Source organism: Flavobacterium aquidurense (assembly GCF_001404985.1).
GTDB lineage: Bacteria > Bacteroidota > Bacteroidia > Flavobacteriales > Flavobacteriaceae > Flavobacterium > Flavobacterium aquidurense_B.
Window position 1 is genome coordinate 115,343 of the sequence record NZ_JRLF01000015.1, and the last position, 57,671, is coordinate 173,013.

The 57,671-nt window shown below is 33.1% G+C and carries 55 protein-coding genes (2 of these 55 running past the window's edge); 19 read left to right on the plus strand and 36 right to left on the minus strand.

All coding sequences use genetic code 11. From position 1 onward, the window contains the following. Positions 1-67, plus strand: the final stretch of a protein-coding gene (locus RC62_RS18990; protein WP_055097890.1) for a pentapeptide repeat-containing protein. 512 nt of this gene lie to the left of the window's left edge; only the last 67 of its 579 coding nucleotides appear in the window; its start codon lies off the left edge, out of view; it ends in the stop codon at positions 65-67. Positions 68-246: 179 nt separating this feature from the next. On the opposite strand, the gene RC62_RS18995 is transcribed toward RC62_RS18990, so the two are convergent. The 4 genes from RC62_RS18995 to glyA form a co-directional block, all read right to left on the minus strand. Then, positions 247-744, minus strand: a complete 498-nt coding sequence (locus tag RC62_RS18995) for a GNAT family N-acetyltransferase (RefSeq protein ID WP_082421331.1) — start codon at positions 742-744, stop codon at positions 247-249. Between the two features lie 23 nt (positions 745-767). After that, on the minus strand, positions 768-1,808 hold the full coding sequence (locus tag RC62_RS19000) for a GMP reductase (RefSeq protein WP_055097891.1): 1,041 nt from the start codon (positions 1,806-1,808) through the stop codon (positions 768-770). 285 nt (positions 1,809-2,093) lie between these two features. Then, positions 2,094-2,687, minus strand: coding sequence for a tRNA-(ms[2]io[6]A)-hydroxylase (locus RC62_RS19005; RefSeq protein WP_055097892.1), 594 nt, complete (start codon positions 2,685-2,687; stop codon positions 2,094-2,096). Between the two features lie 133 nt (positions 2,688-2,820). Further along, positions 2,821-4,095, minus strand: coding sequence for a serine hydroxymethyltransferase (glyA, locus tag RC62_RS19010; RefSeq protein WP_055097893.1), 1,275 nt, complete (start codon positions 4,093-4,095; stop codon positions 2,821-2,823). Between the two features lie 108 nt (positions 4,096-4,203). On the opposite strand from glyA, the gene fahA reads away from it, so the two are divergent. Then, positions 4,204-5,487, plus strand: coding sequence for a fumarylacetoacetase (gene fahA, locus RC62_RS19015; protein WP_055097894.1), 1,284 nt, complete (start codon positions 4,204-4,206; stop codon positions 5,485-5,487). Between the two features lie 174 nt (positions 5,488-5,661). Here the strand turns inward: fahA and RC62_RS19020 are convergent, their stop codons facing one another. Beyond that, positions 5,662-6,846, minus strand: coding sequence for an endonuclease/exonuclease/phosphatase family protein (locus RC62_RS19020; protein WP_055098581.1), 1,185 nt, complete (start codon positions 6,844-6,846; stop codon positions 5,662-5,664). Between the two features lie 304 nt (positions 6,847-7,150). After that, complete coding sequence (locus RC62_RS19025; protein ID WP_055097895.1) at positions 7,151-8,191, minus strand: agmatine/peptidylarginine deiminase; 1,041 nt, start codon at positions 8,189-8,191, stop codon at positions 7,151-7,153. 187 nt (positions 8,192-8,378) lie between these two features. On the opposite strand from RC62_RS19025, the gene RC62_RS19030 reads away from it, so the two are divergent. Then, complete coding sequence (locus RC62_RS19030; RefSeq protein WP_055097896.1) at positions 8,379-9,902, plus strand: choice-of-anchor I family protein; 1,524 nt, start codon at positions 8,379-8,381, stop codon at positions 9,900-9,902. A gap of 221 nt (positions 9,903-10,123) precedes the next feature. Further along, complete coding sequence (locus tag RC62_RS19035; RefSeq protein ID WP_055097897.1) at positions 10,124-11,389, plus strand: OmpA family protein; 1,266 nt, start codon at positions 10,124-10,126, stop codon at positions 11,387-11,389. 128 nt (positions 11,390-11,517) lie between these two features. Here the strand turns inward: RC62_RS19035 and RC62_RS19040 are convergent, their stop codons facing one another. The 7 genes from RC62_RS19040 to clpB form a co-directional block, all read right to left on the minus strand. Next, the gene (locus RC62_RS19040; protein WP_055097898.1) at positions 11,518-12,405 is read right to left on the minus strand and encodes a carbon-nitrogen hydrolase; all 888 of its coding nucleotides are present in this window, start codon (positions 12,403-12,405) and stop codon (positions 11,518-11,520) included. A gap of 163 nt (positions 12,406-12,568) precedes the next feature. Then, positions 12,569-13,042 carry a DUF6169 family protein gene (locus RC62_RS19045; RefSeq protein ID WP_157472585.1) on the minus strand — a complete coding sequence of 158 codons (474 nt, stop codon included), beginning with the start codon at positions 13,040-13,042 and terminating at the stop codon, positions 12,569-12,571. Positions 13,043-13,361: 319 nt separating this feature from the next. Further along, complete coding sequence (locus RC62_RS19050) at positions 13,362-13,772, minus strand: hypothetical protein (protein ID WP_055097900.1); 411 nt, start codon at positions 13,770-13,772, stop codon at positions 13,362-13,364. 327 nt (positions 13,773-14,099) lie between these two features. Beyond that, entirely contained in the window at positions 14,100-14,987 is an 888-nt protein-coding gene (locus RC62_RS19055) for a DUF808 domain-containing protein (RefSeq protein ID WP_055098582.1), read from the minus strand. Between the two features lie 534 nt (positions 14,988-15,521). Beyond that, complete coding sequence (locus RC62_RS19060) at positions 15,522-16,559, minus strand: hypothetical protein (RefSeq protein WP_055097901.1); 1,038 nt, start codon at positions 16,557-16,559, stop codon at positions 15,522-15,524. 20 nt (positions 16,560-16,579) lie between these two features. Next, complete coding sequence (locus tag RC62_RS19065) at positions 16,580-17,071, minus strand: T9SS type A sorting domain-containing protein (protein WP_055097902.1); 492 nt, start codon at positions 17,069-17,071, stop codon at positions 16,580-16,582. A 149-nt stretch (positions 17,072-17,220) separates the two neighbouring features. Then, positions 17,221-19,824: an ATP-dependent chaperone ClpB gene (clpB, locus tag RC62_RS19070; RefSeq protein ID WP_055097903.1), complete on the minus strand. Its 2,604-nt coding sequence runs from the start codon at positions 19,822-19,824 to the stop codon at positions 17,221-17,223. 207 nt (positions 19,825-20,031) lie between these two features. Between clpB and ytxJ the strand changes: the two genes are divergently transcribed. Next, complete coding sequence (gene ytxJ / locus RC62_RS19075; RefSeq protein ID WP_055097904.1) at positions 20,032-20,421, plus strand: bacillithiol system redox-active protein YtxJ; 390 nt, start codon at positions 20,032-20,034, stop codon at positions 20,419-20,421. Positions 20,422-20,518: 97 nt separating this feature from the next. Here ytxJ and RC62_RS19080 read toward each other — a convergent pair whose 3' ends face one another. Both RC62_RS19080 and RC62_RS19085 read right to left on the minus strand, forming a co-directional pair. Continuing rightward, positions 20,519-21,694, minus strand: a complete 1,176-nt coding sequence (locus RC62_RS19080; protein ID WP_055097905.1) for a hypothetical protein — start codon at positions 21,692-21,694, stop codon at positions 20,519-20,521. Further along, on the minus strand, positions 21,691-22,692 hold the full coding sequence (locus RC62_RS19085) for a DUF2157 domain-containing protein (protein WP_055097906.1): 1,002 nt from the start codon (positions 22,690-22,692) through the stop codon (positions 21,691-21,693). The genes RC62_RS19080 and RC62_RS19085 overlap by 4 nt, the downstream gene beginning before the upstream one ends. A 215-nt stretch (positions 22,693-22,907) precedes the next feature. Here RC62_RS19085 and RC62_RS19090 point away from each other — a divergent pair, with 215 nt between their 5' ends. Then, positions 22,908-23,969, plus strand: a complete 1,062-nt coding sequence (locus tag RC62_RS19090; protein WP_082421332.1) for a polysaccharide lyase family 1 protein — start codon at positions 22,908-22,910, stop codon at positions 23,967-23,969. A gap of 95 nt (positions 23,970-24,064) precedes the next feature. Here the strand turns inward: RC62_RS19090 and argH are convergent, their stop codons facing one another. From argH to RC62_RS19155, 13 genes are all read right to left on the minus strand, one after another. Continuing rightward, complete coding sequence (gene argH, locus RC62_RS19095; RefSeq protein ID WP_055097908.1) at positions 24,065-25,345, minus strand: argininosuccinate lyase; 1,281 nt, start codon at positions 25,343-25,345, stop codon at positions 24,065-24,067. 228 nt (positions 25,346-25,573) lie between these two features. Further along, positions 25,574-26,644, minus strand: a complete 1,071-nt coding sequence (locus tag RC62_RS19100) for a M20 family metallo-hydrolase (RefSeq protein WP_055097910.1) — start codon at positions 26,642-26,644, stop codon at positions 25,574-25,576. 276 nt (positions 26,645-26,920) lie between these two features. Beyond that, entirely contained in the window at positions 26,921-27,697 is a 777-nt protein-coding gene (gene argB, locus RC62_RS19105; protein WP_055097911.1) for an acetylglutamate kinase, read from the minus strand. A gap of 89 nt (positions 27,698-27,786) precedes the next feature. Next, positions 27,787-28,737 carry an N-acetylornithine carbamoyltransferase gene (locus RC62_RS19110; protein WP_055097912.1) on the minus strand — a complete coding sequence of 317 codons (951 nt, stop codon included), beginning with the start codon at positions 28,735-28,737 and terminating at the stop codon, positions 27,787-27,789. An 85-nt stretch (positions 28,738-28,822) separates the two neighbouring features. After that, positions 28,823-29,212, minus strand: a complete 390-nt coding sequence (locus RC62_RS19115; RefSeq protein WP_055097913.1) for a GxxExxY protein — start codon at positions 29,210-29,212, stop codon at positions 28,823-28,825. A gap of 103 nt (positions 29,213-29,315) precedes the next feature. Further along, positions 29,316-30,074 carry a glutamate 5-kinase gene (gene proB, locus RC62_RS19120; RefSeq protein ID WP_055098583.1) on the minus strand — a complete coding sequence of 253 codons (759 nt, stop codon included), beginning with the start codon at positions 30,072-30,074 and terminating at the stop codon, positions 29,316-29,318. A 190-nt stretch (positions 30,075-30,264) separates the two neighbouring features. Beyond that, a complete protein-coding gene (locus RC62_RS19125; RefSeq protein ID WP_055097914.1) occupies positions 30,265-31,458 on the minus strand; it encodes a glutamate-5-semialdehyde dehydrogenase in 1,194 nt (397 codons plus the stop codon). Between the two features lie 103 nt (positions 31,459-31,561). Next, positions 31,562-32,701 (minus strand): aspartate aminotransferase family protein, encoded by a 1,140-nt coding sequence (locus RC62_RS19130; protein ID WP_055097915.1) that lies wholly within the window; start codon positions 32,699-32,701, stop codon positions 31,562-31,564. Positions 32,702-32,786: 85 nt separating this feature from the next. After that, entirely contained in the window at positions 32,787-33,764 is a 978-nt protein-coding gene (argC, locus tag RC62_RS19135; RefSeq protein WP_055097916.1) for an N-acetyl-gamma-glutamyl-phosphate reductase, read from the minus strand. 104 nt (positions 33,765-33,868) lie between these two features. Further along, on the minus strand, positions 33,869-34,282 hold the full coding sequence (locus RC62_RS19140) for a hypothetical protein (RefSeq protein WP_055097917.1): 414 nt from the start codon (positions 34,280-34,282) through the stop codon (positions 33,869-33,871). Between the two features lie 39 nt (positions 34,283-34,321). Continuing rightward, the gene (locus RC62_RS19145; RefSeq protein ID WP_035680634.1) at positions 34,322-35,515 is read right to left on the minus strand and encodes an argininosuccinate synthase; all 1,194 of its coding nucleotides are present in this window, start codon (positions 35,513-35,515) and stop codon (positions 34,322-34,324) included. A gap of 63 nt (positions 35,516-35,578) precedes the next feature. Beyond that, the gene (locus tag RC62_RS19150) at positions 35,579-36,220 is read right to left on the minus strand and encodes a GNAT family N-acetyltransferase (protein ID WP_055097918.1); all 642 of its coding nucleotides are present in this window, start codon (positions 36,218-36,220) and stop codon (positions 35,579-35,581) included. Positions 36,221-36,848: 628 nt separating this feature from the next. Further along, positions 36,849-39,119, minus strand: a complete 2,271-nt coding sequence (locus tag RC62_RS19155; RefSeq protein WP_055097919.1) for a M1 family metallopeptidase — start codon at positions 39,117-39,119, stop codon at positions 36,849-36,851. A 186-nt stretch (positions 39,120-39,305) separates the two neighbouring features. On the opposite strand from RC62_RS19155, the gene RC62_RS19160 reads away from it, so the two are divergent. From RC62_RS19160 to RC62_RS19170, 3 genes are all read left to right on the plus strand, one after another. Continuing rightward, positions 39,306-40,157 (plus strand): aldose 1-epimerase family protein, encoded by an 852-nt coding sequence (locus tag RC62_RS19160; RefSeq protein WP_055097920.1) that lies wholly within the window; start codon positions 39,306-39,308, stop codon positions 40,155-40,157. Between the two features lie 9 nt (positions 40,158-40,166). Further along, positions 40,167-40,718, plus strand: a complete 552-nt coding sequence (locus tag RC62_RS19165; protein WP_055097921.1) for a GNAT family N-acetyltransferase — start codon at positions 40,167-40,169, stop codon at positions 40,716-40,718. 135 nt (positions 40,719-40,853) lie between these two features. Further along, entirely contained in the window at positions 40,854-41,408 is a 555-nt protein-coding gene (locus tag RC62_RS19170) for a DUF3575 domain-containing protein (RefSeq protein ID WP_055098584.1), read from the plus strand. Here the strand turns inward: RC62_RS19170 and RC62_RS19175 are convergent, their stop codons facing one another. After that, positions 41,409-41,636 (minus strand): VF530 family DNA-binding protein, encoded by a 228-nt coding sequence (locus tag RC62_RS19175; RefSeq protein ID WP_055097922.1) that lies wholly within the window; start codon positions 41,634-41,636, stop codon positions 41,409-41,411. It abuts the gene before it with no gap. A 220-nt stretch (positions 41,637-41,856) separates the two neighbouring features. Here RC62_RS19175 and smpB point away from each other — a divergent pair, with 220 nt between their 5' ends. From smpB to RC62_RS19190, 3 genes are all read left to right on the plus strand, one after another. After that, positions 41,857-42,312, plus strand: a complete 456-nt coding sequence (gene smpB, locus RC62_RS19180; RefSeq protein WP_055097923.1) for an SsrA-binding protein SmpB — start codon at positions 41,857-41,859, stop codon at positions 42,310-42,312. Between the two features lie 74 nt (positions 42,313-42,386). Beyond that, positions 42,387-43,028, plus strand: coding sequence for a lipoprotein (locus tag RC62_RS19185; RefSeq protein WP_055097924.1), 642 nt, complete (start codon positions 42,387-42,389; stop codon positions 43,026-43,028). Between the two features lie 87 nt (positions 43,029-43,115). Next, positions 43,116-44,123, plus strand: coding sequence for a helix-turn-helix domain-containing protein (locus RC62_RS19190; RefSeq protein ID WP_055097926.1), 1,008 nt, complete (start codon positions 43,116-43,118; stop codon positions 44,121-44,123). 28 nt (positions 44,124-44,151) lie between these two features. Here RC62_RS19190 and RC62_RS19195 read toward each other — a convergent pair whose 3' ends face one another. Continuing rightward, positions 44,152-44,793: a protein-L-isoaspartate(D-aspartate) O-methyltransferase gene (locus RC62_RS19195; RefSeq protein ID WP_041518722.1), complete on the minus strand. Its 642-nt coding sequence runs from the start codon at positions 44,791-44,793 to the stop codon at positions 44,152-44,154. 143 nt (positions 44,794-44,936) lie between these two features. Between RC62_RS19195 and RC62_RS19200 the strand changes: the two genes are divergently transcribed. The 7 genes from RC62_RS19200 to RC62_RS19230 all read left to right on the plus strand — a co-directional run bounded on the left by RC62_RS19200 (position 44,937) and on the right by RC62_RS19230 (position 51,786). Further along, positions 44,937-45,902, plus strand: a complete 966-nt coding sequence (locus RC62_RS19200) for a Gfo/Idh/MocA family protein (RefSeq protein WP_055097928.1) — start codon at positions 44,937-44,939, stop codon at positions 45,900-45,902. A gap of 92 nt (positions 45,903-45,994) precedes the next feature. Continuing rightward, positions 45,995-46,888 carry a 3-hydroxyacyl-CoA dehydrogenase family protein gene (locus RC62_RS19205; RefSeq protein WP_041518720.1) on the plus strand — a complete coding sequence of 298 codons (894 nt, stop codon included), beginning with the start codon at positions 45,995-45,997 and terminating at the stop codon, positions 46,886-46,888. A 12-nt stretch (positions 46,889-46,900) separates the two neighbouring features. Then, on the plus strand, positions 46,901-47,572 hold the full coding sequence (locus tag RC62_RS19210) for a YggS family pyridoxal phosphate-dependent enzyme (RefSeq protein WP_055097929.1): 672 nt from the start codon (positions 46,901-46,903) through the stop codon (positions 47,570-47,572). 88 nt (positions 47,573-47,660) lie between these two features. Further along, positions 47,661-49,022 carry an exonuclease domain-containing protein gene (locus RC62_RS19215; protein ID WP_055097930.1) on the plus strand — a complete coding sequence of 454 codons (1,362 nt, stop codon included), beginning with the start codon at positions 47,661-47,663 and terminating at the stop codon, positions 49,020-49,022. Between the two features lie 30 nt (positions 49,023-49,052). Beyond that, positions 49,053-49,892 (plus strand): ion transporter, encoded by an 840-nt coding sequence (locus RC62_RS19220; RefSeq protein WP_055097931.1) that lies wholly within the window; start codon positions 49,053-49,055, stop codon positions 49,890-49,892. 153 nt (positions 49,893-50,045) lie between these two features. Then, positions 50,046-50,966, plus strand: a complete 921-nt coding sequence (miaA, locus tag RC62_RS19225) for a tRNA (adenosine(37)-N6)-dimethylallyltransferase MiaA (RefSeq protein WP_055097932.1) — start codon at positions 50,046-50,048, stop codon at positions 50,964-50,966. 76 nt (positions 50,967-51,042) lie between these two features. Next, positions 51,043-51,786: an acyl-[acyl-carrier-protein] thioesterase gene (locus RC62_RS19230; protein WP_055097933.1), complete on the plus strand. Its 744-nt coding sequence runs from the start codon at positions 51,043-51,045 to the stop codon at positions 51,784-51,786. Between the two features lie 280 nt (positions 51,787-52,066). Here the strand turns inward: RC62_RS19230 and RC62_RS19235 are convergent, their stop codons facing one another. From RC62_RS19235 to RC62_RS19260, 6 genes are all read right to left on the minus strand, one after another. Further along, the gene (locus RC62_RS19235) at positions 52,067-52,603 is read right to left on the minus strand and encodes a hypothetical protein (RefSeq protein ID WP_055097934.1); all 537 of its coding nucleotides are present in this window, start codon (positions 52,601-52,603) and stop codon (positions 52,067-52,069) included. Beyond that, entirely contained in the window at positions 52,590-53,279 is a 690-nt protein-coding gene (gene prfH / locus RC62_RS19240) for a peptide chain release factor H (RefSeq protein WP_055097935.1), read from the minus strand. Before prfH ends, RC62_RS19235 begins: the two co-directional genes overlap by 14 nt. An 11-nt stretch (positions 53,280-53,290) precedes the next feature. Beyond that, positions 53,291-54,682: an RtcB family protein gene (locus tag RC62_RS19245; RefSeq protein WP_055097936.1), complete on the minus strand. Its 1,392-nt coding sequence runs from the start codon at positions 54,680-54,682 to the stop codon at positions 53,291-53,293. A gap of 2 nt (positions 54,683-54,684) precedes the next feature. Next, positions 54,685-55,431, minus strand: coding sequence for a hypothetical protein (locus tag RC62_RS19250; protein ID WP_055097937.1), 747 nt, complete (start codon positions 55,429-55,431; stop codon positions 54,685-54,687). An 871-nt stretch (positions 55,432-56,302) separates the two neighbouring features. Beyond that, positions 56,303-57,019: a response regulator transcription factor gene (locus RC62_RS19255; RefSeq protein WP_026985497.1), complete on the minus strand. Its 717-nt coding sequence runs from the start codon at positions 57,017-57,019 to the stop codon at positions 56,303-56,305. A 3-nt stretch (positions 57,020-57,022) separates the two neighbouring features. After that, a protein-coding gene (locus RC62_RS19260; RefSeq protein WP_055097938.1) for a sensor histidine kinase crosses the window boundary here: on the minus strand, positions 57,023-57,671 show its final stretch. It continues 938 nt past the right edge of the window; 649 of the gene's 1,587 nt are visible here — the last part of the coding sequence; its start codon lies beyond the right edge, outside the window; the stop codon is at positions 57,023-57,025.

Below are 57,671 nucleotides of genomic sequence, written 5' to 3' on the forward strand. Positions count from 1 at the left end.
GAAAGCTGTTTTTTCTTTGAAGGAAGTAAAAGGATTGCTGTTTAAGCATGATGTGATTGTGAGTTAAAACAAACAATACAAAAGACTGTATTTCAACAAAATTAACTACAAATACGCACAGTTTGTCATTCCGAGGAACGAGGAATCTCCACAAGAAATTCTACAAAAATTGTCAACTATTCTGTGCGGAGTTGCTTGTGGAGATTCCTCGTTCCTCGGAATGACAAGAATCAGAAAAAATTACTTTTATATTTTTTTCTTCATCACATAATCTTCCATCAAATAACCGTTTCCAATTTCGATATCAACTTCTTCTTTAACTTCAAAACCTATTTTCTTATAAAAACCTAAAGCCGGATTAAAGCGGTTTACGTTTAAGGATAAAGCTGTTGAATTATTTTGTAAAGCCAATTTTTCAATTTCGTCAATAACTTTTTTACCGATTCCTTTTCCTTGGGTTTCCGGCAAAAGATAGATTTTATGAATTTTAGTTATTGCTTCTCCATTATATTTATGCTCTATTCCGATAAAACCTATATTAGTTTCATCTTCATCAATCATATAAAATAATTGTATTTCTTCATTGTATTGTTCGATTAAAGCTTCAGTAGAATAAAAAAGCCCCAACATATAATCTAATTGTTCTTTTGATAGAATTTCACCGTAAGTAATTGGCCATGTAATATTTACTATATTCTGAATTTGCTTAATATCGTTTATTGTTGCTGCTGTAATCTTAATCATAATTCTATTTAAAATACTTTTTATTATTTAGTAAAAATTTGATTTTCCTGTTCGCTTACGCGGATGAAAGTCGTTCGTTTTGTCAACTCTTTTAGTCTCGAAGCGCCCACATAAGTACACGTGCTTCGCAATCCTCCTAAAATATCCAAAACTGTATTGATAGCATTTCCTTTATAAGGCACCTGAACTGTTTTACCTTCACTGGCTCTATATTCTGCAACACCTCCAACATATTTATCCATTGCCGTTGTAGAACTCATGCCATAAAATTGTTTGAATTTTTCGCCGTTTATTTCGATTAACTCTCCTCCGCTTTCCGTATGTCCTGCGAGCATTCCGCCCAACATAACAAAATCTGAACCTGCACCAAAAGCTTTCGCAACATCTCCCGGAGTTTTACATCCGCCATCACTTATAATATGTCCGCCTAATCCATGAGCGGCATCTGCGCATTCTATAATAGCCGAAAGTTGCGGATATCCAACGCCTGTTTTTACACGCGTTGTACACACTGAACCAGGACCAATACCGACTTTTACAATATCGGCTCCAGCTAATAATAGTTCTTCGACCATTTCGCCAGTAACCACATTTCCGGCAATAATGACTTTATCGGGATATTGTTTTCGGGTTTGTTTTAAAAACTGAACAAAGTGCTCTGAATAACCATTGGCGACATCAATACAAATAAATTTCAGCAACGGATTTGCAGTTATAATTTGACCAATTTTCGCAAAATCTTCTTTTCCTGTTCCTGTACTAATAGCTATATAATCATAAAAATCCGGCGTAACATTTTTCAAAAAATCATTCCATTCTTCTAATGAATAATGTTTATGAATGGCTGTAAAAAGCTTCTCTTTGGCTAAAACCTGAGCCATTTCAAAAGTACCAACGGTATCCATATTTGCCGCCATAATTGGGATTCCTGTCCAGATTGTAGTAGAATGCAAAAACTTAAAATTCCGTTCCAGCGACACTTCTGATCTGCTTTTAAGCGTTGATCTTTTTGGTCGAATCATTACATCTTTAAATCCTAATTTCAGATCAGTTTCTATTCTCATAGCTTTGAGTTTTTCGTTACTCTCAAATATAGGGATTTTAGATTGTTGATTGCAGATTTTAGATTATTAAAACTTTGTTTTTATTTGAACGCGGATGACACAGATTCGCTATCGCGAAAACGCAGATTTATACGGATTTTTTTATTTGGAAAAATTTATTATTGGGTCGCGTTTCGACTTCGCTCAACGTGACAAACGTGGAAACTGAGACTAAGACTGAGACTGAGACTGTCCTGAACACTAAAAAAACTGAAAACTGAGACTGAAAACCGAGACTAAAAAATTCTACCCGTGTATCGTTTCTCCTTTTCCGTAGTTTGTAATAATTGATTCTTCGTAAGCCAACCATTCTCTCCAACGTTTTTCAACATCGATTCCTACTCCGTATTTACGGGCGTAAGTAATGAAAGTGGTGTAATGCCCAGCTTCACTTTCCATTAATTCTCTGTAGAAAACAGCTAATTCTTCGTCCTGAATATTTTCAGATAAAACTTTGAAACGTTCGCAGCTTCTGGCTTCGATCATAGCAGAGAATAACAATCTTTCTACAAGACCTGAAACTCTGCTGCCGTCTCCGCTTTTCTTCATATATAAATACAATTCATTTACATAATCGTCTTTGCGTTCGCGTCCTAGTTTTAAGCCTCTTTTGATTATGATATTATGAACTTGCTCAAAATGATCGATTTCTTCTTTGGCTAAAGCCAATAAATCTTTTACCAAATCCTGATGTTCAGAATTGTTGGTGATAATTGTTATTGCGTTTGTTGCTGCTTTTTGCTCGCACCAAGCGTGATCTGTCAGGATTTCTTCAATATTTTTTTCTACAATATTTACCCATCTTGGATCTGTTGGTAATTGTAATCTTAGTACGCCCATTTTTTATAAGTCTTAAAGTTGTAAAGTCGAAAGTTGTAAAGTCAAAAAAAGTCGAAGATCAAAACTAAAATAGAATTTTTACATTCCATTTCAAGACTTTCGACCTTCGACTTTAAGACTTTATGACTGATTTTTAATAAACGAAAATTGGTCTTTCGCTCATCATTTCATTTACTTCGTTTGCTACTTCTTCGATAACAGCTTCATTGGTATGATCAGCTAATACTTTATCGATTAAAGCTACGATAGTTTCCATGTCTTCTTCAACTAAACCACGAGTTGTGATTGCAGCTGTTCCTACACGTATTCCTGAAGTTACAAATGGTGATTTATCATCAAATGGAACCATATTTTTATTTACAGTAATTTCTGCTTTTACTAATGCGTTTTCAGCTTCTTTACCAGAAATATTTTTATTTCTTAAGTCAATAAGCATCATGTGGTTATCAGTTCCTCCAGAAATAATTTGGTATCCTCTTTTTACAAAAGCATCTGCCATAGCATTTGCATTTTTTTGCAATTGCATTGCATATGTAAAGAACTCATCTTTTAATGCTTCACCAAAAGCAACAGCTTTAGCAGCGATAATGTGCATTAAAGGTCCTCCTTGATTTCCAGGGAAAACAGCAAGATCTAATAATGAAGACATCATTCTGATTTCTCCTTTTGGAGTTTTCAACCCTTGTGGATTTTCGAAATCTTTCCCCATTAAGATCAAACCTCCACGTGGTCCGCGTAATGTTTTGTGTGTTGTTGTAGAAACAATATGACAATGTGGAATTGGGTCATTCATTAATCCTTTTGCAATAAGTCCTGCAGGGTGAGAAATATCAGCAAACAAGATTGCTCCAACGCTATCAGCGATTTCTCTGAAACGTGCAAAATCCATATCACGAGAATAAGCCGAAGCTCCTGCAATGATTAATTTTGGTTGTTCTTTTGTTGCAATTTCCTGAATTTTATCATAGTCTAAACGACCCGTTTCAGCATCTACACCATAAAAAACCGGTTTGTATAAACGACCTGAAAAGTTTACCGGAGAACCGTGAGTCAAGTGACCACCGTGAGATAAGTCGAAACCTAAAATAGTATCACCAGGATTTAAACATGCATGGTAAACTGCTGTGTTTGCCTGAGATCCTGAGTGTGGCTGAACATTTGCATATTCTGCACCAAATAATTCTTTAGCTCTGTCGATCGCAATTTGCTCAATAACGTCAACTACTTCGCAACCGCCGTAGTATCTTTTGCCAGGATATCCCTCAGCATATTTGTTTGTTAAAACAGACCCAGCTGCTTCCATTACCTCATCACTTACAAAATTCTCTGAAGCGATAAGTTCTAATCCGTGAATTTGTCTGTCTTGTTCCTCTAGTATAAGGTCAAAAATTTGTTCGTCGCGTTGCATTTTTTCGTTTTTCGTTAATTTCCTGCAAAAATACAAAAAAACGTTTGTCAAACTGCTAGATTATGATATATTTGACATACAATTTTTCAACAAATAATTAACATTCACATGCCAATAACCGCTAACGATACCAAAAGAAAATCATGGTTAGAAGTGCCAGAAAATAGCGACTTCCCTATTCAAAATATTCCTTTCGGTGTATTTCTTACCAAAGAAAATGTCGTTACTGTAGGAACACGAATTGGCGACTACGCTATAGATTTAGGGGCTCTACAACAATTAAACTATTTTGCAGGAATAGATTTAACTGATGATATGTTCATGCAAGACACGCTTAATGATTTTATTTCTGATGGAAAAAAAACATGGCGTTTAGTTCGAAATCGCATTGCCGATATTTTCGACGAAACTAACCCACAACTAAGAGATTCAACAAAAGATCGAGATATTGTTATTTTTCAAATTGACGATGTAGAAATGCAATTACCTGTTTTAATTGGTGATTACACTGATTTTTACTCTAGTAAAGAACACGCTACGAACGTGGGAAAAATGTTCCGCGATCCTGAAAATGCTTTATTACCAAACTGGCTGCACATACCTGTAGGATATCACGGAAGAAGCTCTACTATTGTTCCGTCTGGAATTCCGGTTCACAGGCCAATGGGACAAACTTTACCGGCTGGAGAAAAATATCCGGTTTTTGGACCTTCTCGTTTGGTAGATTTTGAATTAGAAACAGCTTTTATTACCACTGACGTAAATATAATGGGAGAAAATATCCCAACTTACGAAGCAGAAGATTATATTTTTGGAATGGTTTTATTGAATGACTGGAGCGCGCGTGATATCCAGAAATGGGAATATGTGCCACTAGGTCCATTCTTAGCAAAAAACTTTGCTACATCAATTTCTCCGTGGATTGTAACTATGGATGCCTTGGAGCCTTTTAGAACTAAAGGTCCTAAACAAGATCCATCACCGTTACCTTATTTACAGACTAAAGGGAAAAAAGCTTTTGATATTCATCTTGAAGTTTCTATTAAACCTGAAGATGCTGAAGAAACTGTGGTTTCCAAATCAAACTTTAAATATTTATACTGGTCCATGAGTCAGCAATTAGCGCACCATACTTCAAACGGTTGTCGCGTAAATTCTGGTGACATGATGGGTTCCGGAACGATTTCAGGCCCTACTCCGGACAGTTTTGGTTCTATGCTGGAATTGACTTGGGGAGGAAAAAATCCTTTGAAATTAAATGACGGAAGCGAACGTAAATTTATCGAGGACAATGATACGGTTATCATTAGAGGTTTTTGCGAAAATGCTGAAGTAAGACTTGGTTTTGGAGAGGTTTGCAGCCAATTATTGCCGCCTTTTATCAGACCATGAAGAGCAGATAAATTATCTGAAGAGATATAAAATAAAAAACCTTGTTATTGCTAACAAGGTTTTTTATTATGGTTTAATCTCGTAAAGTCGTCAAGACACAAAGTTCTTTTCTCATTTTATTTCACATTTCGACGTCAGGAGAAATCTTCACGAGAAACTCTATAAAAGATCTATTTACTCCAAAATTACCTTTACCCAAACCAAACGATGATCCGAACTTGATTCACGTTTTTCAACCAATTCTGACATTGGTTCGCCTTTGGCAGGCCAAAACACACCACTGTTAACAAATTTAAAACCTAGTTTGGAAGGCAACACATAATCAGCACGCATTCTCCAAAAAGCAGTATGGTTAATTCCGAAAGCATTTTCAGGAGTATATTCAGCACCACCTTTACTCGCAGGCGAAAATTCACTATTAACTTTTGGACTGGCAAGTAATGACTGTATACCTTCTTTGATAGCGTTTCCTTCAACGGGCGAAGCATTTTGATCTCCCATTATAACAAATTGAGAATTTGCAGCTAACCCGCCTTTTAAGCCTTTGTCATCATAAATATACGAAGCGGAATTGTCTGAAATGTAGTCCTTCCAGAACCTAATTTCATCATGATTTCTTTTTCCATTACGATCTTCATCACCATCAAAAGACGGAGGAGTCGGATGACTCGCTAAAATATGAACTGTTTTCTTGTCAACCCGAACAGGAACGTCCCAGTGAGATTTTGAAGATAATGGAAATTGTGACCATGCCTCTTTGCTATACCAGTCTGATCCATCCGCCTTTTTAGTAAGCAGTGGTTCTGGCATATCTTTCCATTTAAAATTTTGAAAAGTACGAACTGCTTTAACATCAATAGGATATTTTGACAAAAGTACCATCGCATATTGACCGGGATACATACCAAATCCCCAGGCATCACTCCCGAAATTTTCCAACTTTCCGTCATTGTTTAAATCGTAAGGACTTGGCTGACCGGTATTCACGGTTGAGTAATAGTAATAAGGATAATCAATAGCTTTTGCTCCGCCTTGAGCCACTTTTAAATAATTTTTGACAAACGCCTTTACACCTAGTTTAGGATTTTTAATGTAGTCAAACTCGTTTAGCAGAATAACGTCAGGCCTTACGGTCTGAATAATCTGGGCAATATTTTTGATTTGAGCATTATTTCCTGAATTAAGCTCATGGATCAATATCTGTTCCGAATTTCCCTTTGTACCTCTTGGAGAATAATTTTCAGATTCCATACTTACATTATAGGTCGCAAATGTAAGTTCAGTTTTTTTTTGCGAATGAGACTGTGAGAACACAACTCCTGCAGAAAGCATGGAGAGGGTAAAAAATATTTTATTCATATAAAAATTAAATCTGCATTTCTGCATTATTGAATATACAAATATAAGAATGTTGTTCCGTACACCCGGCAGTCTGCATGTTAAGCATATATCAATAAAAAAGGCTTTAGTCAAAATACAAATTTTGATTAAAGCCTTTAATGAAGACGTATTTTCCTCCATTTAAAACTGGAGACTATTGAATAAATTTAAACTTAAAACTTTTTCAGGACTTCAACTTCAGTCAGTCTGACAAACTTATAAAAAGACTTTGTGACTTTGCGAGATAAAAAACCCGTTTAATCTATGCAATCTGTGGCTAATATTATGCTGGAATCTGCTGACTCAAGCAATGTAGTGTTCCAAATCCCCAGATAAAATCAATACAGCTTATTCCGATTACTTCTCTGTCTGGAAAACATTCTGATAATATATTTAGTGCGACTCTGTCATTGCTATCATTAAATGTAGGTACTAATACACAATTATTCAAAATCAAGAAGTTAGCATAACTTGCCGGTAATCTTAAATCTTCAAAATCAACACGCTTTGGCATTGGTAATGCTACAATAATTGGAGATTTTCCGTCTTCTAATTTTGCATTTTGCAAACGTTTCAAGTTGTCTTGTAACGGCTTGTAATTAGCATCATTTTTATCTGTTTCTACAATCGTTACAATTGTATCTTCATTTACGAATCGGCATAAATCGTCGATGTGTCCGTGTGTATCGTCACCTTCAATTCCATTTCCAAGCCAAATTACATTTGTAACTCCTAGATATTCCTTGAAAACAGCTTCATAATCTTCTTTGGTGAAATTTTTATTTCGAACCTGAATTGTCGGGTGCATTAAACATTCTTCAGAAGTCAATAAAGTTCCTCTTCCGTTTACATCAATTGCTCCGCCTTCTACAATTACCGGTTTTCCTTTATAGATTACCTGCGTTAGAGGAACATCGATAAAATCAGCTATTTTAGAAGGGACAAATTTATCCAATTGATAATTTTTATATTTAGCCCAACCATTAAAATTGAAATTCAATGCTTCTCTTTTTGAACCATTTTTTACAATAATTGGTCCTGAATCGCGCATCCAGCTTCTGTTCGTTTTATGAATAATGAAAGATATATTCTGAATATTTACACGGGCTCTTTCTAACATTTCGGCTACTTTTTCTTTTAGTTTTTCATCGGCTACGACCAAAAAAACAGTTTCAAAAGTGGCTACTTTTTTAATAAATTCTACAAAAGCCCATTGAACAGCTTCGTATTTTCCTGGCCAGTCGTTACCATTATGCGGAAAACACAATACAATTCCTTGTTGTTTCTCCCATTCTGCTGGAAATCTTCTATTATTTGTTGACATAAAGAGGTTCTAAATTTGAAAGTGTACAAAGATAATCATTCAAAAGGATTATAAAATACTACAATCAAAATCATATCATATTTAAATCAAATATCTGATTTGGTTTAAGTTTAAAGATTAAATAATACAGCCTTAATATGGGACCATTTTCTCGTAATTACATTTGGCAAAACTAAAAAACACAAAAATGAAAAAACTAACTATTTCATTATTAGCCGCTTTATCTATTATGGTAAGTTGTAATAATGATGAAAATTCGAACAGCCAGGAACCTGAGGTTGTTGTAAATGAAAATCCGGGAACTTTTAAAGAAATTGGTTCTATAACTATTGGAGGAGAAGGTGCAGCAGAAATAACGGCTTATGACGAAAAAACAAAAAAACTTTTTACAGTAAATAATAGCGGAACGAATCAGATTGATGCTATTGACCTGTCTGATCCTGCAAAACCAGCCAAAATTGGGAAAATCGATTTAACTCCATATGAAGGAGCTTCAAACAGTGTTTCTGTTTTTGATGGAAAACTGGCAGTTGCCCTGGAATCAACTGTAAACAAACAAGGAAACGGAAAAGTAGTTATTTTTAATACTACAGATTATAGTTTGATTAAACAAGTTACTGTTGGTGCATTACCTGATATGGTTACTTTTTCACCTGATGGAAAATATATTATGACGGCTAATGAAGGGGAACCAAATACAGATTACACACAAGATCCAAACGGAACAATTTCTATTATTGAAGTAGCTAATAACTACACTGTTACAACTTTAGATTTTAGTTCTTTTAGCAATCAGGCAGTAGCTTTGCAAAAAGATGGTTTTAGAATTTCAAAGTTTGCCAAAAGCTTTGCTCAGGATATCGAGCCTGAATATGTTACTATTTCAGATGATTCAAAAACGGCCTGGGTTACACTCCAGGAAAATAATGGTGTTGCAAAAGTAGATTTAACTTCTAAAACAATTACAGCTATTTATCCATTGGGTTTTAAAGATTTTAATACTGCTGAGAATGCAATTGATGTTTCAGATAAAGATGATAAAGTGGCTTTTAATCCATGGAAAGTAAAAGGGATGTTTATGCCTGATGGTATCAGCCATTTTTCTGCAAATAATACTCCGTATTTTGTTACCGCAAATGAAGGTGATTCAAGAGAATATACTGCGTACTCAGATATTAAAAGAATGAAAGACATGAAACTTGATGCAACTGTTTTTCCTGATGCTGCAACTTTAAAATTAGAAACCAACTTAGGCAGATTAAATCTTATTGCTGATATGGGTGATACTGACGGTGATGGTGATCTTGATGAAATGGTAGCTTTTGGAGCACGTTCTTTTTCGATCTGGAACGGAAATACTGGAAAAATTGTTTACGACAGTAAAAATGATGCCGATAAAAAAACAAATGAATTAGGAACTTATGATGATAAACGCAGCGATGATAAAGGTTCTGAACCTGAAGCTGTAGTTGCAGTTAAGATGGGAAGTCAGAATATTCTGTTTGTTGGACTTGAAAGATCAGATTCTTTTATGACTTATGATATTACAAATCCTGCCTCGCCTCAATATTTGCAAACAGTAAAAACCGGAGATGCTCCAGAAGGAATATTATTTATTCCAGCGTCTAAAAGTCCAAGCAAGAGAAGTTTGTTAGTAGTTAGTAGTGAGGGAGATGGAACTATAAAAATCTACCAGCCGGATTTAAAATAAACCTAATATTTACAATTTTCAAAAAGAGCTAAAAAATAAATTTAGCTCTTTTTTTTGCTCTAATATTTCGATTCTTTTAACGTATTTACATAAATAAAACCCAAAAGGTGGGAATTATGTAAGAGCGAATAGAACACATTCTAAAACTCGTAGTATAATTTTGTCCAGAGTTTAAAAAGAAAAACTCTTAATAATCACAATTAAATTAAAATTTGGATATCATGAAAAAGAAATTAGCTTCAGTATCGCTCTTACTATTAGCATTTGCTGCAAATGCACAAAATATGGCAACAACATCAACTCAACCATCTATTGAAAAACCGGGTTATAACAGATGGTCGATCGAATTGAATGGTGGTTTAAATAAACCTACAAGAACAATGACATCTGGTTACTCTACTGAAACTGTAAGTCCGTTTCACGCAGATTTAGGTGTAAGATATATGTTTAACCCAAAATTTGGTTTAAAATTTGATGTTGGTTATGATCAATTTCAGGAACGTGATAACACACCTGATTTCGAAAGTAAATATTACAGAGCAAGTGTACAAGGGGTTATTAACCTTGGTAGAGCTTTAAACTTTGAGACCTGGACAAATACATTTGGTTTATTAGCACACGGTGGTTTTGGTGTTTCTCAATTAAGTTCTGATAAAGGTTTTGACGGAAAAGATTACATGGGTCATGGAATCATGGGTTTAACAGGACAAGTTAGATTAAGCAACAGAATTGCTTTAACAGGAGATCTTACAGGTATTGTTAACGGAAGACAAAACCATAACTTTGATGGGCGAGGTCTTACTTCAACTGGTTCATTTGATGGTGTTTTACTAAACGCTTCTGTTGGTTTAACTTTTTACTTAGGTAAAAACGAGAAACATGCTGACTGGTATTCTGAAGAAAACGAAAGATTAAACAAATTAGAAGACAGAGTTACTACAATCGAAACTGGTCTTATTGATACTGATAAAGATGGTGTTGCTGATTTGTATGACTTAGAACCTAATACTGTTTCAGGAGTTGCCGTAAATACTAAAGGACAATCTATTGATACCAATCAAAATGGTGTTCCGGATGAATTAGAAAGCTACTTAGACAAAACTTATGTTAAACAAGGTAGTCAAACTGCAACAAACAATACTGTTGAAGAGTTGATTAACGGAGGTTATGTTAATGTTTATTTTGACTTTAACTCTTCTAAACCAACAAATGCTTCATTATCTGGTGTTGACTTCTTAGTGAAATACTTGAAAAACAACCCAGGAAAATCTGCAGATATCATTGGATATTCTGACGAAATTGGAAGTTCAGATTACAATACTGAATTATCTAGAAAAAGAGCTGAATCTGTGAAAAAAGTAGCAGAAAATGCTGGAATCGATGCTTCAAGATTGAATGTAATTGCTAACGGTGAAGATACTTCTGTGAATAAAAATTCTAAAGAAGCTCGTCAAATCGTAAGAAGAGTTACTTTCAAAGTAAAATAATCTTATTATATATTTTTTAAAAATCCGCTTCGGAACATTCTGAAGCGGATTTTTTTTGTTTTAAAAGAAAAACAAAAAAGGACGAAATATAAATTTCGTCCTTTTTTTTATTTAATGATTCACTGAATTTAGTCGATCGCTCTTTTTGTAATATCACCAAAAGCATCGATTCTTCTGTCTCTGAAAAATGGCCAGTTCTGACGTACATTTTCCTGTAAGTCTAAATCGACTTCGGCAATTAGTATTTCTTCCTGATCATGAGAAGCCTGAGCTAAGATCTCGCCTTGTGGCCCAGCAATAAATGATGCTCCCCAAAACTGAATTCCTTCTGTTCCTTCGATATATTTTTCTAAACCAATTCTATTAGCAGCAGCAACAAAAACTCCGTTTGCTACAGCGTGACCTTTCATTACGTTCATCCAGGCTCCATACTGGTTTTCTCCATATTGTTCTTTTTCTTTTGGATGCCATCCTATTGCAGTTGGATAAAACAATACTTCGGCTCCTTTTAAAGCTGTTATACGAGCAGCTTCCGGATACCATTGATCCCAACAAATAAGGGTTCCAATTTTTCCTTTTTTAGTTTCAATCGCCTGAAAACCTAAATCACCCGGAGTAAAATAGAATTTCTCATAGAAATGCGGATCATCCGGAATATGCATTTTACGGTATAAACCAGCTTCTGTTCCGTCAGTATCGATAATGTAAGCACTATTGTGGTAAATTCCAGCCATTCTTTTTTCGAAGAAAGGAACAATAATTACTACTTCTAATTCTTTTGCCAATTCGCTAAAAGCAATAAACGAAGTACTGTAAAGCGGTTCTGCTAATGCAAAATTGTCTACATCTTCGCTTTGGCAAAAATAATGACTGCTATATAATTCAGGTAATAAGATAACTTCTGCACCTTTATTAGCAGCATCTTTTACCCAGCTAATGCATTTTTTAAGATTATTTTCGGCAACATCATTTAGATTTAACTGTATAACGGCAATTTTATATTTTCTTTTCGGCATGACATAAATTTTAGAGTGCAAAAATAGTAATTTTTAGAGGGATTTCAAAACGAGCAATGTCGGGTGATTTTAAAATTTATAAGCATAGACTTTCGAATCATGTTCCTGTAAAGATTAAAAAGTTACCATTCTTCTGCCGCTTTTTATAAATTATCTTGTAAAATTATTTAAGATTAGCAAATTCTTCAAGTTGTAAATCTACTTTCTCAATAACTTGCTGAAGTTCATAATAATCTGTTTTAAAAATAAATCCTAAATGATAGTTCACGTTCTCTTGTGGAATTTGATATAGAAAATTAACTTTAGAGAATTCATTTTTTTGAGTTTTTATATACCACTTATCAAATAACTTTTTTCTAAAGTCTTGCTTAAAATCGACGCTATCGCAGACATAATATAAAATGAGATTGGGATTTGTAAGAAGATAATCATTTATAATTGCCGTAATCGTAACTTCTATTTCAGGATCATTAAAAAACTTTTGATTATTAGTTTCGCCAAAATCGACAGAATATAAATTTTCAAAAAAATCATTATCAAAGTTCATCTTTCGAAAACTGACAAAATACTTTAAACTGTATTTTGTGGTAAAATAAAAAAGAGGGTCACGACCCTCTTCTAAAATATATTGATACATAAAGTTTATATTCTATTTTTTTCCTAATTTTAATATAATCTCTTTACGATGTTCTTCTTTTAAATCAACCAATTTTTTTAAAACAGAAACTGTTTTAGTATTTGGTTTTATGATTATTGTTTTTTCCATTGTGTTTTGAATTAAAGACAAATGTAAGAAAATATTTTTACATGTGTTTATTTTTGAATAATTTGCTTTTTAAATAACCATATTTCATCTTACAAAATCATACAATTTAAAAAACCATTCTGCATCAATTTAAAAAATTAATTCTTTGCAAAATGGTTTCTAACCTAAAATTTATCTATAAATAACCTAATTATTCAATAACCACTTTTGTAGTTACGAATTCCTTATCTGACTTTTTGAATTTGATTTCGAAAGTTCCTTTTGCAGTTGATTTAAACTTATAAACTGTTTTCTTAGGATCCGGAACTTGTTGTGTACAAACTTCTGATGCGTACTTTGCTTCTACCTGTAAACCTTTATCTATTCCAATTGTTGCCTCTGTAATTTTATTAAATTCACCACAAGCGTTATCTACAATAAATGTTACATCATAACTTAGTTCTTCATTTACTTTTCCGGCAACAGGACCTTTCACTTCTGTTACGAATGCAATTTTTGTAGTTGGCTCAGGAGTACTTGGTTTATCATCATTACTGCAAGAAACTAATACTGTTACTGAAAATAATACTACAAAAACTGTTTTAAATTTAAAATTTTTCATATAAAATAATAATTAATTGTTAATTACTATGAAGATGTAAGAGAGTTGTATTGGTTGCTTTATTAATTTGTTAAATAATTGGATCAAAACATTAAACATTTACAAATCAGCAGATTAATCAAATAAAAAAACACACAAAACAACAGTCATTTCTTATGAAAATTAAATTTTCTGGTATAACATATCCCGGATAGAAAAGATATTGTCCCGATAACTATTGGATATATTAGTATATGGACAATTGATCTTTAAATAAGGAATTGGTTTTCACAAAAAAAACACTAGCCTTTCGACTAGTGTTTTTTGATATTTGTATGTGAGAACAGTTTATGCTATTTCTTTCTTTTTAAATATTTTTTTGATTAGGTTTACAATAGCTAAAACCCCAAATCCTAATACAATACCTACTACAAATTCATTTATTATTACAGGTATATTAATTTTAGGTGAAAGATGATGAAAAAATGGGATATAATGCACAAAGATTCCACCTGCAACCAAAATTAATGCTATTGTACCAATCACCGTTAAACTTTTAATTACTATAGGAAGAGCTTTAACTAATATATTCCCTATAAATTTTGACAGGCTTTTTTCTTTTTTGCTAAATTTAATAAGTTTATAACCTGCTTCATCCATTCTAACAATAAGTGCAACAATACCGTAAACACCAATGGTTGCAATTAATGCAATTATCGAAGTTACAATAATTTGTTGTATAAGTGGTTCATCAATTACGGTACCTAGAGCAATAATTACGATTTCTACAGATAAAATAAAATCGGTTACAATAGCTGATTTTACTTTTCCTTTTTCAGCTTCCAAAATTTCTTCTTCGGTTAAATTTTCAGCTGTTATTCCTGCAGATTTTTCGTGGCTGTGTGGGAATATAAATTCATAGATTTTTTCCGCTCCTTCATAGGCCAAAAATAATCCTCCCAATACAAGGATTACAATAATTGCAACTGGCAAAAATGCACTTAATAAAAAAGCTATTGGTAAAATAATTATTTTATTAAGGAGTGAACCTTTACTTATTGCCCACAATACCGGAAGTTCTCTCGATGAAGCAAATCCTGAAGCTTTCTCAGCATTTACAGCCAAATCATCGCCTAAAATTCCAGCTGTTTTTTTTGCTGCAATTTTACTCATTACTGCAACATCATCCATAATTGCTGCGATATCATCTAATAGAACGAAAAAACCTGATGCCATTATTCTTGCTTTTTTTTGAAGAAACAACGTAATTAATTGATAATGTGTATCAAAAAAATTAAGGTGTTTTATGATTTATTTTTGCTAAACTAATACTTTTTGATCAAATCTATCCTTACAATTTTACCATAATTGTATTTTTATTTTTGTTAAAATAAAACATACTGAATAGATTGTTCTATTTTAGAATAAGCTTCTTTTTACTAAACAAAGCTTAACTGCATTGTCCTAAAAGTACCCAAATAATAATAAAAACGAAGATGGTACCAAAACATCCTCCACCTAGTTTTTTTGCTCCGTAACCTGCCAGTAATCCTCTAAAAATATTATTCATAATGTCTTTGTTTTTAAGTTATTATTCAATTGATTATTGTGTAAACACACTCATGTAAAGTTGATAACTTAATCTTAAAATCTTTTTATATGACTTTTAAAAAAAGTTTCATGATTTACGGATTTGAAATTTCTAACAAAAAAGCATCTGTTATATAACTGATGCTTTTTTGTTTAATAATTATTAAAAGGAATTATAATTTAATCAGTAGTAACACTATAACCTCTGTTTATTAAAGTTGTCTTATCTATAATACCCTGTCCTGTAGGAGGAGCTGGAGGATTTTGAGCATGTAATTCAATGGTGTTTTTTGAAGTTAAATTTAATAATTTGCTTAGAATTAAATTAACTTGGGAATTTGGAAGTGCATTATGTCTAAAGCTAACAATTCCGGAATTATTAACAAAAGATAATAATGGAACATCAATAGAATTTAGACTAGGATTAAGTCTAAAAGCAAGACCCTGTGATTTAGTCAATAAAGGAAAAGAAATTGAGACTAAAGATTGATTATTAAAAATATCAATATCATCATTTCCTTCTAATATTTTTAAGGCAGGAAATATAATTGAAATTAATTTTTCGTTATTTGTTATATTTAAATTACTATAAACTTCAATAAGATTGTTGAAATTTATAGTAACTAATTTTAAATTATAATTTACATTTAGATTGATTAATCTTTTTACTACAGATAAATCTAAAGTTGTTAAATTTGTAGTACCATTTACATAAATATTTTCTGTGTAAGGACCAAACTCAGCTGCTATTTGTGCCGCTGCCTGCTGATCCGTAATATCTCCGGTTATTACGATACTTGTTTTTCCTTGATTTTGGCTGCTTCCGGAATATAAAGCATAAGGAACACTTAAAAGCTGGCTTGTACCACTAATTGTGTAATTAGTTCCTCCAGTTGGGTCAATTTCAGTTTTGATAAAGTGTGATCCTGCACCCCAACCTATCCCTGCAAAAGTTCCGGTAACAGGTGTTCCTCCACCTATTTCTATCGTAGCTAATCCGTTATTGTTTGTTGTTGCTGTTTGGGTTTCTACATAACTTGCTGTGCCACTTGCTGATCCTAATAAAATACTTGTTTTTATATTTACTAAAGTGTTCGCAACCAATGTTCCATCTGTTTTACGAATAACAGATTGGTAACTCATTTTTTGTGGAGCCTGTGCTAATAAAATCGTAAATGAACTTAATAAGAATGATAATACAAGAGTAATTTTTTTCATATGTTTCTGCTATTTTGATATTATTTTTTAATGATTTTAAAAGTTTTTATTGTTTTGTTATGATCATTTATTGCCAGAAAATAAATTCCCTGATTCAATTTTTGCATAGATATGCTTGTTTCAGAACTGGTTATTTTTGAATTTCCTGAGATTATTTTTCCATTTATGTCAAATAAATTATACGATAAATCATTTAATTTGTCATTTACAACTACTAAATTCAGTATATCAGTCGTTGGGTTTGGATATGCAGACATTACAAGATTGATTCCGGTAAATTCATCATTACCTAACGTAGCGATCTCATAAGGTTGTTGTATACCTTGCAAGATATATTCAGTAGCTCCCGTTAAACTAGTATAAACCGTCTGCCCAATAGAATAACTGGATGAACCTCCGGCTCCGGTAGCATTTCCTCCTGAAACTACAACAGTTTGCTGTGCATAAGTATTTGTTATAAATGAAATACAGGTAATAAATAAGATTAAAAGAGTTTGTTGGTTTCTTTTCATATAATTGTTTTAATTGTTAGTACTTCAAATATATATTAATTCTTACATAAAAGCAGTATTGCAAATGAGGTAATCATAAAAATGACATAAAAAAAACACCAGCCTTTCAGCTGGTGTTTGTCTCAAAAAAATAAAAACCAAAAAAATAATTATTTTTCAATATGGGTTTGGTTTCTAAATACCAATTGCCCATCAAATGCATCTATTAAAATAATGCTGTCTGTTGTAATATTTCCTGCCAAAATTTCTTTTGACAATTGATTCAGTACTTCTCTTTGTACGACGCGTTTTACCGGTCTTGCACCAAACTGCGGATCGTAACCTTTATCAGATAAATATTTAATCGCTTCCGGAGTTGCATCCATTGCAATACCTTGTAAAGCAAGCATTTTTGTTACACTCTTAAGCTGTAAACTCACAATTCTTGAAATGTTTTCTACTGTTAAAGGTGTAAACATTACAATTTCGTCTATACGGTTTATAAATTCCGGACGAACAGTTTGCTTCAACAATCCCAAAACTTCAACTTTTGCTGATTCTGTAGCTGATTCAATACTTCCTTTCAGGTTTTCAAATTTATCTTGTATGATCTGACTTCCCATGTTAGATGTCATGATGATAATTGTATTTTTAAAATCGGCCAAACGTCCTTTGTTATCTGTTAATCGGCCTTCATCAAGAACTTGTAACAGAATATTAAAAGTATCCGGATGTGCTTTTTCGATCTCGTCCAGCAAAATCACAGAATATGGTTTTCTACGTACTGCTTCCGTCAATTGGCCACCTTCGTCATAACCAACATATCCCGGAGGCGCACCCACTAAACGACTCACACTATGACGTTCCTGATATTCACTCATATCGATACGAGTCATGGCATTTTCATCATCAAAAAGATATTCGGCCAAAGCTTTTGCAAGCTCTGTTTTACCAACTCCTGTTGTTCCTAAAAACAAGAATGTTCCAACTGGTTTTTTCATGTCCTGCAATCCTGCACGGCTTCTGCGAACGGCATCACTTACGGCTTCAATAGCTTCTTCCTGACCTACAACACGTTTGTGTAATTCATCTTCAAGATGCAATAGTTTTTCACGTTCTGTCTGAAGCATTTTCATTACCGGAATTCCGGTCCATTTTGCTACGACTTCTGCAATATCTTCTCGCGTTACTTCTTCTTTGATCAAAGAATTTCCTGATTGATATTCCTGCAACTGTTTTAGTAAAACATCAAGACGTTCTTGTGCTTCTTTTATTTTTCCGTAACGAATCTCTGCTACTTTTCCGTAGTCTCCATCACGCTCTGCACGCTCTGCTTCGTATTTAAAATCTTCAATTTCTTGTTTTACAGTCTGAATTCCGTCAACAACATCTTTTTCTGATTTCCATTTTGCATAAATTTCATTGCGTTCTTCTTTAAGATTCGCCAAATCCATGTGCAGGATTTTCAGTTTACTTTCTTCTTTTTCACGTTTAATGGCTTCGATCTCAATTTCAAGCTGCATGATTTTTCGATCCAGAACATCTAATTCTTCAGGTTTCGAATTGATTTCCATACGCAATTTTGAAGCTGCCTCATCCATCAAATCGATCGCTTTATCCGGTAAGAAACGGTTTGTAATATAGCGTTGAGAAAGTTCTACTGCTGCAATAATTGCCTCATCTTTTATTTGAACTTTATGATGCGTTTCATACTTTTCCTTGATTCCGCGTAAAATAGAAATTGCACTTTCGGTATCCGGTTCATCAATTAGAACTTTTTGAAAACGACGCTCTAAGGCTTTATCTTTTTCAAAATATTTTTGATATTCATCTAAAGTAGTTGCTCCAATCGCTCTTAACTCACCACGAGCCAAAGCTGGTTTTAAGATATTTGCCGCATCCATTGCGCCTTCTCCTCCACCCGCACCTACAAGTGTGTGAATCTCATCAATAAACAAAACGATATCACCTTCTGCAGCCGTAACTTCTTTTACAACGGCTTTTAAACGTTCTTCAAATTCTCCTTTAAATTTAGCCCCGGCAATAAGCGCTCCCATATCCAGTGAGAAAACAATTTTATCTTTTAGGTTTTCAGGTACATCACCATCAACAATTCTGTGTGCCAAACCTTCTGCGATGGCTGTTTTACCAACTCCTGGCTCTCCCACTAACATTGGGTTGTTTTTTGTTCTGCGGGTCAAAATCTGCAAAACACGACGTATTTCTTCATCACGGCCAATTACCGGATCAAGTTTTCCGTCACGCGCTAATTCGTTTAGGTTTTTAGCGTATTTATTTAATGAATTATATGTTTCTTCAGCTGAAGCCGATGTTACTCTTTCTCCTTTACGAAGTTCTTCAATCGCTGCTTTTAAACCTTTTCCTGTAACTCCCTGATCTTTTAAAATCTGGGAAACTTTGCTTTTTGAATCGAAAATTGCTAAAATTAAATGTTCGATAGAAACATATTCATCGTTCATTTTCTGAGCAATAATCTCCGCTTCATTCAACGCTTTATTTGCGTCTCTGGAAAGTAAAATATCTCCCCCGGAAACTTTTGGAAAACTTTGAATAGTACTGTCTAATATTTGTAAAAACAACGGAACATTTACATTTAGTTTTTTTAAAATAAACGGTGCTACATTTTCATCTACTTCAAAAATAGCTTTAAAAATGTGTTCGTTTTCTATTTGCTGCTGTCCGTTGCGTTGCGCCAATTGCTGTGATAGCTGAATGGCTTCCTGCGACTTAATTGTAAATTTATTTATGTTCATATGTATACGATTTAGGTTTGATTTTTGACTATAAAGTTCGATATCATTAAAATTACAATTTATTGGATTAAATTTTTAACTTTAAATATTATAACTTTGCTAAAGATCAGTCAAATTATATTCCACACTAAAAATACAGACAAAATGACGCTGAAAAAGTGATTTTTATCATTTTTAAACGCCAAAAAGTCATAAAACAAGTCAAATATGAGTTTTTTTAATTCAATCTTCGGAAATTCAGATAATACGGATGCCCCAAAAAGTAATGTAAATTGGACAGAATTGACCGATGTAGCACAATTATTAGAAGTTACAGCAATATCAAATGAAAAGCCGGTTGTAATTTTTAAACACAGTACAAGATGCAGTATTAGCCGTATGGCTTTGAAACAATTTGAACGTGAATACGATTTAAATGATACTGTTGATGCTTATTTTTTAGATCTAATTGTGCACAGAGATATATCTAATGAAATTGCCAGCAGGTTTAATGTATATCACGAATCTCCACAACTGATCCTAATCAGAAACGGAAAAGCTGTTTATGATGTTTCTCACAGCGATATTGATGCTGTAGCTTTGAAAGAGAAAATATAAATTTCAGGTAAAATGATTTTTGCAAAATGTGAGATGTGAATTTAAAAGATAAGCTCTGCATCTCACATTTTACATTTTACAACATCATTCACAAAAATTAAAAAGTTCCTTCTGAACCTCCACCGCTAAAACCTCCTCCTCCAAAATCCATTGGAGAATCCGGAACTTTTGCTTCTGGTTTTATTCCAAAAGTTGAGGCAACTATTAAAGCTTCAGCATTTAAAATTACGTTTGAATTGTTAATTCTATCCGGCTTAAACGTCAATCCAACTTCATTATCTTTTAGTTTTTTTATCGAAAAATAAGCGATTGTAAACAACACTAATCCTCCAAGAGTCAGCGCTACTTCTATGGGTAAAACTGAATAGTAGAATCTTATCGTATAAATTGAAAATCCGATAGCCAAAAAGCTAATCCAAAGCATAATTCTGTCTTTTGTTTTTAAGGCCTGAATCAAATAAACAACAGGAATGATAAAAGTAAAAGCATAAAAGAAAACTGCAAACGGAATATCTTGCCCAGGAACCACTTCATTACCCAAAAGTTCAGAAGAAAGTTCTCTCACTACCAAATAATTGCAAGAAAGGTAAAACAATATCAAACAAAAACTATTGGCTAATAATAATCCATTATGATAATAACTTACCTTTAGATTCTTAATTAATCTTTTCGTGAAAAAGTAAAATACACCTGAAGTCAGCATCGCTACAAATGGCAAAATTGTTTTTCCGATATCTCCAAATTCAAACATTCCAAAAAACAAAACTCCTACAGCTGCCAAACAGAAAACCAATAAAGACAATAAATGCAAATACCTTCTGTACATAAAAAAAGAAGCTACTGCGACAAAAAGCGCTATTTGTATTTCATAACCTTCAGTAGTTATAGCAATAGCAAACCCTACATTTAAAAGTGCCCCTAAAATAAAAGCATCGTCTAAACCATGTCCATAATACTTTTGACTAGCCAAAAACTCTGCTCCGGCAAAACCAATTGCCGCAAAAATATAACAGCAAATATTAAAAAAAGTACGTTCAGAATTAGAACCTGTTAATCCTAATAATGCGATTACACCACATACAGATAAATACAAAAATGCTCCCAATAAAAAGAAACCTAATCGCACCAAAATATTACTTTGTCTCTTAAATGCCGGTAATTCTTTTTTAATTATATTCTTTTGCTCTTTACTAATAAATCCAGCAGATTCTAAAGAATTTGCTTCTTCAACTAAAGCTAAATTGTTTAATAAATTTTTATCGTATACTATCATGCTGCAATTTCTTTATTGAAGGTTTTAATCAATTTTATAAACATTATTATAGAGCCAATAAAATATATTGGAAGGATCATAATAAACAAAACCCATACATCTGAAAAATTAATGTTCTCCATAATTCTGATAAAGAATATATTAATACCAATATAGGCGTATATAATCATAAAAACATATAATGAAATTGCCTTAAGTTCATGGCTGATTTTGTAAAAATAAAAAGAAGAAGCTGCCAAGACAATTAGAAACAAAAACCATATTCCGTTCTCAAAATACTCAAACAAACTGCTAATTGCTGCAATACTAATGATATGCAAAGCAAAAGTGAGATAGATAATATTAAAATGTACTTTTAATTGATTTCTGGAGCTGTAAATTGTCCATAAAACAAGTAGGACTCCTAAAATTATGGCTGAATAACTTAAGCTCTGATCCTCATAAAAATTACTGTTATTTAGCAAATCCTGAGGTGTTACAGAAAGTCCAACATAGGCAGCCAATCCTGTAATAGCAATCGTGAGAACGCTTTTATTATCAAAATAATACGCGCAAAAGAAACTAACCAAGGTAGGAATTAAAGTTGCTAATCTAAAATTTGATCCAAACGGCTTATATTGAAATTGTAAATATCCAATAAAAATACAAGTCAAAATACTGGCAGCTAAAACCAAATACTCTAAAACAGGATGTTCAAATGTAGTTTCTTGTTTTTGAAATCCTTTTGAATTTTTAAAACAGTAGTAAAAGCATACACCAATCACAACTAATAAAAGTGAAAGAATTCCAATATGTCCAATAGTATCAATATTGTTATAAATTAAAATACCAATTCCGGATGTAAATAATAACACAGATAGATAGAGAAATAATTTAAGCTCTGCATTTAACGAAAAAATATTTAAGCTGCGATATGCACTAATTTCCTGATATTGATTTTCAGTTATTAGATTTTTCTCCAACAGTGCTTTAGTTGCCTGGTCATCAAACTTATTCATATTTTAATTTTATAAACATACAAATCAAAAATAGTCTTTTTTGTTTGAATAAATCTTTGACAGTAAAAATAAACCTACTAAACCTGTGTTTTATCTACCATAAATTATAATATTTTGAGAAAATAATAGTTTATAAATTTTATTAAACTAAATTCGTGTAATCGATTACATTGAACTATCTAAACAAAAACCACAAAAAAAAACTTAGTCTAAAAATGAAAAAAAATCTTATAGTGCTCTTTCTCTTATGGAGCATATCGAATGTTTTTGCACAAAATTATTATATGGAATCTCCTGAAGGATTTGGCGCTGCTGCTACCGGAGGCAAAAACTCAACTCCTGTTGTAGTAAACACTTACGAAGATTTACTGGCAAAAATTAAGTCAAATTCTCCCGAAGTAATTTTAATATCCGGAACCATTACAATTCCTAATGGAAAGCCCATACAGCAAATCGTTTCTAACAAATCTATAATAGGATTGCCGGGAGCCAGACTCGTTAATGAAAACCAATCTAATCCCGGAGCTGGCATTTTATATTTAAAATCAGGGTCTGATAATGTGATTATAAGAAATTTAATTTTTGTTGGTCCCGGATCGTATGATATTGACGGACAGGATAATTTAACGGCAGATTGTACCAACCTTTGGGTAGATCACTGTGAGTTTCAGGACGGTCAGGACGGGAATTTTGACAATAAAGGAAAAACAGATAATGTCACTATATCATGGTGTAAATTTACATACCTAAAAGCTCCAAAATCAGGAGGTTCCGGAGGAGCTGATGATCATAGTTTCAGCAATTTAATTGGTTCCGGTAAAAATGATTTTCCTGCCGATGGACATTATAGCATAACTTTTAAAAATTGTTACTGGGCTCAAGGATGTAAGCAAAGAATGCCACGCGCCCGAAATGCCGAAATTCATATTTTAAATTGCTACTACAACACGTCAGAATCCGGTTCTTTGGCTATTGGTTTAGGCGGAGGAATTAAAAACTCAACTTGTTATGTAGAAGATACTGATTTTGCAAAAGTTGAAAAAGTATTTAAAGAATACTCCAGTACAGATGGAGGAACTGTTGGAATTGCTTTTGACCACTGTCGTAAAGGTCCAATGGATTTTGGTACACCGGTAAAAAAACCTTCTTATACGTATACAACAATTCCTTTAGGAAAAGTAGAAGAATATGTAGCTAATACGTCGTGTGGTGCCGGAGCAACGCTTCAGGTAAGTTCAACGGGTGTTATCTCTACAAATTGCACTAATAAAAGTTAATATACTTTTACAGCGTAAAAAAACCGATTTGAACAGTAGTACAAATCGGTTTTTATTTTACATTAACATTTCACTTTTATAATAGAGACAGTTTACTAAAAAGCAGCTTTCATTTTATCTTTAATAGCTTCTAAGCATAAATTATTGATACTGCCTTCGTGTGTGTGTTTTGTTTCTTTTGGAGATTGATATGTTCCTGCTTCTAGTTGTTCTGCAACAGCTTTGTATGCATCTCTAAAAGGCATTCCTGCAACAACCATTTCGTTTAAAGTATCTACTGTAAACAGATAATCGTATTTTTTATCTTTTAAGATATTGTCTTTTACCGTAATATCTTTTACAGAGAAAATCGCAATATCCAAACATGCTTTTAGGTTTTGAAGCGCTGGGAACAAACCTTCTTTTAAAAGCTGTAAATCTCTATGGTAACCACTTGGTAAATTATTAGTGATTAATGTGATTTCGTACGGAAGTGCCTGAATCTTGTTGCATTTTCCTCTAATCAATTCAAATACATCAGGATTTTTCTTGTGTGGCATAATGCTCGATCCTGTTGTAAGATGCGCCGGAAGACCAATAAAATCAAAGTTTTGACTCATATACAAACAAACATCCATGGCAAATTTCGATAAAGTTCCCGCAACACTTGCCATTGCAAATGCAACGGTTTTCTCTGCTTTTCCGCGGCTCATTTGTGCTGCTACAGCATTAAATTTTAAAGTCTCGAAGCCTAATTCCTGAGTTGTAAATGTTCTGTTGATTGGGAACGAACTTCCGTAACCTGCCGCAGAACCTAATGGGTTTTGATCAACGATTTTTGAAGCGGCGTTCAACATTGTAACGTCATCAATAAAACTTTCGGCGTAAGCAGAAAACCACATTCCAAATGAGGATGGCATGGCGATTTGTAAATGTGTATATCCTGGCAATAAAACGTTTTGGTGTTTTTCTGCCGATTCCATCAACAAATCAAACAAGGTTTTAACTTGTTCTTTTAAGGCTTTTAATTCGTCTTTCAAATACAAATGAACATCTACTAGAACCTGATCGTTACGAGAACGCGCGGTATGGATTTTCTTTCCGGCATCGCCTAGTTTTACGGTTAGTAAATATTCTATTTTAGAATGTACGTCTTCAAAACTGTCTTCGATTTCGAAGTTTCCTTTTGCAACGTCAGCAATGATTTCATTTAAGGCATCAACCAAAGAAGTGGTTTCTTCCTGAGTTAATAAACCAATTTGACCCAACATTTTAGCGTGTGCAATAGAACCTAAAGCATCGTATTTTGCCAAAACTAAATCGAGTTCACGATCGTTACCTACGGTGAAATGTTCGATTTGTTTGTCTGTTGGTATTCCTTTTTCCCAAAGTTTCATAACTTAGATTTTTAGACTTCTTAGATAATTTAAATTGTTAGACTGCTTAGACTTTAGACTTCTTAGATTCTAGATTTTTTTCTTTGCGGTTTATTTTTCTAATTTATTCTAATGTTGTCGTTTATACAGTTGGTGTTTCTAGCCCCGATAGTAGTGGAAATCCTTTTTCTGGCTTCTTTAGCCAGGAAAAGATTGGAACAAATAGCGGGAAATAGCTCCTAATTAATATTACAATTTAAAGAAATCGGTTAGTATTTTGATATATAAATCGACTCCTTCTTCTATTTCGTTTACAAAAATAAATTCGTCTGCTGAATGTGAACGCAATGTTTCTCCTGGCCCTAGTTTTAAAGACTGACAGCTTAAAACGGATTGATCTGAAAGTGTTGGAGATCCATAAGTGGTTCTTCCTAAAGCGATTCCCGCCTGAACTAAACCATGTGCAACAGGAATTGACGATGCGTTTAAATGCATTGATCTTGGTGTTACTTCGGCATTTACGTTGGCTTTAACCACTTCAAGAATTTCAGCATTTGTATAACGATCTGTTACGCGAATATCAACTACCAAATCACACTCTGAAGGCACTACATTATGTTGTTTTCCGGCACTAATTTGCGTTACGGTCATTTTTACGGGACCTAAAACATCAGAGATTTTATCGAATTTATAGTTTTTAAACCATTCCATTACGGGAATTGATTTGTAAATTGAATTATCATCGTTTTGATGTGCGGCGTGGCTTGCAGTTCCTTTTACTTTTACGTCAAGAACTAACAAACCTTTCTCAGCAACAGCAAGTTGCATTAATGTTGGTTCGCCTACAATGGCGCAATCTAATTCTGGTAAATGTTTTAAAACGCTGTTTAAACCGTTTTTTCCGCTGCTTTCTTCTTCTGCCGAAGCTACAATTACTATATTATAAGGCAGATTTTGATTTTCATAAAAGTGAACAAAAGTCGCTAATAACGAAACCAGACATCCTCCGGCATCATTACTTCCCAAACCGAATAATTTACCGTCCTTTTCGATGGCTTTAAAAGGATCGTTGGTGTAAGCCTGATTTGGTTTTACGGTATCGTGATGTGAATTTAGTAAAAGTGTTGGTTTGTTTTCGTCGAAATATTTATTGAAAGCCCAAACATTATTATTTTCTCTTTTAAAAGGAATTTCATTTTGATTGAACCAATTTTCTATTAAAAGTGCCGTCTGGTCTTCTTCGCTTGAAAATGAAGGGGTTTCTATCAGGCTTTTTAATAGTGCTATGGCTTCTTTGGTAAGCGTTTCTATATTCTTCATAGTTGTGTAGGTTCTGCCGTTATCCCGATAGCTATCGGGACAAAGTCACGAAGTTTTTATTAAATCTGTGACATTTTTAATTTGCGCAAATTTCTTAAATTAAAATTTAAAAGTACTGCGAAGCTCTCTTTTTTTGCCACTAATTGCAGTGATTTTCACAAATTATCTTTTTGTAAAAGATTTAAAATCAAAATAACTTTTTTATGTACTTCTAAAATTATTTTCTCTTTAAACAGAAAAAATTAGTGTCAATTTGTGTAATTCGTGGCAATCTCTTTATAAAGTAATCGTTGTGTGCAGAACATCAGGATTTTGCAACATTTTATGATGCCCAATTTTGATTTTCTGAACACCTCTTGACAAACTATTGAAGCAATTATCCAGTTTTGGAATCATTCCGGAATGGATTACTTTTTCTTCTTTTAGTTTATTATAAAGTTTTTCGTTGATTTGAGTTATTACAGATGAATCGTCTTCTGAATCTTGCAAAACACCTTGTTTTTCGAAACAATATGTCAATGTAACGTCAAAAACTTCAGACAATGCGATAGACAATTCGCTCGCAATAGTATCAGCATTTGTGTTTAATAATTGTCCGTTTTTATCGTGTGTGATCGCGCAGAAAACGGGAACGATTCCTGTTTCTAATAAAGTGGCTAATAATTTGGTATTGACCAGTTTTACATCGCCCACAAATCCGTAATCGATTGTTGGATGATTTCGTTTTGTAGATTGAATTAAATTTCCGTCAGCTCCAGAAAAACCAATTGCGTTATTGTCTTTGGCTTGCAATTGTGCTACAATATGTTTGTTGATTTGTCCGGCGTAAATCATTACGACAACATCAAGCATTGGAGCATCAGTTATTCGGCGTCCGTCAATCATTTGCGGAACCAAACCAATGCTCTGCGCCATTTTTGTAGCCGATTTTCCTCCGCCGTGAACTAAAACTTTATGTCCTTCGATTTTAGAAAAATCGGTTAAAAATTGTTCTAACTCGGTTGGATTATCGATAATGTTTCCGCCAATTTTTATTAAAGTAACTTTTTTCATGAGGTTCAAAGGTTCAGAGGAACAAAGGGACAAAGCTTAGATTCAGTATGTAAAAACCTCTGAACCTTCAACTTTACACCTTTGTACCTTTATTTTAACTTCTTAAGAATCTTTTGTAAAACTAATTGTGCCGAATACGTTCTGTTATTCGCTTGCTGAATTACGATTGAATTTTCGCTGTCGATCACTTCATCAGTTACAATTACGTTACGACGAACGGGAAGACAGTGCATGAATTTTCCGTTGTTGGTTAACGCCATTTTTTCGGCCGTAACCGTCCAATTTGGATCTATATTAGTTACTTTTCCGTAATCGTTGAAGTTACTCCAGTTTTTTACGTAAACGAAATCGGCATTTTCAAAAGCTTTGTTTTGATCGTATTCGATTTTGCAATCTTTGGTGATTTCAGGACTCAGCTCGTAACCTTCTGGATGCGTGATTACAAAATCCATATCTTTTTGCATTTGCATCATTTCTACGAATGAATTGGCAACGGCTTGTGGTAAAGCTTTCGGATGTGGCGCCCAGGACAAAACTACTTTTGGTTTGTGTTTTGTTTTGTATTCTTCCATTGTAATGGCATCTGCCAAAGATTGCATTGGGTGACGAACGGCACTTTCCATGTTTACGATTGGCACGGTTGCGTGTTTCAAAAATCCGGAAATAACGGTTTCTTGATAATCTTTTTCTTTGTCTACCAAACCTGCAAAAGCACGGATGGCGATAATATCACAATATTGAGAAACTACTTCTGCCGCTTCTTTGATATGTTCTGAAGCACCGGAATTCATAATTGCTCCGTCTTCGAACTCTAATGTCCAGCCTTCATTGGTAAAATTCATTACCATAACGTTCATTCCTAAGTTTATAGCAGCTTTTTGAGTACTCAAACGCGTTCTTAAACTCGGGTTGAAGAATAACATTCCTAAGGTTTTGTTTTTTCCTAAGTCTTGATTTTTAAGTGGGTTCTTTTTGATTTTTAACGCACTTTTTACCCATTTTGATAATGAGTCGATGTCTTTTATTGAAATATAATTCATTTGTTTTTATTGTATTGTGTATTTAGACGCGGATTAAACTGATTCGCTATCGCGAAAACGCGGATAAAAACTGATTCTTTTTTTTTTACTTTCTCACTTTTCTACTATTTTCGAAAACTTTCCGTCTAAATTCCGGTTTCTTTCCAAAATTCAACAACAAGCCTACTTCGCAGTTTGTGCCTCTTAAATAGTTTAATATTTGGTTTTCAAAAGCAGGACTAATACTTTCTGCTGCTTTTAATTCAAGAATAACTAAATTTTCAACTATTAAATCTGCATAGTATTCTCCAACTTCGATTCCTTTATAATAAACTTGTATTTTCCTTTGACCTTCAACATTTAAACCTCTACTTTTTAATTCTAGATATAATGAGTTTAAATAAACTCTTTCTAAAAATCCATATCCTAATTCATTGTATACCTCATAAAAAGTTTTAATAATAACATCGGTCAATTCCTCATGCAATAATTCCATTTTATCAATTTTGAATGAAATATACTATATTAAATTAAAACAAATATAAAATCCGTTTTTATCCGCGTTTTCGCGATAGCGAATCCGTTTCATCGCGTTATAATTAAACGATTTTGGTAAAAGGAATTTCGCCTTCTAATGCTTTTAAAATAAAATTATCATTTAATCCATTGACGATCCAGGTTTCGATGTTGGCTGCTTTTGCAATTGCAGCTGCTTCTATTTTTGATTGCATTCCACCTGTTCCGTGTGATGATTTCGATTCGCCGATTTCTTTTTCAAGCGTTTTTAAATCATTTACTAATTGAATCGTTTCCGGATTTTCATCATGAATAGAATCTTTGGTATAAATTCCGTTCGTATTGGTGGCAATAATCAGAATATCAACATTTAGCAATACTGCTGTTAAAGCCGCTAATTTATCGTTATCTCCAAACCTGATCTCATCTGTCGCAACAGTATCGTTTTCATTAATAATCGGAATGTAATTGTTCTCGACCAAAACATTAATTGTATTGACAATATTTACTTTAGATTGGTCTTTTTCGAAATCTGAATAAGACAATAAACATTGTGATGTCAATAATCCTAAATCGCTGAAATTCTCATGGAAAATCCGCATTAAATGTGGCTGACCAATTGAGGCTAAAGCTTGTTTTAATGCAATTTCTTTGCCTTTGCTTTCGAGCTTTACAAATTGCTTTGCTGCTGCGATTGCTCCGGAACTTACAATTACAAATTCGTAATCTTTGTTTAGAGCAGCAATCTGCATTCCGAGGTCTTCAATCTTTCCCCGCGAAATATGATTGGTTTCTTTGGTTAAAGTATTACTTCCTATTTTTAATAAAATCCTTTTTTTCATTGTTACTGTTTTTGCCACGAAGACACTAAGGCACTAAGTTTTTTTTACCGCAAAGTTTTCAAAGCTTTATCTATAGTTAAATTCCAAATTTTTAAATTCCAAATTCCAATTCCTACTTTGTGATTAATAAAAAATCTTAAACTAGAAATCGTTAATCCTAAATCTAAAATCTGAACTCTAAAATCTAAAATTATCTAATTTGTCCTTCTCCGTAAACGTACCATTTGTTTGTTACCAAATGTTGCAAACCGATGGGTCCTCTTTGGTGTAACTTATCTGTGCTTATCGCTAATTCTCCACCAAGACCAAATTGTCCGCCGTCTGTAAAACGGGTTGAAGCATTTTGATAAACGGCTGCAGTGTCAACGGCATCCATAAATTCTTGCGCTGCTTTATCGTCTCTGGTAATGATTACTGCCGAATGTCCTCCGCAATATTTATTTATTTTGTCGATTGCATTTTCTTCAGAATCAATGGTTCCGATTACAATTTTATAATCTAAAAACTCTTCGTACCAGATATCTTCATTTTTGAGTGTTTCTGTGTCTTCAAAGCTTTTTAACGATTCATCAACGATTACTTCTACATTAGATTCTTTTAAAGTCTCGATCAAAATAGCCGCAAAACCTTCAAAATTGGGTAATTTAGAATCTATTAAAACCTTATCGACTGCATTACAAGCTGATATTTTTGATGTTTTAGCATTTAAAATAATTTTTAAAGCCAAATCAGTATCTGCTTTTTCATGAACGTAAACAAAATTGTTTCCGCGTCCGCTTACAATTACCGGACAAGTGGCGTGTTGCTTGACAAACTCAATTAATTTTTCTCCTCCTCTTGGAACAATCAAATCTACTTTTTGAGTTGGTTTTTCTAAAAAAGCCTGAGTTTCTGTTCGATTATAATTCAAATACTCCACCCAATCTTTTGAAACTCCGTTTTCCTGTAAAGCCTGATGCCATAAATCAACAATTTTCAAGTTTGATTTTAAAGCTTCTTTTCCTCCTTTTAATAAAATCTTATTTCCGGATTTAAAGGCAATTCCTCCCGCTTCGATTGTAACGTCCGGACGAGATTCATATATAATTAGGATTGTTCCAAAAGCTGCTGTTTTATTCACCACTTTTATTCCATTATCATGAACAAAATGAAAACGCTCTACTCCAACCGGATCTTCTTGTGAAGCCAATTGGTTCAAAGATAAAATCATCTCGTCGACTTTTTTATCATCTACTTTCAGGCGTTCTTCCATCGCTAAATCTGAGCCGTCGTAATCAGCAAGATCTTCCTGATTGGTGAGAATTATTTGACTCCGCTCCTGCTCGACCAGCTTTGCCATAGACCGCAAAACCAGATTGCGTTTTTCAATTGATAATGGATTCATAATTTATAGTTGGTTGGTTGTTTTTTGGTTGTTTCTTTTGATCGAAACTTATTCATACCTAACAGGTTTGGAAACCTGTCAGGATAATATACTTTGCGATAATTTAATTTTGAAGCTCTTCCAAACTTTCTTTTAAAGCTACAATAAAAGTGTCAATATCAGCTTTTTTTACTGTAAGTGGCGGCAAAATTCTTAATAGATTTTTGTTGTTTGCACTTCCTGTAAAAATGTGTTTTTCGATGATTAATTTCTTTCTTAAAGCTGCTACATCAAAATCAAATTCTACTCCAAGCATTAATCCTTTTCCTTTTACCTGTTTGATTCCAGGAACTTCTTTGATTTTTTCTAAGAAATATTCGTAAACTTCATTTACATTTTTCTGTAAATCAAGCTTTTCAATTACATCTAAAACTGCAATTCCTGCTGCACATGATAAGTGACTTCCGCCGAAAGTAGTTCCTAATAATCCGAAACTTGCTTCAAATTTTGGAGAAATTAAAATAGCTCCAACCGGAAATCCGTTCCCCATTCCTTTTGCTACTGAAATAATATCAGCATTGATTCCGTGATGTTGGAAAGCGAAAAATTTTCCGCTTCTTCCGTATCCTGATTGTACTTCGTCTAAAATTAAAACAACATCGTGTTTTTTACATGCTTTTTCTAAAGCCTGAAAAAAATCTGTTGTTCCTTGGTCTAAACCTCCAACTCCTTGAATTCCTTCAATAATTACAGCTGTAACATCTCCTTTAGCTAATTCAGCTTCAACTAATTCAATTTGATTTAAAGGTAAAAAAGTAACTACTTGTTGTGCATTAATTGGTGCAACAATTTTCTTGTTATCTGTAACGGCAACGGCTGCCGAAGTTCTTCCGTGGAAAGAATTATCAAAAGCGATAACTCTTGATTTTCCATTATGAAAAGAAGCTAATTTTAATGCATTTTCGTTTGCTTCAGCTCCAGAACTGCATAAAAACAATTCATAATCTTCTAATCCGGAAAGTTTACCTAATTTCTGAGCCAATTCAACCTGCAAAGGATTCTGAATTGCATTCGAATAAAATCCTAAATGATCTAATTGATTTTTTAGTTTCTCAACATAATCAGGTTGCGTATGGCCAATTGAAATTACACCATGTCCGCTATATAAGTCTAAATATTCCACTCCGTTATTGTCTGTAATTGTGCAGTCTAATGCTTTTACAGGAGTTATATCATAAAGTGGGTATACGTTAAATAAATTCATTTCTCTTAAAGTTAAATGTTATTTGTAAAATGCTGGATGTTTAAGTAAAGACGTTTAACATCTCACTTTTAACTTTTTACAATTATTAAAATCCGCTTGGTTTCAAATGTAAACCTGTGTTTTCTTCTAATCCGAACATTAAATTCATGTTTTGAATCGCTTGTCCTGAAGCACCTTTGGTTAAGTTATCAATAATTGAAGTGATTAAAATCCGGTTTCCTTTTTTCAATAAACTAATGATACATTTGTTGGTTTGAACGACTTGTTTCATGTTGATATTTGTCGTTGTAACGGTTACAAAAGGTTCATCTTTATAGAAATCCTCATATTTAGCAACCAAATCTTCCAAACTTTCTTCAGAAGTTGTATACAATGTTGCAAAAATTCCTCTTGTAAAATCACCTCTATTCGGAACAAAAATTAATTCATCTGAATAATTCGCTTGCAATTGATTTACACTTTGGTTAATTTCTCCCAAATGTTGGTGCTCAAAAGCTTTGTAATGCGACATATTATTGTTTCTCCAACTAAAGTGCGAAGTTTCAGCAAGACTTACTCCTGCTCCGGTACTTCCTGTTGTTGCGTTAATATGAACGTCATCATTAAGGAGGTTATTTTTCGCTAATGGCAACAAAGCCAACTGAATTGCCGTAGCAAAACAACCTGGATTTGCAATAAAATTTGCTTTTTTAATTGCTGCTTTATTCAATTCAGGTAATCCGTAAACGAATTCTTTTCCGTCAAAATTAGCGTCTTTCGTTAATCTGAAATCATTTCCTAAATCGATGATTTTTGTGTGCCCAGCGAATTTATTTTCTTGTAAAAATGAAATAGATTTTCCGTGGCCCAGACATAAAAAAACAACATTTACGTCAGGATTTACAACATCAGTAAAATTCATTTCAATATCTCCCATCAAATCATGGTGTGCCACAGAAAGTGGTTTTCCAGCATTTGTTGTACTGTAAACAAAATCGATGTTTACATTAGGATGATACATCAAGATTCTGATAAGTTCTCCGGCCGTGTAGCCTGAACCACCAATTATTCCGATATTAATCATAATTTTTATTTTTTTAGATATATTTTTAAATCGAATTCGATTCTTAATATCTTTTGTGTTTTAGATTAGAAAATTTTAAAAAGTTGTCTAATCTCCTAGTTTTTTTAATCAATAGCAAAAACAAATTCTGCGGATACAAACTTTATGTAATATGTCTTTATCTGCTCAGGACTTAATGATTGTGTGTCATGTGGAGATTCAACATTATAAACTTCTGTATAAGTAGAATTTGCACCAATTTCAACATATGGAGGAACTCTTTTAATAGGGGTTAATATCAATCCGTTATAATTGGCAGTTACGCTTGATGTTCCTTTTACAGCAACATCATTGGGGTTAGCATATTTTATTTCATAATGTAATCGAGATGAATTATTACCTGTGTCAGCTGTAAATTCAAATAATAAAACTTCATACGTAACCGGTTTTAAAGTTTCCTTTTCCGGCGTATCGTTATCACTTGAACAACCAAGAAATAGTAGAAACATTGGAAGTAAAAAAAACACTTTTGTTTTCATAAAAATTAAGCTTTATTTTTTTGAATAAATCATCAGAAATTAATCATGATCTAAATGGTTTACAGATGAAAATATGTTTTGTGCATTTCCTAAAATCTTAATAAATCCTTTTGCATCGTCAGAAGTCCATGCATTGTTCATTTCTCCGTACTGTCCAAAACCAGTATTCATTAAATCATTATCTGATTCGATTCCGTCAAGCGAAAAATGATATGGTTTTAAAGAAACGGTTACAACACCATTTACAGTTTTCTGTGTGTCTTGCAAGAATGTTTCGATGTTTCTCATTACCGGATCTAAAAACTGACCTTCATGAAATAACATTCCGTACCAGTTTCCTAATTGTTCTTTCCAGTATTGTTGCCATTTACCAAGGGTGTGTTTCTCTAATAAATGGTGCGCTTTGATGATAATTAATGGTGCAGCGGCTTCAAAACCAACTCTTCCTTTAATTCCAATAATAGTATCACCTACGTGAATATCTCTACCAATTGCAAAAGCATTTGCCAGTTTTTCAAGTGCCACAATATTATTTGAAGGTTTATCAAACTGACCGTTTAAACCAACTAATTCTCCTTGTTCAAAATGCAATCTTACTTTTTCTTCTTCTTCTTTTTTCAATTGCGAAGGATAAGCATCACTTGGTAACGGCTGGCTTGAAGTCAAAGTTTCTTTTCCTCCAACACTTGTTCCCCAAAGTCCTTTATTGATCGAATATTGTGCTTTTTCCCAAGAATAGTGAACTCCATTTTGAGCTAAGTAATCAACTTCTTCTTGTCTTGACAATTTCAAATCTCTAATTGGAGTAATAATTTCAATTTCCGGAGCAATGGTTTGGAAAATTAAATCAAAACGAATCTGATCATTTCCTGCACCTGTACTTCCGTGTGCGATCGCGCTTGCTCCAACTTTTTTAGCATATTTAATAGCTTCAATTGCCTGAAAAACACGCTCTGCACTTACTGATAATGGATATGTATTGTTTTTTAATACGTTTCCAAAAATCAAATATTTTATAGCTTTATCATAATATTTATCTACGATAGTTAAATTGGCGTGTTGTGCGCTTCCTAATTCGTAGGCTCTTTTTTCGATTGCTGATAATTCTTCAGCATCAAATCCTCCTGTATCTACAAGTACGGTGTGGACTTCGTATCCTTTTTCATTTTTTAAATATTTCAAACAATACGAGGTATCTAATCCTCCACTATAAGCTAATACAACTTTTTTCATTTTTTATAATTTAGGCTAATACTTTCGTATATAGCAAGTTTGAGATTTCTTTTTAATTTATTCTTAAGATAAAAAGCCAAAAGACATTATTTTATTTAAGAATAAAGCTTGTTTTATTTTCTTTAATCGTTTTAGGACAGCTTCGTTAAAAGGGTGTCTTGGCGGATTTTTTTGTTTTTCTTTAGGATCATACAACATTCCGGTACAAAGGCACATTTTGTTTTCTTTGCTTTTTAGAATTTCGTAATTGGTACAGGTTTTACATCCTGACCAAAAACTTGGATCTGTTGTAAGTTCAGAGAAAGGTACCGGTTTATATCCCAGATCAGAGTTAATTTTCATTACAGCCAAACCAGTTGTAATACCAAATATCTTAGCGTCCGGATATCTTTCCAGAGAATAATCAAACACTTTTGATTTGATTTTTTTCGCCAATCCCAAACTTCTGTAATCCGGATGTACAATTAAACCGGAATGTGCCACGAATTTTCCGTGTTGCCAACTTTCGATATAACAAAAACCTGCAAATTTTCCGTCTGCCAGAGCAATCATCGCATCACCATTCGACATTTTTTTCTGAATGTATTCAGGAGTTCTCTTAGCAATCCCTGTACCTCTTAACAAGGCAGATGATTCTATAGTATCGCAAATTTCCTGTGCGAATTTGAAGTGTTCTTCCTGAGTAACAACAATAGAGATTTTCATTTCAATAGTTGAAGTTAGAGTTAAAAATTAAAACGTATTGTTTAGTTTGAAAAGAAGAAATCAATCCAATAAAAATAGACAAAATAGAAGTAACTTTCTCAAAATCAAAAACTTGATTAAGAAAATTTAAAATACAATATATACTTTTAGGATATGTTTGTCCAATGGACAAATTTTGTGATTTCAAAATGAAAAATGAATATAAATAAATACGCGGCGAAAAACTCTGTGAATACTATAGAGATAGTATCCGTACTTCGGGAGAAGTAGCAGGCGAGTTTGTCCGTGACAAAGAAGTTATATGTAAACTTATTTTATTCATTGGTGCAAAAGTACACTATTTTTTTATTTACAAAACAAAAAAATAAAATTCTAACATTTTTTTAATGTTATGTTATTTTTGCGAGACTCTATCCCGAAGCTTCGGGACTAAGATACTGAGGTTCTGAGTTTTCTTTTTTTAACTTTAAAATTAAAATCATGAACAGCTGATTTTATACTTATTAAAGAATTTTTCTCAAAGTTTGTCATTTCGACAAAAAATCAACTACACGATAATTTAAAACAAAAGAAAACCCGATAGTTACAAATAACTATCGGGTTGTAAAAACTTTAAAAATATATGTTTTTATTTTTTAGTAAACGGAATCGTCTCTCCACTGCCCAAAATAATCATATCAAAACCGGTTTTCGCCTCATTGTATTTAAATTTTAATCCTGCGCTGGTAGATTGAAAAGTGTCTTTTTCATTTTCTACAGGACTTACAGTGAATTTAGGAAAGTTTGTAATTTCGACATTTAAAGTACTATTTTTTTCGGTTACATCAATCTTCAAAGGTGCTCTTGAAGTTGAATATGTTCCTAAATAACTGTCTAAAACCACATCTTTCTCTACTTTACCGTTTCCCGATGTCCACACGTTATTAGCTTCATTATTGTCTGGAAAAATATGATCCGGATCAAGTGTTATACTTTCGATTTCTTCGGTAGAATTATGTTTAAAAGTCCATACGGTATTACGTTGCCAAATTTCTACAGGTAATTTAACTCTTGTAATTTTTCCGCTTTTTGTTTTTACATCTAAAATAACCGGCATTGGCATTTTATCAAAATTTTCAATAGTGATCGCAACTCCTTTCGAAGGATCATTTTTTATATATTTAATTGAATTTATCCCTTGATCAAAACGCCAGTTGTTTACATACCAACTTCTCCAGAACCAACTTAAATCCTCACCTGCTACATTTTCCATAGATCTGAAAAAGTCATCCGGCTGCGGATGTTTGTATGCCCAACGTTCAATATAAGTGCGAAAAGCAATATCAAAACGCTCTTTTCCTAATATTTGTTCTCTTAAAATAACCAAGCCAGAACTTGGTTTAAAGTAACATAGCATACCAATATTAGCTTCCTTCATATTATCAGGAGAACTCATTATAGTTTCTAAAGAAGGTCTTGTAAACGACTCTGCTGCTTTGTGTAAATCTGTTGGAGCTTCTGCATATTCTCCCTTGTTAAACTCGGCAGTACTCAATGAATTGATGAAAGTATTAAAACCTTCATCCATCCAGCCAAACAATCTTTCGTTTGAACCTACAATCATAGGAAACCAGATATGTCCAAATTCATGATCTGTAACACCCCATAAATCCTGGCCTTTAGAGTCCCAGCTGCAAAAAACAATTCCAGGATATTCCATTCCGCCTTCATTTCCTGCTACATTTGTCGCTGCAGGATAAGGATATTCAAACCATGTTTTAGAGTAATGTTCTATCGCTGCTTTTACATATTCCGTAGAACGACCGTAAGCTCCTTGTCCTCCGCTTTCTACAGGATAAGCTGATAAAGCCAATGATTTTTTACCACTTGGCAAATTGATTTTTGCTCCGTCTAAAACAAAGGCAGCAGATGATGCCCAAGAGAAATCGCGAGCATTTTTTATTTGATAATGCCATGTTTTTTCTCCGGCAGCATTTGTGTTTGCAGTTGCTGCAACTTCTTCGGCAGAACGAATCGTTACTGTTTTATCGCTTTGACCAGCTTCTTTATAACGCTTAAATACTTCGGCCGGTAATACTTCGGCACCATTCAATAATTCTCCTGAACCTACAACATAATGATTGGCAGGAACTGTCAGCCTTACATCAAAATCACCATATTCTAAGTAGAATTCAGATGCGCCTAAATAAGGATGCGTGTTCCAGCCTCTTACATCATCGTAAACACACATACGCGGATACCATTGTGCAATGGTGAAAATTTTACCATTTTTAGTTTCTAAAACTCCCATCCTGTCTGATCCTTCAAAAGGGGCAACAAACGAAAATTCGATTTTGATTTTTACAGCTCCGCCTTTTGATGCTAATTCTTCAGGAAGAAATATCTGCATTCTGGTATCTGTAATTACAAATTTTGCCTCAACTTCTGTTTTTTTCTTTCCAACAGAAATTACTTTTACCGATTTAATTTTATTTCCACCGTCAAAAACCTGTCCCTGAGCTCCATTACGACTTCCTGTTAAAGGTACAACCGCATTTCCTCTGGAATCCTCTTTGAATAAATTTTGATCTAAATTCAACCATACAAAACCTAACTTGTCAGGACTATTATTGGTATAGGTAATTTCATCTGTACCAATAATTTCGTTTGTAGCAGCATTTAATTTTGCCGTTATCACATAGTCCGCTCTGTTTTGCCAGTACTCAACTCCGGGCTGACCACTTGCAGAACGGGTTGGGGTTCCGTTTTTTGTATAAAAATGTGGCGCAAATGCATCGTGATAACTATAATTATTAACTGGATTTACCGCTGTCGTTGCAGGCTTTTGTTGTGCCCAAACAGAAGAAATTCCAACAAACAAAGCCAGGGTTAGTAAGGCTTTTGAGGATTGTATTTTCATATTTTTTAGCTGTTTATATAGCAAATTAATGAAAAAAAAAGCTATTTAAAGGAAAAACAAGAATCATAAATTAAATTTTAGCAAAATTTTATCAAAAAAATAATTTGAAGCATTTTCTTAAAAAACTAAAATTTATAAAATATATTTACATCAATATAAGATTCATTCATTTCAATATTAAACACTTTGAATACAACTATTTCAAATTCAACACTAAGCGCATCGATAAAACATTCCGGAGCCGAATTATATTCCTTAAAAGACAATAACAATAAAGAATATATTTGGGAAGGGAATCCGGATTTCTGGGGAAAACATTCTCCTGTCCTTTTCCCTATTGTTGGGACTTTAAAAAATAACACTTATACAATCGAAGGAAAAGAATATCAATTACCAAGACATGGTTTTGCAAGAGATATGGAATTTCAGTTGGTTGAAAAAACCGAAAACAGAGCTGTTTTTTCATTAAAATCTGATGCCGAAACCTTAAAAAAGTATCCTTTTGAATTTGAATTACAACTTATCTATACACTTAATGACGCGTCATTAGATATCGAATATAAGGTAATTAATAATAGTGAGAGTAAAATGCCATTTTCAATTGGAGCCCATCCGGCAATAGCTTTACCTGAAAATTTTGAAAATTATTCTTTTGAATTCGAAAAAGAAGAAGTTTTAAAATATTACCTTTTAGAGAATGATTTAATTTCTAATAATACCAAAGTTTTAGAGACATCAAATAATTTAGTGCCTTTAAACTACAAATTATTCGAAAATGATGCTTTGATCTTTAAAAACCTGGAGTCAAATTCCTTGACAATCCTGGAAAATTCAGCTCCTTATATAAAAGTCGATTTCGAAGATTTTCCTAGTTTAGGAATCTGGACAAAAGAGCAAGCGCCATTTATTTGCATTGAGCCCTGGTTAGGATACTCGGATACTGCCGAAAATTCAGGAGATTTATTTGAAAAAGAAGGAATTTTAGTTTTAGACGCAGGTCATACTTTTAATTCAAAATTTAGTATTAAAATATTATAATTAAGAAAAATGCTGGAATTTAATTTTACCCCATTTCCTGTAATAGAAACAGAACGTTTGCTTTTAAAAAGAATAACAAACGACGATGTAAATGAAGTTTTTGAATTGCGTTCGAATCCTGAAACCATGAAATACATCCCAAGACCATTGGTAAAAGACAATGAAGATGCACTGGCACACATTGCTATGATTGATGATAAAATTGTAACAAATGTGGGTATCAACTGGGGAATAACTTTAAAGGATAACCCAAAACTTCTTGGAATTATAGGATATTACAGAATGCAGCCTGAAAATTACCGTGCTGAAATTGGCTATATGCTTTTGCCGGAATTTCACGGAAAAGGAATTATTCCTGAAGCCGTAAACCGATTAATTGCTTATGGTTTTGAAGATTTAAAACTACATTCGATAGAAGCTGTAATTGATCCTGAGAATTATGCTTCAGAAAAGGTGTTACAAAAATGTGGTTTCGTTAAAGAAGCGCATCTAAAAGAGTCTGAATTTTACGAAGGTCGCTTTTTAGACAAGGTAATTTACTCATTATTAGAACCTAAGTAGTTTACCCTCATTATTAGAAAAAAACATTCCTGTTAAATTAAAGCATTTTGATAATAGTAATAAATGGTTTGCGTTATATTTGCACGCAAAATAAGTAATAAAGCCTTATTTAATACCACTGTAAACCTATTTTTTATGAAAAAATATTTAATCCTGTTTGTTGTTTTCTTTTCCATTCAATCTCAAAGCCAGACTTTTATTAAGTTTAATGCCGCAACTGCCTTACTTGCAATACCTAATGTTGGTATAGAAACCAGTATTGGCAAAAATTTGACTTTTAGTGTCGATGTAATGGCTTCTTTTTGGGAATCTTTTAATGGACATAGCCCAATGAAATTTTACACATTAACTCCTGAACTGCGTTACCATTTTAAAGAAAATTTTAATGGGTTTTATGTTGGTGGTCATGCTGGTCCGGACATTTACGAAATACAAAAATGGAACTACTGGGACTCTAATAAATACGAACATGGTTTTGGGTACCGTCTAGGGGTTACTGTTGGATACAACCTTAAATTGAGTGATAAATTTTTATTAGACTTTTTTGCAGGAGCCGGCTGGCACCAGGGATTCTATCATGGTTATTATAATGACGGAACTCCGGGAAGATATGAAAAAGCGCCAAACTGGAATAAAAGTGGTGAATGGCTTCCGTATCGTGGAGGCGTAATGATCTCTTATAAATTGTAACTAGTTGGAGAATTTAGGTAAAGATTTTACATATAAATCCTCTACTTTTTTACGCGCCCAATCAGTTTTTCTTAGAAATGTTAAACTTGATTTTACACTTGGATTTGATGTAAAACACTTTATAGGAATTAATTCTGCCAAAGTATCAAAACCGTAATGATTAACAAGTGCTTCTACAATTTTTTGAAGCGTAAGTCCGTGTAAGGGATCTTTTGATTGATTTTGCATTTTATAATTTTAAGATAATATTAAAAGACCGTACCCGAAAAAGTACGGTCTTTCTTTTTACAAAATTACTAAATTGAAATGTAAATCAATCTACAACTATTTTAGAATATAAATCCAAAGAAAGCGGAGAGGTTAAATTTGGATTACTACCCCAGATTTAAAAAAATCTTTAGCTATCTTTGATAGTACCAAATTTTTCAATTTTGTTTACATTTGCATTATGTTAAAAACAGTCAATATACTTAATAAAAGAGCTCGATTTGATTATGAGATAATCGATACTTATACTGCCGGAATTGTTTTATCCGGTACAGAAATTAAATCGATACGATTAGGAAAAGCTAATATCACAGAAAGTTTTTGTGAATTTAGTAATCTTGAACTGTTCGCAATTAATACTTACGTCGAAGAATATACGTTTGGAAACCAGTTCAATCATAAATCACGAAGCGAAAGAAAATTGCTTCTGAATAAAAAGGAATTAAAAAGCCTTCATAAAAGTGTTCAGGCAAAAGGACTTACTATTGTTCCGCTAAAATTATTCACCAATGAAAAAGGACTTGCAAAATTGCAAATAGGCCTTTGTAAAGGAAAGAAAAATTACGACAAACGCGAATCTCTTAAGGAACAAGATACTAAACGCGATCTCGACCGAATAAAAAAAGCTTATAATTAAAGTTATTTAGCTTACAGAAGTATTTCCTTACTTTTTATACGTATTTTTACTACAATAATTTTAAAAATTGTAATATGAAAAAATACTTAATTTTATTAATAACTGTTCTGGTCTTGTCAGGCTGTGGCAGCAATACTTCTATTGTAAATAGTTGGAGAGATCCAAAAATAACAGTCGCTCAGGAAAATTTTAAAAAAGTTTTAGTAGTAGCATTAGTAAAAGACGAAGCTTCGAGAAGAGTAACCGAAAACAGAATTGCTGCCAGTAATGAGATTTTCAAAACTTCTTATCAATACCTAAACGAAACAACTAAAAATCTCACACAAGAGCAGAAATTAAAAATATTGCAAGATGAGAATTTTGACGGAGTTATTACCTTGCGTTTGGTAAGCACAGAAAAAGAAACCAATTATGTTCCGGGAAGTTATACGGGTATGTATTACGGTGGATTTGATGGTTTATATACCGGAATGTACGGCTATGGTTTTGGAAATTGGTACGGAATGTACTCTCCTAATTTTTATGATCCGGGCTATTATCAGGAAACTACTTCGTATATGGTAGAAACTAATATTTTTTCATTAAAAGAAAATAAACTAATCTGGACAGGAACTACAAAATCAGATTATGTCACAGATTTAGGATCCACGGTAGATGCAATCATGCAAGCTGTTGTGGGTGAAATGAGAAAAGATGGCTCTCTTCCTAAAAAATAACATATTTAAAGCAATATTTATAGTATTGCTTTTTTTAGCCTAAACAAAATGACTTGTTTTGTCAAGACAATTAAAAACATTATCATAATGAAAACACTTCTTAAAAATGCAAGAGAGCAAAAGGGATTAAAAACTCGAGAAGTGGCACAAATACTTGGTATTGATCAAGCGTTAATAAGCAAATTTGAATCAGGAACCCGAAAACCAACCAGAGAACAAATTTCAAAACTTTCTCAACTTCTAGAGATTGATTTTGAGACCTTAATGATTGCATGGCTAAAAGAAAAAATTCTCTACGAAATTGGAGATGATGAATTTGCATTAAAAGCTCTTTTTCTTGCAGAACAAGAAATTCAGAGTAATAAAAAAATCATAAGCTCCTCTGTTTTATCAGGCATTCAAGTTGTTTTAGATGAAATTGAAGTTTTGAAAAAACAAATTACATCCTTTCAACATTTTGACTTACACAGAATTTCTAAAATATTAGAATTAGAATTTATTTCTGAAAGCAATCGCCTAAACGGAAACTCATTAACTTTTCAGGAAACAAAATCAGTAATTAATGAAGGAGTAACAATTGCCGGAAAAACCATGTATGAGCATCTTGAAGCGGTTAATCTTCAGGAAACAATCGCTTACATTAAAGACCTAAATCACAAAAAAACATCAATAAATGAAAAAGATTTTTTAACGATTCATAATTTACTTTTGAGAGGAATCAGCCCTGAAAATTCTGGAAAGTATAAAAATGATTCTTTAATAATTCGTGAAATGAATTTGTTTTTTAATTGGTACGAAACTAATAAAAACAACTTGCATCCAATAGTTCTGGCTTCTGAAGCACATTTAAAAGTTATAACTATCAGTCCTTTTGAAAATGGAAATATGCAAATCGCAAACTTATTAATGAATTGGATATTGCTTCAACATGGTTATGTTTTTGCAACTATACAAGGAAACGATGAAACCAAAGAAGAATATTTACACATTTTAGAAGCATGCAAGAACAAAAATGACAAATCTTTTTTAATCAATTATATTCTCAGAATTGAAAAAGAAAATTTACTTCGGGCAATACAATTGGTTTCAAAATAAAAAGACCCAACTAAATGGGTCTTTTTTCTTAATTTTTATCTTCTAATAAAGGGACAAATCGAAATTCTCCAAATTCATGTTTTTCGAACTGCGTTTCGTTTTTACGAATTAACAAAGTCATAATCTGCACATCTTCTCCTAACGGAATAACAAGCCTTCCTCCTATTTTTAATTGCGCCATTAAAGGCTGAGGAATAAATGGCGCGCCTGCAGTAACAATTATACTATCAAACGGCGCATAACTTGGTAATCCTTTATAACCATCACCAAAAGACAAATGTTTGGGACGAATATTTAATTTAGGAAACAAATTTGAAGTTGTTTTAAACAACTCATTTTGTCTTTCCACACTAAATACTTTAGCGCCAAGCATGCACAAAACAGCAGTTTGATAACCAGAACCGGTACCAATTTCCAGAATTTTATGTTCTTTTTTTACTTCTAATAATTGCGATTGAAAAGCAACAGTGTAAGGCTGTGATATCGTTTGCCCGGCTCCTATAGGAAATGCCTTATCCTGATAAGCATAATCTTCAAAACTGGAATTTAAAAAAAGGTGTCTTGGGATTTTTTTTATCGCATCCAAAACTGCTCTGTCAGTAATACCTTTTTGCTCTAAAGTGCTTACTAATTGATTACGAAGTCCTTGATGTTTGGCAGTATCTTTCAAAATGGGTAGGTTTTATTTTTGCAAAAATAAGAAAGTAAATAGTAAATCAAATATTGATTTTTAATTATTAAATCGCTAAATCTTTACTACATTCATTTTCACGTTCGACAAATAAATTATATTTTTGTTTAAAATACATTCTCATGTTAAAAGTAGGAGTTTTAGGTGCTGGTCATCTTGGTAAAATACATTTACGCTTATTACAACAATCTGACAAATACGAATTAGTTGGATTTTACGACGAAAATCAGGAAAATGCCGAAAGAATATCAAAAGAATTTGGCTATAAAAACTTCAGTACTATTGCAAAATTAATCCACGCTGTGGATGTTATCGATATTGTAACTCCAACCCTCTCGCACTATAAATGTGCTAAGGTAGCTATAAAATCAGGAAAGCATATTTTTATCGAAAAACCAATTGCCAATACGGTTCAGGAAGCTGAAGAAATTATTGCTTTAGCTAAAGAATATAATGTAAAAGGTCAGGTTGGTCATGTTGAGCGCTTTAATCCGGCGTTTATTGCTACAAAAAACATGATCGAAAATCCAATGTTTATAGAAACACATCGTCTGGCTGAATTTAATCCGCGTGGGACAGATGTACCTGTAGTTTTAGATTTAATGATCCATGATATTGATGCTATTTTAAGTGTTGTACATTCAAAGGTAAAAGATATTCACGCAAGCGGTGTTTCTGTAATTAGTGACACTCCGGATATTGCGAATGCCAGAATTGAATTCGAAAACGGATGTGTAGCTAATTTAACAGCAAGCAGAATTTCGATGAAAAACATGCGAAAAACACGCTTCTTTCAAAAAGATGCCTACATTTCAGTTGACTTTTTAGAGAAAAAATGTGAAGTAGTACGTATGAAAGATGCTCCTGAAATTCCCGGAGATTTTGATATGATTTTGCAAAATGCCGAAGGCGTAAAAAAACAAATCTATTTTACAAACCCTGATGTTGAGCAAAACAATGCAATACTGGATGAGTTAGAATCATTTGCAAATGCAATAAAAACAGATACAACTCCAGTAGTAACACTTGAACAAGCTACAGATGCATTAAGAGTAGCATATCAGATTATTGACTGTTTCGATAAATAAACAAAAAAAATAAACTCATTATTTTTAAGGTTTAAAGCGTACTTCAAAGGAGCTTTAAACCTTAACTTTTAAAATTCAAATACCAAAATTAAATGAAAACTATAGCTGTAATTGGTGCAGGAACAATGGGTAACGGAATTGCCCATACATTTGCACAAAGTGGTTTTGTTGTTAAACTGATTGATGTTTCTGAGAAATCATTAGACAAAGGTATGGCAACTATTGCCGCAAATTTAGACAGAATGCTATCTAAAGGCACCATTACTCAGGAAGAAGTTGCAAAAACTATCACCAACATTATTACGTATACTGATATTAAGGATGGTGTTGTTGGTGTTGATTTAGTCGTTGAAGCCGCAACCGAAAATGTTGAACTAAAACTAAACATCTTCAAACAATTAAACGAAGCTTGTTCTCACAATACAATTTTAGCAACCAACACTTCTTCTATCTCCATAACTCAAATTGGAGCCGTTGTTTCACATCCTGAACGTGTTATTGGCATGCACTTTATGAATCCGGTGCCAATTATGAAATTAGTAGAAATTATTCGCGGCTACAATACCAGCGATGAAGTCACTAAAATTATCATGGATTTATCTGAAAAATTAGGAAAAACTCCTGTTGAAGTAAATGATTATCCGGGCTTTGTAGCAAATAGAATTTTAATGCCTATGCTAAATGAAGCAATTGAAACGTTATATAATAAGGTAGCCGGCGTTTATGAAATTGATACTGTGATGAAATTAGGAATGGGACACCCAATGGGACCATTACAATTAGCTGATTTTATTGGTCTTGATGTTTGTCTTGCTATTTTGAATGTCATGTACGAAGGTTTCAAAAACCCTAAATATGCCCCTTGCCCATTATTAGTAAATATGGTAAGAGCAGGAAAATTAGGTGTAAAATCAGGAGAAGGTTTTTATGATTACAGTGAAAGTAAAAAAGCAGAGAAAATCTCTAAGCAGTTTATTCTTTCATAAAAAAGAAATACCATGTCGATAAAATCGAATTTAAATACTATAAAATCAAGCTTACCGGAACATGTAACTTTAGTTGCAGTTTCTAAAACCAAACCGGTTCCTGATTTGATGGAAGCCTACGAAGCCGGTCAGCGTATCTTTGGAGAAAACAAAATCCAGGAAATGGCTGATAAATGGGAAGAAATGCCAAAAGATATTCAATGGCATATGATTGGTCATGTGCAAACGAATAAGGTAAAATTTATGGCACCATTTGTGAACCTAATTCATGGTGTAGATAGTTTGAAATTATTGCAGGAGATTAATAAACAAGCTTTAAAAAACAATAGAATTATTGATTGTTTACTTCAGATATACATTGCCGAAGAAGAAACTAAATTTGGTTTGGATCAAAATGAACTAAATGAATTATTATCTTCATCAGAATTCAAAGAAATGAAAAATATTCGTATCTTAGGATTAATGGGAATGGCAACTTTTACAGAAGACCAAAACCAGATTAAAAAAGAATTTACACATTTAAGATTTATTTTTGATTCATTAAAACATATTGACGGATACGGTAAAGACGCACTGCAGTTCGTCTCTACAATTTCAATGGGAATGTCCGGCGACTATAAAATTGCTATAGAATGCGGAAGCACAATGGTTCGCATTGGAAGCAGCATTTTTGGCGGCCGTTGATTTTAAAAAACAAATACCTACCGTAAGACACACAGCTGTGCGTCTCTACAGAAAACTGAATACTAAAAACCGAGACTGAATACTGAATTTGTACGCAATACTAGACATAGAAACCACTGGAGGACAGTTTAATGAGGAAGGAATTACCGAAATCGCCATTTATAAATTTGATGGACATGAAGTAGTTGACCAATTTATTAGCCTCGTTAATCCTGAAATTCCGATTCAGCCTTTTGTGGTGAAGTTAACAGGAATTAATAATGCTATGCTGCGTTCAGCACCTAAGTTTTTTGAAGTTGCAAAACGAATCATCGAAATTACTTCTGATTGTATTATTGTTGCTCATAATGCTTCATTCGATTATAGAATCCTCCGTACTGAATTCAGACGTTTAGGTTACGATTTTGAAGCCAGAACCCTTTGTACTGTTGAACTTGCCAAAAAATTAATTCCGGAACAGCCTTCTTATAGTTTAGGAAAACTCGTTCGCGCACTTGGAATTCCAATGGCAGACAGACATCGTGCCAGCGGAGATGCAATGGCAACTACAAAGTTGTTTAAAATGCTTTTAGAAAAAGATTTAGAGAAAACCATCGTAAAAGATTTTATAAAACTGGAAATTGAAAAAGGAATTGCACCTAAATTTTTAGACATTTTGGCGCAAATGCCTACTAAAACAGGTATTTACTACATTCACAATCAAGGCGGTAATTTAATTTATATTGGTAAAAGCCAAAACATAAAAAAGAGAGTCAATCAGCATTTTACAGGAATTACAACAAAAAGCAAAAAAATCCAAGCGGAAGTTTTTACCATAACATATGATGAAACCGGCAGCGAATTAATAGCATTACTGAAAGAAAGTGAAGAAATAAAAATAAACCGACCAAGGCATAATCGTTCTCAACGAAAAACTATTTTTCAATATGCTTTATATTCTGAAAAAGATTCTAACGGATATATTAACCTAAAACTTGAAAAAGCAGATGGACGTAAAAAAGAAATTACTTCATTTGCTACTTTGCAAGAAGGCAAAAATGCACTTTTTAAATTCACATCTAAATACCATTTATGCCAGAAACTAACAGGATTATACCAAAGCAAAAAAGAATGTTTTCAATATAAAATAAAAGAATGCGATGGCGCTTGCATTGGCGAAATTACTCCTGAAGTTTACAATGCCAGAGTACAGCAATTTATATCTGAAAATAGCTTCGATAACAAAAGCATGATTCTTATTGACAGAGGACGTAATATAAATGAGAGAAGCGCTGTATTAATCGAAAACGGAATATATCAGGGATATGCTTTCTATGATTTAAATTACCAGATTACAAATATCGAAATTCTAAAAAATATTTTAATCCCAATGCAGCACAATCGTGATGTAAAAAATATTATCCAGAATTACATCCGTAAAAGCAAGTCGCTTAAAATACTTCATTTTTAACAAACAAAAACTTTCATTATCTTCGTAGATATGAAAAAAGCAAAGTCAAAATACGAAATCTTCCGCGAGAAAATCAAAATCATCCTTTATGGTACAAATACCATTTTAGGCCGCATGTTCGATTTGGTTTTATTGGGATTAATTCTATTGAGTGTTATTTTGATTATGATGGAAACGGTTCAGGGAATCAACCAAAAATATCATTATCAACTTTTTATCTGCGAATGGGTAATCACCATATTTTTTACAATTGAATATATTTTAAGGATTATTTCGATTCAAAAGCCTGTGAAATATGTTTTTAGCTTCTATGGTATTATTGACTTATTGGCTGTTTTACCTATGTATTTATCAATATTTTTTCCCGGCGCCAGCATTTTATCTATTGTTAGAGCATTGCGTTTCTTTAGATTGTTCAAGATTTTACATATTCCGCAGATTTCACATCAATCTATACAACTTCGCGAAGCGATTGAAGCCAGTAAAGAAAAAATCCTAGTTTTTATTTATTTCGTCCTCATAAGTACTATAATCATAGGCTCGATAATGTACTTGGTCGAAGGCAGAACATCAGGTTTTACCAGTATTCCCATGAGTATTTACTGGACCATTGTAACCCTGACAACAGTAGGTTATGGCGATATTTCTCCTCAAACTCCGTTAGGTCAATTTATAGCAGCTTTAGTTATGATTTTAGGTTATGGAATTATAGCCGTACCTACAGGAATTGTAACTGCTGAATTCGCAAAAAGCAGCCTTAAAAATAATGCTGTCGGCACTAAAAAAACATGTACAAAATGTAATTCACAAGTGCATTTTGACAGCGCAAAATATTGTTACCAATGCGGAACTGAATTACCTGCTAATTAATTTAAGAAGCTGTTTCCAGCTGTACATTACAACTCCTCCTTATCTTTGTTGTTTTTCTAAGGCATAAAAGGAGCTTCTAAAGTCGCTCTTTTATACCAAAAAAAACGAACAAATATAAGTCCGGGGTTTTCATTCCCATCCGGGCTAAAAAATATGAAACACTTAATTACCATCGTCGGACCAACTGCTATAGGCAAAACTGCCTTAAGTATTGCTCTGTCCCAACATTTTAAATGCGAAATAATATCTTGCGACAGCCGTCAGTTCTTTAAAGAAATGACAATTGGCACAGCAGTTCCAAATCACGAAGAATTACAAGCCGCTACCCATCATTTTATTCAAAATAAATCTGTTTTTGAAAATTACACCGTTGGCGACTATGAAAAAGAAGCCCTTATTAAATTAGAAGAGCTATTTCAAAACAACGATTTCGCTATTCTTATTGGCGGTTCAGGATTGTATGTTGACGCCATTTTAAAAGGTTTCGATGAATTTCCTGAGATTAATCCCGAAATACGTGCAGAAGTAAATTCAAACTACGAAAAATTCGGAATAGAATATCTTCAGGAACAATTGCATCTTTTAGATCCGGATTATTATCAAAAAATAACTCTTGAAAATCCGCAAACACTTCAAAACCCGCAACGAATGATGCGTTTTGTAGAAGTTTGTATTGGAGCTCAAAAACCATATTCATCATTTCTAAATCAAAAGAAAAACAATCGAAACTTTGCTCCTGTTTTAATTGGTTTAGATGCTGATAGACAAATTATTTATGACCGAATCAATCAACGTGTTGATATTATGATGAACGAAGGTTTATTAGAAGAAGCAAAAGCATTATATCCTCATAAAACATTAAATGCATTACAAACTGTGGGATATAGAGAATTATTTAGTTATTTTGACGGAGATTTTTCATTGCCTTTTGCCATCGAAGAAATCAAGAAAAATACCAGACGTTTTTCTAAAAGACAACTCACCTGGTTTAAAAGAAATGAAGCCACAAAATGGTTTGATTATGCCACAGATAGAAAAGAAATTATAGAATATGTAGAAAATTCATTAAAGTAAAATAAAATCTATTCTCTATACTCTGTTCTATTCTCTAGAAAATCTAAAATCAACAATCTAAATTCTAAAATTACCAATGCCTATATCTCCTAATTTCACATCGGTTTTAAGCAAAGACTGGGAAATCAATTTTACACAATGTACACCAAATGGCTTTCTAAAATATACTGACTTATGTAATATTTTGCAACTAACAGCAGCTGCACATTCAGAAGTTGGCGGTATCAGCTTTTTTGACATGCAGGAATTTCACCAAGCCTGGGTTTTAAGCCGCATGCGCGTTGAAGTTATCTCTTTACCAAAATGGCAGGATATTGTCACGGTAAAAACATGGATCAATAGTTTAGAAAATTCACGTTCTGTTCGTGCACTTGAAATGTATGTAAACGGAAAAAAGATCGTAGGATGCGAAACCTATTGGGCGGTTTTTAATACACAATCGCGTCGTCCGGAGCCTCTTGCTTTACCATACGAGCATTTCGAATTATTTCCTGAAAACAGAGCAACAACCGAAGGTTTTTCTAAGATAAATATCAATCATGAAAAAGAAGCGATATTTGAAAAAACAGTTTATTTATCTGATTTGGATATCGTAAATCACGTCAACAATGTCAAGTATCTGGAATGGTGTCTGGATCATGTTGATGAAAAAAGAATTTTGAAACAAGAAGTAAAAAGTTTTGAAATGAATTTTATGAAAGAACTGTCTTTGAAAGATCAGGTTGTAATTCATGAAAGTGAAGATGGTCAAAATACATCAAGATTTAGTATAACAAAAGGCGAGAAAACGTGTTTTGCTTTAGAATTGCATTGGAAATAACATATTATTCCGCAGATTTAACGGATTAGACAGGTTTACACCGATTTATTTTTAATTCGTGACAAAAAACTATGCATTTCAAATAAATAACAATCAAAATCTGTGTAGTCCCTACGGGACAAATATTTTTTTTCAATACATTTTCTATCACTATATAATCTCTCCGAGATACTTCTTCAAATGCTTTAAACCAATACTCCGTTAGGAGTTAAATATTGATAAAAAAAAAGCGATGCATTCCATTTCGTGAAATCCATCGCTTTTAGTTTTAAATCAAAAATCATTTTGACTTCTTTTTTGAATCTTTTTTTAATTTCTTTGACTTCTTTTTATTTTCAACTAAGTCAATTTTACCTTTAATTCTCTTGTCTACATCAGTAATATCAGAATCAAAACCAAATTGCAAAAAGTGAAGTTTAGCATTTTTAATTGCTGCTAATGCGTTTTTAAATTCATGCTGAGCTTCATAAAGTATTGCTTTCTTTAGATAAATCTCAGATTTATTAATTCCTTTTATGGTCAAAGCAAAATCAATTAACTTATGAGCTTCTTTATAATCTTCGTTCAAAATCAAAGTCTGCAAATAATGAGGATAAACTTCAAGAGCATTAATATTAATCGCTAAAGCTTCCTGAAAATAATGCTTTGCCTCTTCATAATTCCATAATTGCTCTGCTTGAATTCTACCATATAAACACAAAACCATTGTGTTTTTGGCATCATATGAAAAAGCAAAATCTAAAGATTCAATGGTTTCTTCAAGCGAATACGGATAACTATCCAGAGCTTGAAAAAGGTATTTATCAATTGTTTTCATTTCGTAAATCTGTTTTTAATTTCTGACGAGTTCCTTTGTAACTTTTCTCCACTTTATTTTTTTTGAAATCAGTTCCGGTAAAAACTCTAACAGGATTCCCACGCTGAATATTCAGTTGATTTTCCCATTGTTTTCCAACATAATTTTTAAGCTGTTGCAAAGTTTCGTCTTCTAGTTTTTTTAATAATCGTTCTGTTGCGAGTTTTTTGTTTTGGTGTTGTGATCGACTATCCATCGACACGACTGCAATCCCGGTTGGAATATGAGTCGCTCTAATAGCCGAACTCACCTTATTAACATGTTGTCCGCCGGCACCGGAACTTCGCATCGCCTGATACTGAATATCGTTTTCTGAAATTGATGCGTTTTTTTGTGCTTCAATCTCAAAAATGCCAATAAACCAATTTTTACGCTTGTGCATTTTCCTAAACTGACTCTGACCAATCCACTGAATAGTTCCAATCCATGAATTTGCAAATCTTTCAGCATTTTTTCCTTTTATAGAAATTGTTGCCGTTTCAACTGTTCCGTTTTCCTCGCCAACTTCTCTTTGAAGCAAAGTAGTTTCTAATTGTTGTTCTTGTGCTTCTTCCAAAACTTTTTTAAGCACCTGGACAACAACCCAAGTGCATTCTGCAGGTCCACGACCCGCTGTTATCTGAATAATTTTTTCCATTTTTTAATTTCTTATCGGTCCATTCTAACGATTTTAGGTGTAAAAGTTCCCAGAACTTCCACCAAATCTGTCTGATTTCCCATTACTTTTGTAATATCTTTATAAGCCATTGGTGCTTCATCAATATTTCCACCAATCAAGGTTACATCATTTGCTTTTAGCACTTTTTTGATTTCACTTTGTGTAAAAGTGGCTTTGCATTTCGCTCTTGAAAACAAACGTCCCGCTCCATGCGAAGCCGAGTTTAAACTCTCTGCATTTCCTTTGCCTTTTACAATATATCCCGGAGCGGTCATCGATCCCGGAATAATCCCTAACTGCCCTTCTGCAGCTGGAGTTGCACCTTTTCTATGCACAATGCATTCTTGTCCGTTTACCATTTCTTTCCATGCAAAATTGTGATGATTTTCAATTGTAACCACTACTCTTTTCCCGATTGCTTTAGCGATTCGTCTATGAATATCATCGTGACAGGCTTTTGCATATTCTCCAGCTAAATTCATTGCCAGCCAATATTCCTGACCATCGTGTGTATTCAAATCGAGCCAAGCCAAATGCTGCACATTTTTTGGTAACGGACATTGTTTTGTTGCTAAATAAGTATAATGTTTCGCAATATTTGCCCCTAAGCCTCGTGAACCACTATGTGATAAAACAGCAAAATATTCACCAACACCCAACTTCCATTCATTCTCTGGATTGTCGATTTTGGCGATTCCAAATTCTACAAAGTGATTTCCTCCGCCAGAACTTCCTAATTGTTTGTAGGCTTTTGGTAAAAGATTTTTCAATAACGGAATATCCTGAAACTCGCTTTTGTAAAAAACTTCGTGATCTGCTTTTGTAGCATGTGTTTCGTTCATTCCGAATTTGGTATTGTCTTTTAAAATGGCCTGTAACTGATGTTCTTTTCCTTTGAAATGCGAAGCGGGTAAATCGAAAATCGATAAACTCATTCGGCAACCAATATCAACGCCAACTCCATAGGGAATAACGGCATTATCTGTTGCCAAAACACCTCCAATTGGCAATCCATAACCTGAATGAGCGTCTGGCATTAAAGCTCCTGCAACTGAAATTGGCAGTTTTAAAGAATCATACAACTGAAATTTAGCCTGCTGATCGATTCCATTTTCTCCAAAAATGGTAAAAGGAGCTCTTGTTGTTTTCAACTGATGCATACGTACCTGAACCGGATTTATCAGTCCTTCCGCCACTTTACCCCAGGTTCCGTGTCCTTCAAACTTTTCAGGATAAAGTAAAACCTCTTTCGCTTCTGTTAGAATAGATTCTTTTTTCTCTCTTTTTCTATATCTGTTTATTTGCCCCAAGGCAATATTTATTGAATTGTTTTTTGGAAAGCCTAACTTAATCAGGTCTTTTCCGGATAATTTATTTCCCATGATTATATCATTTCGTCTATATATTGCTGATACAATACATGCAGACTTTTATTTTTAATTGGGCTTATCTCTCGTGGATTTTCTTTTTGATAATAACTCCAACGATAAGAAAAACCATCTACTAGTTTGTTTATCTTATATCTTAAATTAAGATTAGTAATGTAATTGTCCAGAACCTGAATTTCACTTTCTAAATCTTCATCAACCATTTTTGTATGCGTTATCAAATACGGTTTAATGCGAAATACATAACGCCATGGTTCATTAAATACATAATGAATTTTATAACGTTTACAATTAGGACACCATCGTTCCCTTTTATAAAAATGCTTTTTCTCTTTTTCTGTTAATGCTAGTTTTGGACTTCTCCATTCTGATTCAGAAAACTCTTTTACTGTTTGAAGCTTTTCGACATACACATGTTTTCTCTTCCTTTTTTTCTTTTTCTTAAAAGATTTTTCAGAAGAATGCTGCCATGTATTTATCTTTTCAAGCAATGTGCTATAAAAAGACGCATCATTTGATCTTACTATATCTTCCCTTAAAACAAAACTGCGCTCCCAACCTTTTTGATAAGGCATTGCCAAAGGAACCAATGGCAAATTTTGTCGTTTTTTCCAGAGTTCAACTTCCAGCTTTCTTAATTGAATTAATTGTTTTTCAAAATCTTCTTTTACTAATCTTTTCTTTGTTCTTTTATTTTTAAAGCGAGAGCACAAAGCATACTCTTCTGCTGTATAATTTTCCATTAAAAATTATAGTGCATTAAATTAATAGCCAAAACAGGCTACAGCATTTTATCCGTACGGATAAATATAAAATCGATTATTCGGGAAAATTTGAAGTGTCTAGAATAAAAAAAGCCCGAAACTAAATGTCTTCGGGCTTTTTTATATATCTAAAAATGAATTTCTAAGATTGAAATAAGCCACGAAGAAGTGCTGCACCAAATTTATTTGATGTGAAGCTTTGAGATGATAATGTAAATACAGACATTTTTCTTCGTTATTAAAGGGTTATTACTTTTTTCGTGTGCAAATATTCAGAATACTTTTTTGATTTTCCAAATTTATTTTAAAGAAAATTCATCTAAAAAAAATATAGCACATTTTTCAAATCTTGAAAAACCATATTATCTACTTGAAAACTAAAGTCCTAGCCCTGATAGAAGCGACATCCTTTTTATCCGTTTTTCACGGATAAAAAGATATAGCGAATAGCAGGAATAGCTCCAAATTACAAGAAAAGTCAAGAATTAAATTCCAAATTCCAATTATTCTCGCGGTATTTGTCATTTCGACGAAGGAGAAATCCTCACCAGAAACTCCGTCTCGAATAGCACCAATCTCTGGTTAGATGCACTGCAGTGCATCTCTACAGTAAAACTGTGGAAGATTTATAGATGAAGCAAATCATAGAGACGGACTGCAGTGCGTCTACACAAAGAGAATTCCTAAATCTTTGTCTACTTAATAGTGTGATTTCTCCTTCGTCGAAATGACAAGATTGTGCAAAAATCAGTAATTATAAAAAATAATGGCATTTTTTTATAATTAAATCCACAAAAAAAGCCCTGATTTCTCAGGGCTTTATGTTTTTGTTTTTGTGAATTTTGTTTTTTTATTCTGTCACTTTGCTTTTAACAACTAATCTAAAACCTTCACCGTGAATGTTTAAGATTTCAACATCTTCATCTGCTTTTAGGTATTTTCTAAGTTTAGCGATGTAAACGTCCATACTTCTTGAAGTAAAGTAGTTATCATCTCTCCAAATTTTTGTTAAGGCTAATTCTCTTGGCATTAAGTCATTTTCATGAAGAATTAACATTTTAAGCAATTCGTTCTCTTTTGGAGATAATTTTATTGGCTCGTCGTTTTCAAACGTTAAGAATCTAAGTTTAGAATTTAAGTGGAATTTACCAATATTAAATTCAAACTGAACTTGTTCCGCTTTTGTATCCGCAGATTTTCTTTGAATAATAGCTTTGATTTTCATTAATAAAACTTCTGAATCAAAAGGTTTATTCAAGTAATCATCAGCACCTGCTTTGTATCCTTTTAGCACATCTTCTTTCATAGATTTTGCTGTTAAGAATATAATGGGCACTTCACTATTTTTTTCTCTAATTTCTTTGGCTAAAGTATAACCATCTTTATAAGGCATCATTACATCAAGAATACATAAATCATACACATCTTTCTTGAACTTCTCAAAACCTTCCATACCGTTTTTAGCTAAAGTAACTTCAAAGTCATTTAACATTAGATAATCTTTAAGAACTGCCCCAAAATTAAGGTCATCTTCTACTAAAAGTATTCTTTTGTTATTATTTTCCATATTTTAATTTATTAATGGTATTTTTATTATAAAGGTGCTACCTTTTCCTTTTTCGCTTTCAACATATACTTGTCCATTGTGATCTTCTACTATTCTTTTTACATAAGCCAGACCTAAACCGTGTCCTTTTACATTATGTAAATCTCCTGTATGTTCTCTGTAAAACTTCTCAAAAACTCTTTTTTGAGCTACTTTACTCATACCAAGACCATTATCTTTTACTTTTATCAAAATCATGTCTTTGACATTTTCTGTAAAAATTTCAATTTCAGGAATATCAGGTGAATATTTTATAGCATTTTCTAAAATATTAACCAACACATTTGTAAAATGCACTTCGTTGATTAAACACGTTGTTCTTGCTGCATTTAAGTGCTTTACAACTGTTCCGTGTCTGTCTTCCAGAATTAAATTTACGTGCTCAATTGCATCATCGATTATATCGTGAATAGCCGTTGGCTCTTTTGTAATATCCAATTCTCTTTTTTCAAGCTTAGAAATACGAAGAACGTTTTCTACCTGAGCGTGCATTCTTTTATTCTCATCCCGAATCATTTGCAGATATCGAAATACTTTTTCTTTATCTTCAATAATTTTAGGGTTCTTAATAGCATCAAGTGCTAAATTTATTGTTGCAATTGGAGTTTTAAAC

Coding starts and splice junctions, on each gene's coding strand:
- RC62_RS19045 (WP_157472585.1), bottom strand. CDS start 13,042: ATGTATCAATATATTTTAGAAGAGGGTCGTGACCCTCTTTTTTATTTT.
- RC62_RS19110 (WP_055097912.1), bottom strand. CDS start 28,737: ATGAATTATATTTCAATAAAAGACATCGACTCATTATCAAAATGGGTA.
- proB (WP_055098583.1), bottom strand. CDS start 30,074: ATGAAAAAAAGGATTTTATTAAAAATAGGAAGTAATACTTTAACCAAA.
- RC62_RS19000 (WP_055097891.1), bottom strand. CDS start 1,808: ATGAGAATAGAAACTGATCTGAAATTAGGATTTAAAGATGTAATGATT.
- RC62_RS19210 (WP_055097929.1), top strand. CDS start 46,901: ATGTCGATAAAATCGAATTTAAATACTATAAAATCAAGCTTACCGGAA.
- RC62_RS19185 (WP_055097924.1), top strand. CDS start 42,387: ATGAAAAAATACTTAATTTTATTAATAACTGTTCTGGTCTTGTCAGGC.
- RC62_RS19220 (WP_055097931.1), top strand. CDS start 49,053: ATGAAAAAAGCAAAGTCAAAATACGAAATCTTCCGCGAGAAAATCAAA.
- RC62_RS19065 (WP_055097902.1), bottom strand. CDS start 17,071: ATGAAAAGAAACCAACAAACTCTTTTAATCTTATTTATTACCTGTATT.
- RC62_RS19170 (WP_055098584.1), top strand. CDS start 40,854: ATGAAAAAATATTTAATCCTGTTTGTTGTTTTCTTTTCCATTCAATCT.
- RC62_RS18995 (WP_082421331.1), bottom strand. CDS start 744: ATGATTAAGATTACAGCAGCAACAATAAACGATATTAAGCAAATTCAG.
- RC62_RS19200 (WP_055097928.1), top strand. CDS start 44,937: ATGTTAAAAGTAGGAGTTTTAGGTGCTGGTCATCTTGGTAAAATACAT.
- RC62_RS19115 (WP_055097913.1), bottom strand. CDS start 29,212: ATGGAATTATTGCATGAGGAATTGACCGATGTTATTATTAAAACTTTT.
- RC62_RS19255 (WP_026985497.1), bottom strand. CDS start 57,019: ATGGAAAATAATAACAAAAGAATACTTTTAGTAGAAGATGACCTTAAT.
- ytxJ (WP_055097904.1), top strand. CDS start 20,032: ATGAGTTTTTTTAATTCAATCTTCGGAAATTCAGATAATACGGATGCC.
- RC62_RS19130 (WP_055097915.1), bottom strand. CDS start 32,701: ATGAATTTATTTAACGTATACCCACTTTATGATATAACTCCTGTAAAA.
- RC62_RS19085 (WP_055097906.1), bottom strand. CDS start 22,692: ATGAATAAGTTTGATGACCAGGCAACTAAAGCACTGTTGGAGAAAAAT.
- RC62_RS19230 (WP_055097933.1), top strand. CDS start 51,043: ATGCCTATATCTCCTAATTTCACATCGGTTTTAAGCAAAGACTGGGAA.
- RC62_RS19025 (WP_055097895.1), bottom strand. CDS start 8,191: ATGTCAACAAATAATAGAAGATTTCCAGCAGAATGGGAGAAACAACAA.
- prfH (WP_055097935.1), bottom strand. CDS start 53,279: ATGGAAAAAATTATTCAGATAACAGCGGGTCGTGGACCTGCAGAATGC.
- RC62_RS19150 (WP_055097918.1), bottom strand. CDS start 36,220: ATGAAAATCTCTATTGTTGTTACTCAGGAAGAACACTTCAAATTCGCA.
- RC62_RS19155 (WP_055097919.1), bottom strand. CDS start 39,119: ATGAAAATACAATCCTCAAAAGCCTTACTAACCCTGGCTTTGTTTGTT.
- RC62_RS19080 (WP_055097905.1), bottom strand. CDS start 21,694: ATGATAGTATACGATAAAAATTTATTAAACAATTTAGCTTTAGTTGAA.
- RC62_RS19145 (WP_035680634.1), bottom strand. CDS start 35,515: ATGAAAAAAGTTGTATTAGCTTATAGTGGAGGATTAGATACCTCGTAT.
- RC62_RS19020 (WP_055098581.1), bottom strand. CDS start 6,846: ATGAATAAAATATTTTTTACCCTCTCCATGCTTTCTGCAGGAGTTGTG.
- RC62_RS19125 (WP_055097914.1), bottom strand. CDS start 31,458: ATGAATCCATTATCAATTGAAAAACGCAATCTGGTTTTGCGGTCTATG.
- RC62_RS19035 (WP_055097897.1), top strand. CDS start 10,124: ATGAAAAAGAAATTAGCTTCAGTATCGCTCTTACTATTAGCATTTGCT.
- argC (WP_055097916.1), bottom strand. CDS start 33,764: ATGATTAATATCGGAATAATTGGTGGTTCAGGCTACACGGCCGGAGAA.
- RC62_RS19140 (WP_055097917.1), bottom strand. CDS start 34,282: ATGAAAACAAAAGTGTTTTTTTTACTTCCAATGTTTCTACTATTTCTT.
- argB (WP_055097911.1), bottom strand. CDS start 27,697: ATGAAAAAAGTTACTTTAATAAAAATTGGCGGAAACATTATCGATAAT.
- RC62_RS19165 (WP_055097921.1), top strand. CDS start 40,167: ATGCTGGAATTTAATTTTACCCCATTTCCTGTAATAGAAACAGAACGT.
- RC62_RS19005 (WP_055097892.1), bottom strand. CDS start 2,687: ATGGGCGTACTAAGATTACAATTACCAACAGATCCAAGATGGGTAAAT.
- RC62_RS19060 (WP_055097901.1), bottom strand. CDS start 16,559: ATGAAAAAAATTACTCTTGTATTATCATTCTTATTAAGTTCATTTACG.
- glyA (WP_055097893.1), bottom strand. CDS start 4,095: ATGCAACGCGACGAACAAATTTTTGACCTTATACTAGAGGAACAAGAC.
- RC62_RS19055 (WP_055098582.1), bottom strand. CDS start 14,987: ATGGCATCAGGTTTTTTCGTTCTATTAGATGATATCGCAGCAATTATG.
- RC62_RS19100 (WP_055097910.1), bottom strand. CDS start 26,644: ATGAAGAATATAGAAACGCTTACCAAAGAAGCCATAGCACTATTAAAA.
- RC62_RS19250 (WP_055097937.1), bottom strand. CDS start 55,431: ATGGAAAATTATACAGCAGAAGAGTATGCTTTGTGCTCTCGCTTTAAA.
- RC62_RS19205 (WP_041518720.1), top strand. CDS start 45,995: ATGAAAACTATAGCTGTAATTGGTGCAGGAACAATGGGTAACGGAATT.
- RC62_RS19040 (WP_055097898.1), bottom strand. CDS start 12,405: ATGCCGAAAAGAAAATATAAAATTGCCGTTATACAGTTAAATCTAAAT.
- RC62_RS19030 (WP_055097896.1), top strand. CDS start 8,379: ATGAAAAAACTAACTATTTCATTATTAGCCGCTTTATCTATTATGGTA.
- RC62_RS19090 (WP_082421332.1), top strand. CDS start 22,908: ATGAAAAAAAATCTTATAGTGCTCTTTCTCTTATGGAGCATATCGAAT.
- RC62_RS19190 (WP_055097926.1), top strand. CDS start 43,116: ATGAAAACACTTCTTAAAAATGCAAGAGAGCAAAAGGGATTAAAAACT.
- RC62_RS19245 (WP_055097936.1), bottom strand. CDS start 54,682: ATGGGAAATAAATTATCCGGAAAAGACCTGATTAAGTTAGGCTTTCCA.
- RC62_RS19235 (WP_055097934.1), bottom strand. CDS start 52,603: ATGAAAACAATTGATAAATACCTTTTTCAAGCTCTGGATAGTTATCCG.
- fahA (WP_055097894.1), top strand. CDS start 4,204: ATGCCAATAACCGCTAACGATACCAAAAGAAAATCATGGTTAGAAGTG.
- RC62_RS19175 (WP_055097922.1), bottom strand. CDS start 41,636: ATGCAAAATCAATCAAAAGATCCCTTACACGGACTTACGCTTCAAAAA.
- clpB (WP_055097903.1), bottom strand. CDS start 19,824: ATGAACATAAATAAATTTACAATTAAGTCGCAGGAAGCCATTCAGCTA.
- RC62_RS19050 (WP_055097900.1), bottom strand. CDS start 13,772: ATGAAAAATTTTAAATTTAAAACAGTTTTTGTAGTATTATTTTCAGTA.
- argH (WP_055097908.1), bottom strand. CDS start 25,345: ATGAAACTTTGGGAAAAAGGAATACCAACAGACAAACAAATCGAACAT.
- miaA (WP_055097932.1), top strand. CDS start 50,046: ATGAAACACTTAATTACCATCGTCGGACCAACTGCTATAGGCAAAACT.
- smpB (WP_055097923.1), top strand. CDS start 41,857: ATGTTAAAAACAGTCAATATACTTAATAAAAGAGCTCGATTTGATTAT.